This is a genomic window from Sphingopyxis panaciterrulae (genome assembly GCF_014199295.1).
Classification (GTDB): Bacteria; Pseudomonadota; Alphaproteobacteria; order Sphingomonadales; family Sphingomonadaceae; genus Sphingopyxis; species Sphingopyxis panaciterrulae.
The window spans coordinates 1-55601 of the sequence record NZ_JACIJH010000019.1 but is presented as its reverse complement, the minus strand read 5'-3'; the positions used below and the strand labels follow the sequence as shown (position 1 = coordinate 55601).

Sequence of the window (55601 nt, the reverse complement as noted above, 5' to 3'; positions counted from 1 at the left end):
TCGGGGGTGGTCAGCAAGATGTTGGGCGGCCGGCCGCGCTGCCGCGCCTTCTTGTCCGACGATGTGTCGCCGCTGCGGCTCTCGACGCTGATGCCCAGCCCCATTTCGGCGATCGGGCCGAGGAGATTGCGCTCGACGTCGGCGGCGAGCGCCTTGAGCGGCGAGACATAGAGGGTATGGAGCCGGTCCGAGGGATTCGCAGCGAGATCGACAAGGCTCGGCAGAAAGCCCGCGAGCGTCTTGCCCGCGCCGGTTGCCGCGACGAGCAGCGCATGCTCGCCGCGCTCCGCTACCGCGAGCATCTCGGCCTGATGCCGCCTGACCCGCCAGCCGCGCGTGGCAAACCAGTCGGTGAAAGGGGTGGAGAGCGGCATGGAAAGGATGTGGCGCCGTGCGAGGCGCGGGGCAAGGCCTTCTCCGACCGTCCTGCCCGTCGATTTGCACAGGAGAGGCAGTCGCCACCCCGCGCGCGGTTCCGGGCCGGAATCGATGGGGTGGGCGATGCCCACCCCATGCGCCTTAAATTCCGTCGACCGCCTTGCTGACCAGAATATTCACCGCAACGCGGCGGTTCTGGGCCTTGCCTTCGGAGGTGCTGTTGTCCGCCGCCGGATCGGCCTCTGCCATGCCGGTCGGGGTCAGCATGCGATAGGGTTTCCAGCCGCAGGCCTGCTGAAGATAGTTGACGACGCCGCTGGCGCGCTTTTCGCTCAGGGCCTGGTTCAGTTCCTGGCTTCCTGTGGAATCGGTGTAGCCGACGACGAGCAGCAACGCGTTGTCCGTCGCTTCGGCCTGGCTCGCTGCGGCGCAGAGATCGGCTTTCGCCTGCTCGGAGAGCACCGCCTTGCCGGTGTCGAAATTCACGTTCGTCGTGCTTTTGACATTATACTGGTCGATATCGCCCACGCGGCCGCGCAGCGCCTCGGTTGCCGCGGTCTGTTCGGCAAAGCGCTGGTCGGTGCCGGTATGGATCATCGACGCGGTCCTGAGGTCCTTGCTCTTGAGATCGACCTCGCTCGCCACCAGACCGCCATCCCACTGCAAGGTCTCGACCGAGACCGGCAGGCCGTTGAGCAGCGAATCCGCGGCAAGCTTGTTGCGGCTGAGGCCCAGGAATCCGCCGCTGGACTTGATCCGAGTGTTTTCGGTGATGGCGATCATGGTGTTGTTGCCATCGGCGGTCCGGACCTGCATCCGACCGTCGCCGCGCGCGGAGATGATGCCTTCGATCTCGGGGCCCTTTGTCATCTCTTCCGGTGAGGGCAGCGTGCCATAGACGGTCGTCATGACATTGCCTTCCGGCGCTTCCTGCTGCTGGTCCTGCGACGGATCCTCCTGCTGCGCAGCAAGGCTTGCCGTCGCTGACCCGGCAGCCATGGCCAGCAGCAGCAAGATTCTTGGACTTTTGCGAACGACACTCATCACCCTATTCCCTTCGATTGTATCAGCGCCCCCGCATGCTCGCCTCGTCTTCAGTCAAACCTTTCTGGCAGATGAACAGACTCGGCAAGATGGCGGCTGCGCGGGCCATTCGAGCGCATTGTGCGGCGAGTCGATGAAGACGTCGTCGTGCCGGCCTGACCGGGGCGTGCGGCGATTCACGGCGACAGGACCCAAGAGGGAAGGCTGCGACCGCCGGAGCTACCGGAAAAGCGCGGGGCCGAGGTCGTGGGCGACGGCGAAACTCGTTCGCTGGCCCGCGCCTCAGTCGATGTTCGCGGAAATCGCGCCCATACGCGTCAACAGTTGACGCCAATGCTCGCCCAGCCGCTGCTGGAACAGCATCAGCTCGAAGCCGTGCCGTGCGGCATGGCGCTGCGGGATCGCATCCCAGCCGCGATGCTCGACGGTCACGCGGGTTTCGTCGCCCACCGCTTCGAAGCGTATCTCGACCTCGGTCGCCTGATCGGCCGCGAAGCTCGGCAGACGCCAGCGGAAGGCGAGGCATTCGCCGGGCGACCAGCGCCGCACCGCGCCGATCTCCCATTCCTCGCCGTCGGCGAAGCGGGTGACGAGGCGGCCGCCGGGTCCCTCGGGGTCGAAACGGAGCGTGCCGTCGCCCTTCGGCGAGAGCGGAAAGAGCGGGTGGCTCGTCCACCAGCGGCCGATGTCGCGGGTAAAGACGGTGAAGGCCGCCAGCGGCGTCGCGGCGACGCGCAGCGCGACGATGACCGCCGCGCCGCTCAAGCGCCGTCCTCGACGCCGCCTTCGATATGGCGCTTGAAGCTCGCGAGCTGGTGCGCCCAGCGCGCCTCGGTCTCGGCGAGCCAGGTCTTGAGCTCGTCGGTCGCGCCGTCCTTCAGGCGATAGATGCGCACCCGCGCGTCGAAATCGGGGTGCGCGTCCTCGACCAGCCCGCCGGCCTTGAGCGCGCGCAGATGACGGCTCATCGCCGGCGGCGCGAGGCCGAGCGCACCCGCGAGCTCGCCGGCGCTGCGCGGCCGTTCGCGCAGCAGCTCGACCGCGCGGCGGCGCTGGGGGTCGGCGAGCGCGGCGAGGGTGCGGTCGAGCGCGGCGCTCAATCGTCGAGCCGCGTCTTGGTGGTAAAGCCGCCCTCGGCGTCCCATTCCTCCGCGGTCTTGGCTTCGACGGTGACGCCGAAGGTCCAGATATGTCCCTCGGGGTCCCTGGCGCGATAGGTGCGGTCGCCGTAGAATTGGGTTTCCGGCGCGGCGATGATGGCGGCTCCCGCGCTGCGCGCGCGGTCGCAATGCGCGTCGATATCCTCGCCGACGCCGAGCTGGACGTGGACGCTTTGCGTATTCCTGCCGCCCAGCGATTTCGGGCTGCGGTGATCGTCCGACCATTCGTTGCCGACCATGACCACCGATGTGCCATAGCCCATCTCGCTGTGCGCGAGATGGCCGTCGGCATCGAGCAGCACGAACAGCGGCTCGAATCCGAACGCCTCCTCGAGCCAGCGGAAGGCGGCCTTGCTGTCCTGATAGCTGATCGCGCTCGAAAGCCCCTTGGGGCGATGCTGCTCGGTCATCCCGTCTCTCCTGCGAATCATATGATTTCGCATTCATAGAATATTTTTTTTAAAATGAAAATATATGGCCGGAAAGAACCGATTCCTTTTCGCGGAAGCGGGCGTAATTGTCTCAGTCGGCGGCGCCGATGGCGCCCTCGGTCTTGTCCGCCGCGGCGAGTTCGCTCTCGCCGTCGAGCAGCGTCATGCTGACCCGGGCGACACCGCTGCGCCGCATGTCGATCTCGCGTGCCGCGGCGTCGCTGACGTCGATCACGCGGCCGCGGCTGAACGGGCCGCGGTCGTTGATGCGGACGATTACGCTCTTGCCGTTAGCGAGGTTGGTGACGCGCACCCGGCTGCCGAAGGCGAGGGTTCGGTGCGCGGCGGTCAGTTCGTCGGGGTCGAAACGTTCGCCGCTCGCGGTGCGGTTGCCGGCGAGTTCGTCGCCGTAATAGCTCGCCATCCCGCTGCCGATTTCGGCGCTGTCGTCGGCATCCTGCTCCTGCGCGGCGACCGGAATCGCGAGCAGCAGCGGCAGGATCATGACCATCAAGCGGCGCATATCGGCCTCCCCCTTATTCAGGTGGGCGGCATCAAGCAGCGCGGGCGCCGGGCCGCAAGCCGTCAGCGCCGCGCTGGTCGGAAACTGCGCCTAGCCGTTTCGGCGATCAGACGTCGAGATTGGCGACCGACAGCGCATTGGTCTGGATGAAATCGCGCCGCGGCTCGACCTCGTCGCCCATCAGCCGCTCGAAGATTTCGTGCGCGACGTCGGCCTGTTCGGCCTCGACGCGCAGCAGCGAGCGGTTGGCGGGGTCGAGCGTGGTTTCCCACAATTGCTCGGCGTTCATCTCACCCAGCCCCTTGTAGCGGCTGATGCTGAGCCCCTTGCGGCTGTGCGCGAAGATCGCGTCGAGCAGTTCGGACGGGCGCGTCACCGGGTTGGCCTTGGCGCTGCTCGCCGCGGGCGCTTCGCCTTCGGCGTCCTCCTCGGCGGCTTCGACCTCGACCGCCGCCGCGCCGGTCGCCTTCACCAGCCGCGCCGGGCTGGCATAGGTTTCGGCCTGCTCGGCGGCGAGCTTGTGGAGGCGGCGCGCTTCCTGGCTCGCGAGGAAGGCGGCGTCGATCGCGTGATGGTCGCTGACCCCGCGCCAGCGGCGTTCGAGCGTATAGCCGCCGCCCTCGACGGCCGAGACGGTCCATTGCGCCTCGCTGCCGCCGGTCAGCGCGCGCTCGGCGGCGCCCAGCCACCGGGCCGCGGTCTCGGCGGCGCTGTGGCGGCCTCCGGCGTCGAGATCGGGGTCGAGCGCGCCGGTCAGGGCCAGCGCCTCGATCAGCGCATGATCGAGGGTGCGCGGCACATAACGCATCAGCGCGCGCAGGCGCCGGGCGTGGTCGATCAGGTCGCGCAGATCGTTGCCCGACCGCGCGCCGCCCGCGCTTTCGAGCAGCAGCGCGTCGATGCCCGCATCGACCAGATAGTTTTCGAGCGCGGTGTCGTCCTTCAGATAGACCTCGCTGCGCCCCTTCGCGACCTTGTAGAGCGGCGGCTGGGCGATGTAGAGATGGCCGTTCTCGATAATCTCCGGCATCTGGCGATAGAAGAAGGTCAGCAGCAGCGTGCGGATATGCGCGCCGTCGACATCGGCGTCGGTCATGATGACGATCTTGTGATATCTGAGCTTGTCGATCGTGAACTCGTCGCGGATGCCGGTGCCGAGCGCCTGGATCAGCGTTCCCACCTCCTTCGACGAGATGATGCGGTCGAAGCGCGCGCGCTCGACGTTCAATATCTTGCCCTTCAGCGGCAGGATCGCCTGGACGTGGCGGTCGCGGCCCTGCTTGGCGCTGCCGCCTGCGGAATCGCCCTCGACCAGGAACAGCTCGCATTTCGCCGGATCGCGTTCCTGACAGTCGGCGAGCTTGCCGGGCAGGCTCGCAATATCCATTACGCCCTTGCGGCGGGTCAGTTCGCGTGCCTTTTTCGCGGCTTCGCGTGCCGCGGCGGCGTCGACGACCTTCTGGATCACGGTCTTGGCGTGCGCGGGATTTTCCTCGAGCCATTCGGTCATCCGGTCGGCCATCAGGCTTTCGAGCGGCTGGCGAACTTCGCTGCTGACCAGCTTGTCCTTGGTCTGCGAGCTGAATTTGGGGTCGGGCAGCTTGACCGAGACGATCGCGGTCAGGCCTTCGCGCATATCCTCGCCGGTCAGGCTGACCTTCTCCTTCTTGAGCAGCCCCGACTTCTCGCCATAGCCGTTGAGCGTGCGGGTCAGCGCGGCGCGGAAGGCGGCGAGGTGGGTGCCGCCGTCGCGCTGCGGGATGTTGTTCGTGAAGCAGAGGACATTTTCATAATAGCTGTCGTTCCACTCGAGCGCGACCTCGATGCCGATGCCGTCGCGTTCGCTGCTGATCGCGATCGGATCGGGCAGCAGCGGTGTCTTGTTGCGGTCGAGCCATTTGACGAAGGCCGCGATGCCGCCTTCATAGAACAGGTCATGCACGACATGCTCGGTGCTGCGCGCGTCGACCAGCTTGATGCGGACGCCCGAATTCAGGAAGGCGAGCTCGCGATAGCGGTGCTCGAGCTTCTCGAAATCGAACTCGATGACGTTCTTGAACGTCTCGGTCGAGGCCTGAAAGGTGACGCGCGTGCCCTTCTTGCCCGCGGGCGCGGGGCCGCGGACGATGAGCGGGGCGACCGAATCGCCATGTTCGAAGCGCATCCAATGCTCTTCGCCGTCGCGCCAGATCGTCAGTTCCAGCCATTCCGACAGCGCGTTGACCACCGAAACGCCGACGCCGTGCAGGCCGCCCGACACCTTGTAGGCATTGTCGTCGCTGCTATTCTCGAACTTCCCGCCGGCGTGGAGCTGGGTCATAATGACCTCGGCCGCCGAAATGCCCTCCTCGGCATGGATGCCGGTCGGGATGCCGCGGCCATTGTCCTCGACGCTGACCGATCCGTCGCTGTTCAATGTGATGAGCACGAGGTCGCAATGCCCGGCCAGCGCCTCGTCGATCGCATTGTCGCTGACTTCGAACACCATGTGATGCAGGCCCGACCCGTCGTCGGTGTCGCCGATATACATGCCCGGCCGCTTGCGCACCGCGTCCAGGCCCTTGAGGACCTTGATCGAATCGGCGCCATAGGCGCTCTTGTTGGGCTGCTTGGCGCCGCCTTCGGGCGTCTGGTTTTCAGGGGTGTCCGTCATGCCCATCATATAGGGTCCGGGGCGGCAAAACCCAAGCGAAAATGCGCTTCCCGGCCTCTCCGCGCAGGGCGTTGCGCGCGGCCGCCGCGGCGGCTAGTTTCGGCGCCATGACACGCCTTCCCCTGCATCGCCCCGCCCTCCTCGTCCCGACGCTTGCGGCGCTAGCGCTCGCCGGCTGCTCGCAGCCCGCGCCACCCGCCGACAATGCCAAGCTCGCGAGCGGCGAGCCGCTTGCGACGCGCGCGGTGATGATCGGCACCGAAGGCCCCAGCCTGCCCGCCTGTTCGAGCATCAGCCGGGTCGAGGACGGCGGCACCGACGTCTATTGGGCGCCGGGCGAAACGCGCGCGGTGAAGGCGCGGCTCGCGGGCGGCACGCCGGTGTCGCTGTGCGAGGCGGCGGACAACGACGCCTGGTTCGGCATCGTCTTCGCGGCGCCCGGGACCGACAAGGACATGTGCGGCGTCGGCCGCTCGGTCGCCAATGCGCGCGAATATCAGGGCCCGTGCCGCTGGGGCTGGATTCGCGGCGGAACGGTGCGGCTGGGCGCTTGACAGCGCGCTCAGCGGCAATCCTCGATCACGCGTCCGATTTCCGACTGTACGGGCAACGTCAGCGCGCTGCCGTTGCTTGCTTCGAGCGCGAAGCGGCCGCGGCTGAAGGCGATGCGGTCGAGTCGCGGATCGCGCGCGGGCAGCGTGGCCCCGCCGCCGTCGAAGCGCAGCCGGTCGCTGCCCGCCGTGGTTCTGAGGGTCACGTCGAGCGGCTGTCCCGCCGACCCGAGGCCGGCGGAGAGGCGTAGGCCGCTGCCGCTGCACGCCAGGGTGACGAGCGGGCTCGCGCTGCCGGTCTGGACGAAGCGTGCGGTGCGGCTGCCCGCGTCGTAGCGCCAGGCGCCCGCGTCGAGCGCGCGTTCGTCCCACGCCCTGGCGGGTGGGGTCGGCGCGGGTGGCGGCGGGGCCGCGATCGGCGCGGGGGCGGGGGGCGGCGCCTCGGGCGTCGGGATCGCGGTGCAGCCCGCGATGGCCAGCGTCAGCACCGCGGCGGTGCAGCAAAAAACCTGTTTCCGGTTCACTCAGGCAAATCCCCGCCAGTCGATTGCTTCTTCGATGTCGGCGCGCGGCACCGGCCACTGGTTCACCGCCGCCGCCTCGTCGGCATAGCCGATCGCGAGGCCGCTGAAGAGGATTTGATCGTCGCCCAGCCCGAGCGTCGCACGGACCGTCGCACCGTACATCGCCCAGCATTCCTGCGGGCAGCTCGCGAGTCCCTGTTCGACGAGCAGCAGCATCACCGATTGCAGCCACATTCCCATGTCGGCCCATTGCGGCGGCCCCATGATCCGCGAGCAATGGAGAAAGAGCATCACCGGCGCCCCGAAGCCGGTGTAATTATGCATGAATTGCGCGAGCCGACCCCGCTTGTCTTCGCGCGGGATGCCGAGCGAGGCATAGAGCGCCTCGCCGACGCCGAACCGGCGCGCGTCCCACGGCTCGGTCAGCCCGCGGGGGTAGATGTCATATTCTGCCTGCTGCCCCTCGCGCCCCATCGCGATGCGCGCCGCGACGGCGTCCTTCATCGCCTGCCATGGCTCGCCGGTCAGCACGGTCGCCTGCCACGGCTGGAGGTTGCCGCCCGAGGGCGCGCGCTGCGCCGTCGCGAACACGTCGGCGAGCAGCGCGGGGTCGACCGGCCGGTCGGTGAAGGCCCGCACCGAACGACGCCGGTGCAGCGCATCGGCAAGGGAGGAGAGGGGAAGCGTGTCAGTCACTGGCATATTTGTCCTCGCGGCGTTTTCCGAACAGCAGACCGCGTTCGAGCCGGGCCTTGAGCTGGCGATAATAGGATATAAGGAAGACGTCATCCTCTTCGGCGACCGGGCGGCCGATCTTCGCGCGGATCGTGTCGGCGACCTCGCGCATCGTCCGGGCGTCGCTGGTGCGCAGCACGCGCTCCAGCTCCTGCAGTTCGTAGATGCCATAGACCGCAAGCTCGGCATCGTCGAACAGGATCGCCTGCGCCGCCTCGCCCGCCGCGATGTCGCGGTCGAGCCGCGCGCGCGTCGCCATGACCACCCACGTCCCCGCGATCAGGTCGCCCATCCGCATCCGGTCGCGGTTGAAGAAGAGAAAGAGGCTGAGCGTCAGCGCCCAGGCAAGGCCGAACAGCGCGGTCCAGGCGCCGACCATATCCTCGGCCGCGCCGACCGAGATCATGGTCAGCGGCAAGAAGAGTTCGAGCTCGCGGATCAGGTTGCGCGCGACCACGGCGTCGGCGGTCAGCCGCCCGCCGTCGCGCGCGACGACGCGGATGCCCATCAGCCGCTTGCCCGGCGTCGCGGCGCGCTGCCCGAGCTCGAAGCCGATGAACCAGAAGTTGCGGAGCAGGAAGCCGCCGAGCATCCAGATGCTGACCATGATGTCCGATCGCGACGCGATGCCGAGCCATATCACCAGCAACGTGAAGACGATCAGCGCCCCCACGATCAGCATCATGTCGACGATCAGCGCGCCGAGCCGCAGGCCCGAACTGGCGATCTTCAGCTCTAGGTCGACCCCCTCGGGGGTCACGAACTGGCGGACCTTCTTCGCCTGCGCGCGGCGCTGCCGGACGAGCGTCTCGGCGGGCGTCATGCCGCCGCCGCCTTGCGCGGAAGATAATAATAGCCGAGCCAGAAGAGCAGCATCAGCGTGCCGATGCCATAGCGGACGAGCGTATCGGTGATGAGCTGGCGCCCGAAGCCTTCGAGCAGGCCGGCGGCGAGCAGCATCACGATCACCCCGACCATCACCTTCCCCGCGGTGCGTCCCGCCGCCGCCGCGGCTTCGAGCCGGCCCATCGCGCCGGGAAAGACGACCGCGGTGCCGATGCGCAGCCCCGCCGCCCCGGCGAGTACCGCGGCGAACAGCTCGGTGGTCCCGTGGATGAACAGCCAGCCGCCGAAATCGACGCCGAGCCCCTTGCTGGTGAAGAGCGCGAGCATCGCGCCCAGCGACAGCCCCTGATAATATTCGAGGATCAGCGTCGGCACCCCGAAGGCGAAGCCGAGCGCGAAGGCCATGATCGAAACGCGGCTGTTGTGGGTGAAGAGATAGGTGGCAAAGACGTGCAGCGCGCCCTCCTCCTCGCCCGCCGGCGCCTTGCCGTGACCGAGGGTGCTCTGCAGATATTCGACGCTGGCGCGCGGGTCGCGCCCACCGGATATGCCCTCGGGAATGAAATGGAAATACCAGTCGGGCTGGCTCGCGACGAGCGCCCAGCTCGTCAGCACGCCGAGCAGCAGCACCGCCGCGACGACCAGCGTTTCCTTCCACAGCGCGCGCACCGCGGCGGGCCAGTCGTGGAGAAGGAAGCGGCCAAGCCGGCCGAGGCGCGACTGGCGCACGCCATAGATGAGGAAATAGCCGCGCATCGACAGCGCCTCGAGATGGTCGAGCAGCGCCTTGTCGAGGCTGGTCGCGCGCGCGATCGACAGCGAAGAGAGCGTCGCGCGATAGAGCGAGGGAAGCTGCAGCAGCTCGTCGCTCGACAGCCCGCGGGCGCCCTTCTTCTCGAGCCGGGTGAGCAGCGCGTCGAAGGCGATCCAGTCGGCCTCGCGCTCGGCGCGGAAGCGTTCGGTCGAAAAGGCCGGCGTCGCGGCGCTGGTGCGGCCGGCGGCGGAGGTATCGGGCGGCGTCACAGGCTGCCCTGCCGCTTGATGCCCAGATAGGCATCGACGACTCGCGCGCCCATCGCGTCCGCGGGAACCTCGATCACATCGACGCCCATCCGCTGGAGCCGCGCGATGACGAGCTGGCGGCCGGCCAGCATCGCCGCGGCGACATTGGCGCGGGTGACATCGGTCGCGCTCCCGGGCCGCCGGCGCTCCTCGCTCTCCAGCTCCTCGTCCTTGATGACGACGAACAGCAGCCGATGCTTCTGCGCCAGCCGCCCGGCGGCACGGATCATCAGGTCGGCGCTCGTCGCGTCGGTGAATTCGGTGAACAGGACGATCAGCGCGCGCCGTTCGAGCCGGGCACCGAGCGCGGCGAGCGCGAGGGTGAAATTGCTTTCGACATGGGCATAGTCGATGCCGCTCGCGGCGCGCTGCAACGCCGGGAAATCCTGGATGTGCATATAGGCGGGGGTCAGCGCCTGCGGCTTGGCCGCGAAGGAAAAAAGGCTGATCCGGTCGCCGAACTTGAGCCCCGCATAGGCCAGGAGCAGTGCTGCCGACACCGCGCGGTCGACGCGTGGCAGGCCGTCCACCGGCTCGGCCATCGTCCGCCCGCCATCGATGGCGAGGACGACGCGATTGTCGCGCTCGACGCGATATTCCTTGGCGAACAGTTTCAGATGGCGCGCCGAGGCGGTCCAGTCGATCGCGCGCCGGTCCATCCCGGCCCGATATTCGGTCAGCGCCTCATATTCGCTGCCTTCGCCGCGCAGCCGCTGTTGCCTGAGGCCGAACCAGCTATTGCGCTGGAACAGGCGCTTGCCCTCCTCGCTCGCGGCGCGCAGGCTGGGCACGACGGCGATCCGCCCCTCGACCGCGAAGCGCCGCTGCTTCCAGACGAGGCCGAGCGGCCCGCGCCAGCGCATCCACAGCGCCTCGATCCGCGCTTCGCCGCGCCGCGCCGCGACCAACGGCAGCGTCGCGACCAGCGCCTGCGGTTCGTCGGCGCGGCGCAGGCGGCCGGCGATGCGCCCGCCTGCGGCCAGCCGCTCGTCGACCGCGAGCGCCAGCTCGGCGTCGGCCGGCAATATGCGCCGGCTGCGCGCCACGATTCGCAGGTCGAAGGGATCGCCGACCCCGACCTGATGCGGAAAGCGCGCGTCGAGCGACAGCGCGCGCGGATGGGCGCCCGCCAGCAGGTCGAGGATCAGGCAGGCGAGGATGACGCCGATCCAGCCGGGCGCGACCAGCCACAGCTCGGGCCGCATCAGGCCAAGCAGCAGCGCCACCGGGGCGCCCGCAAGCAGCAGCAGGATCGCGCGGCGGGTCGGATAGGTCGCGTTTCGGTTCAACGGGGAACTTCCTCGCGCTCGAGCAGCGCCGCGACGACCTCTTCGACGCTGCGGCCTTCGATCTCCGCGGCGGCCGACAGGATGACGCGGTGGCGCAGCACCCCGGCGGCGAGGCGCTGGACGTCGTCGGGGATCGCATAGTCGCGTCCGTCGAGCGCCGCGGCGGCGCAGGCGGCGCGCGCGAGCAGCGTCGCGGCGCGGGGGCTGGCGCCGCATTCCAGGTCGGCGCTCTCGCGCGTCGCGCGGACGATGCGGACGATATAGTCGACGATCTCGTCGGCGAGCCGGACGCCCGCGATCGTGTCGATCGCGGCGGCGATGGCCTGCGCGTCGGCGATGCGCTCGACGCCGAAGTCGGCGACTGCGGGGCTTTTGAACCTTCCGCCATGATCGGCGACGATCCGCCGTTCCGCCTCGACGTCGGGATAGTCGACGACCAGCTTGAACAGAAAACGGTCGAGCTGCGCCTCGGGCAGCGGATAGACGCCCTGCTGTTCGATCGGGTTCTGGGTCGCGAGCACGGTGAAGCGCGGGCTCATCGCGTGCGGCTCGCCGCCCAGCGTCACGCGCCGTTCCTGCATCGCCTCCAGCAGCGCCGCCTGCGTCTTGGGCGGGGTGCGGTTGATCTCGTCGGCGAGCAGCAGTTCGGTGAAGATCGGTCCCTTGGTCAGGGTAAAGCTCGACGTCTGGAAGTTGAACAGGTTCGACCCCAATATGTCGCCCGGCATCAGATCGGGGGTGAACTGGATGCGCCCATAGTCGAGCCCGACGGCGCGGGCGAAGGCCTGCGCCAGCAGGGTCTTGGCGGTGCCCGGCGGACCTTCGAGCAGGATGTGTCCGCCCGCGAGCAGCGCGATCGTGACCATGCGGGTCAGCTCGGTCTGACCGAACACGGCTTTCGCGACCTCGCCTTCGATCGCCGCGCCGAGCGCCTGGACGCCTTCGATATCCTTAGCCGTCACGCAGAAGATCCTTTCTGATGTCGTGGAGCGCCTGCGCGTCCGCGAGGAATTCGTGGGAGGAGCGCGCGAGCGGCAGGCGCCGCGCGATGGCCGAGAAACTGTCGCGCCCGGCGGACAGGTGCCGGTCGATCCAGCTATCGGTTTCGCGCTCGTCGAGACCCGACGGGGCGTGGAGGCGGCGCGCGATGGCGCGGCGCTGGCCCTGGACATAGGCGCCGGCGCCTTCGAGTTCGCGGCCCGCCCGCGCGATCAGTTCGGCGCTGTTCGCGATCAGCGCCGCCTTCGATACCGGAATCGCGCGGCTCGGCCGCAGCGCCGGGCCGAAGCGCACCCAGACCTGCCACAGCGCGAGCAAGGCCGCGGCGAGCAGGCAGAGGGTGATGCCGATGAAGGGGGGCACGAAGGCGAAGCGGAGCAGCGATTTCTGCCCGCCGAAGCCGGCAAGCGTCAGGTCGAAGACAAGGGCGCCGGCGTTCGCGTCCTCGGCGATCGCATCGAGCAGCAGCGCGGCGCCGCGCGCTCCGTCGCGTGAGGCGAAAGCGAGATTGTCGATCAGGTCGGGGTCGGCGAGAATATAGAGGTCGGCGTCGCGCGCCCGCGCGAGCACTGCGCCGCCGCCCGGTGCCGCGACCAATGTCTCGAGGTCGTCGCCGGTCACGGTCTGGACGCCGGCGGGAAGCGTCAGATCGATCGGCCGCCCGGCGATATCGGCGCGGACGCGCGTTGCCGCGCCGCTGCTCGTGCCGGTCTCGACCGTGCCGAAACGCGCTTCGGGCAGCAGCCGGCCCGGGGGCGGAACCGGAAAGGCGGGACCGGACCAGCCGGGCTTGGGCGCTTCGCCGAGCATCGGCATGGTGCGCCATTTGGGCAGGACGACCAGCACCGGCGCCTCGCCCTGCGCGTCGATCAGCCCGGCGACCTCGCCGGGCAAGGCCTCGTGGGTCGGTGTCAGGATCAGCAACGGCTGCCATTCGCCGCCGCGCCAGCGTTCGATGCGGCGGCGCAGCTCGACGTCGGCGCCCGCGCGCTCGGCGAGGTCGACGATGGCGGCGAAGCCGGGCGCGCCGCGCGACAGCGCATGCCCCTTCCCGTCGTTGCCGCTCTTGAGCTGGGGGCCTAGCGCGATCAGCGCCCACAGCGCGACGAAGGCGATCAGCCCGATCGCGATCACGCCGCCGATCAGCCGCGGGTCGAACGCCTTCTCGCTCGCGCCCGCGCCGCTCACGTCCGCGCCCAATTCTTCGGCACCGTCAGTTCGGCATAGGCGGAACGGCAGCTTTCCCAGGTGTCGCCGCCGATCGCGCGGCCGCCGAACAGGCTGATCTCGACCGCGCGCGCGATGCGGCTGAAGGCGGTGCGCGCAACGGTCGGCAGGTCGTGCGCCGCGGCCAGTTCGCGCGAGGTCATCGCCGGCCGTACCAGCCCCGGTCGCCGCCCTTCGATATCCTCGACGCTGCGATAGAGCAGCAGGTGGATCGCCTCGGCGAAGCGGCCCGCGGCGGCGAGCGCGTCGGCTTCGGCGAGCAGCGCGCGCGCCGCGCCGGCCTCGGCGACCCCCTCGACGTCATCCTCGCCCCCCTCCTTGCGGGCGCGGAAGAAGGGCAGGCTATCGACCCAACGCGCAAAGGCCGGAACGAAATGATAGAGCAGCAGCAGCGCCAGCGCGATGGCGGCGATCCACAGCAGCGGCTTGACGGCGGGCTGGCTCCATTCGAAGAAATCGCGCAGCGCCGCGAACAGCGATTTCAGCCAGTCGGGGGTTTCGGGCGGGTCGGGCATCGCGGGCAGGCTGGTCTGGATGCCGCCGCCGGCCATCGTCTGGCGATAGCCCCGGTCGACGAGTTCGGGGTCGATCAGCCAGCCGTCGTCCGACGCGGCGGCAACGGCTGCCTGGGCGAGGCCGGCCGGCATCATGGTGAAACTCTGGCCCCGCCTGTTTCGATCATCGCCGACAGCGGTAGCGCGAGCGGCGGCGCCAAGGCAAGAGAGGCTTGCACCCCGTCGGGCGCCGTTCTAGCCCACGGCAGATGGTTACGGGTGTAACCGGCGGCAAGGGAGACCGGCGTGGACGCGGCGCAGGCGGTGCATGAAAAATTCCTCGCGGCGCTGGCGGAGGGACAGCTCGCGCGCGGCGGCGACGCGCCCGACCCCGGCGCGGCGGGCCTGTCGCGCGCCGCGGCGACCGACATCTTCCTCTCGCAACTGACCAGCCGCCAGATGGACCGGCTGTCGCGCGCGCTTCAGGCGCGCGGCGAGGGCTTCTATACGATCGGATCGTCGGGGCACGAGGGCAATGCCGCGGTCGCGGCGGCGCTGCGCGTCACCGACATGGCCTTTCTCCATTACCGTTCCAACGCCTTCCAGCTCCAGCGCGCGCGACAGATGCCGGGGTTGACGCCGAACTGGGACATGCTGCTCAGCTTCGCGGCGTCGAGCGAGGACCCGATCTCGGGCGGGCGGCACAAGGTCATCGGGTCGAGGCCGCTCGCCATTCCGCCGCAGACCTCGACCATCGCCTCGCACCTGCCCAAGGCGGTCGGCGCCGCCTTTTCGATCGGCATCGCGCGGCGGCTCGGGCGGACCGGCCTGCCGCTCCCCGACGATGCGGTCGTGCTCGCGAGCTTCGGCGACGCCTCGGCGAATCACTCGACCGCGCAGGGGGCGTTCAACACCGCGGGCTGGGCGGCGTATCAGGGTTCGCCCATGCCGCTGATCTTCCTTTGCGAGGATAATGGCATCGGCATTTCGACGCGCACGCCGACCGGCTGGATCGCGGCGCAGTTCCGCCATCGCGCCGGGCTGCACTATATTTCGTGCGACGGCAGCGACCTCGTCTCGGCCTATGTTGGTGCGAAAGAGGCGGCGGACTTCGCGCGGCGGACCCGCAAGCCCGTATTCCTCCACATGGGCACGGTGCGCCTCTATGGCCATGCCGGCTCGGACGTGCAGGGCGCCTATCTGCCGAAAGCGCTGATCGAGTCCGACGAGGCGCGCGACCCGTTGCTCGCCGGCGCCGCGCTGATGGCCGAGCAGGGCTGGATGACCCCGGCCGAGATCGCCGACGCCTATGACGAGATCGGCGCCACGCTCGCACGGCAGGCCGAGGCGGCGATCCGGCGGCCGAAGATCACGACGACCGCGGGGGTGATGGCCAGCCTGATCCCGCCGAAGCGCGACGTCGTGCGCGCGAACACCCCCTCGGCCGAGGATCGCGCCGCGCTGTTCGGCGGCGACGCCGCGCAGATGGACAAGCCGCAGCATATGGCGCGGCTGCTGTCATGGGCGCTTGCCGACCTGATGCTCGCGCACCCGGAGATCGTCATCGCGGGCGAGGATGTCGGGCCGAAGGGCGGCGTCTACAACGTTACCGCCAAGCTCCACCAGCGCTTCGGCCCGGCACGCGTCGTCAACACCCTGCTGGACGAACAGGCCATATTGGGCCTCGCCATCGGCATGGCGCACAACGGTTTCCTGCCGATGCCGGAGATCCAGTTCCTCGCCTATGTCCACAATGCCGAGGACCAGATCCGCGGCGAGGCGGCGACGCTCAGCTTCTTCTCGAACGGGCAATATACCAACCCGATGGTCATCCGCATCGCGGGGCTCGGTTACCAGAAGGGCTTCGGCGGCCATTTCCACAACGACAACAGTCTCGCGGTGTTCCGCGACATTCCGGGCGTCATCCTCGCGGTGCCGTCGAACGGGCACGACGCGGTGGCAATGCTGCGCGAATGCGTGCGGCTGGCGCGCGAGGAGCAGCGGGTGGTCGTCTTCGTCGAACCGATCGCGCTCTACATGACCCGCGACCTCCACGCGGAAGGCGACGGGCTGTGGACCAGCGTCTACGAAGCGCCGGGCGACGGCGCGCCGATCCGGCTCGGTGACGCCGGCGTCCATGGCAACGGCACCGACCTCGCGATCGTCACCTATGGCAACGGCTATTATCTTTCGCGCCAGGCCGAAAAGCGCCTCGCCGCCGACGGGGTCAAGATGCGGGTGATAGATCTGCGCTGGCTCGGTCCGGTCGATGAAGAGAAGCTCGTCGAAGCGGTGGGCGATGCGAAACGCATCTTGATCGTCGACGAATGCCGCATCACCGGCTCGCAGAGCGAGGCGCTGATGGCGCTGTTCGCCGAACGCACGCCCGAAAAGAAGCTCGCGCGCCTCGCCGCCGACGACAGCTTCATTCCGCTGGGCAAGGCGGCGACGCTGACGCTGCCGAGCCGCGACACTATCGTGGCGGCCGCCCGTGAGCTTTTAACCAGAGGCTGATTCTCAAATCCGTTCGCCCTGAGCTTGTCGAAGGGCTGTCCTTGTTTTGAACCGAAGAGAGAAGGAAGAGAAGAACGGTGCTTCGACAAGCTCAGCACGAACGGAAGGCAGGATGACCGCGAATAAGAAAACCGCCCTCGTCGTCGCCCCCGGACGCGGCACCTATGGCAAGGGCGAGCTCGGTAGCATTGCGCGGCTGCATGGGCTCCGCTTTGCCGATCTGATCGCCGATTTCGACGCGCAGCGCCGCGATCGCGGGCAGCCGACCGTGACCGAGCTCGACGGTGCCGAACGCTTCAGCGTCGCGACGCACATGCGCGGCGACGTGGCGGCGCCGCTGATCTACACGGCGACCACGCTCGACTGGCTCAGCATCGACCGCGAGGCATTCGACGTGGTCGCGGTCGCGGGCAATTCGATGGGCTGGTACAGCGCGCTCGCGCTGGGCGGCGCGGTGTCGGTCGCCGACGGGTTTCGCATCGCCAATGCGATGGGGCTCAACAGCCAGACGCACGGGCCGGGCGGGCAGATCCTGCTTCAGATCGTCGATGCGGACTGGCGGCCGGTGCCGGGGCTGCGCGACGCGCTGCTCACGCTCGTCGCCGATATCGGCGCGCGGCCGGGCCATGCGCTCGCGCTGTCGATCGACCTCGCCGGGATGCTCGTGCTCGCGGGCAATGAGGAAGGCCTCGCCGCGCTGCTGGCAGAGGCGCCGCCGACGCCGGATCGCGAGCCGCTGCGGCTCGCCGGCCACGGCCCCTTCCACACGCCGCTGATGACCGGCAGCTCGGACAGGGCAAGGGCCGAGCTGCCGCCGTCGCTGTTTGGTCGGCCCGCGATCCCGCTGGTCGACGGACGCGGCCATATCTGGCGCCGCTTCGCGAGCGATCCGGCCGAGGTTTGGGATTATACCTTTGGCCACCAGATTCTCGCGCCCTATGATTTCGCGCTGTCGGTGCAGGTCGCGGTCAAGGAATATGCGCCCGACGTCGTCATCCTCCCCGGCCCCGGCGATACTCTGGGCGGCGCGATCGCGCAGGCGCTGATCGGCATCGGCTGGCAAGGGCTGGACGACAAGGGCGATTTCGTCGCGCGGCAGCAGGCCGACCCGGTCCTGCTTGCGATGGGCCGTCCCGACCAGCGCGCGCGGGTGACGGCGCGCGAATAGGGCCGGCCGGATTCGCCTCCGGCCGGCCCTGTGGGCGGCGCGGCCAGGTGGGAAAGGCCGCGCTGGTGAACGGTTGCGCCCATGGGGACCAACACAGGGGCTCTGCACCGTTCGAAATGCTTATAGGCGCCGCCGCGGCCATACGGTCGCGGCCGGCCGCCGTCATGCTCCATATCGGATCGAATCGCCCGCCGTGCCGCGTGCCTGCTCGGCGATGAAAGCGAGCCGCAGCAGTTCGGCGACATTGGCGGCGCCGGCGCGGCGCATGATGTTGGCGCGGTGGACCTCGACCGTGCGTGGGCTGAGGTCGAGCCGCCGCGCGATTGCCTTGTTGCCCAGCCCGGCGGCGATCGAGGCGAGGATGTCGCGCTCGCGCGGGGTCAGCGCGGCGAGCCGGGTCTCTGCATCGCGGTGCGCGGCAAGCGCGCGCCGCCGGTCCTGCCAGTCGCCGAGCGCGCGGTCGATCGTCCGCCGCACCAGCCGTGGATCGAGCGGCGCGGGGAGCAGGTCGTGCGCGCCGCTGCGCAGCACCGCACGCGATTCGGCGATACTCAGCCGCTCGGCGGCGACGAAGACGACCGCGCCGGGCTGCGCCGCGAGATGGTCGAGCAGCGCCGCGCCGCTCGTCGCTCCGGGCTGGTGCCAGCGCAGCAGCAGGATCGCCTCGCCCGCCTCGACCTGGGCGTCGAGCCAGGCGTCGGCGCTGGCGAAGGCGCGAACGACGCGCGTTCCCCCGGCGGCGAGCGCGCGGAAACAGGCGGCGCGCTCAGCCGCGTCGGGCAGGATCAGGTGGATATGGTCGCCGTTCTCGGTCACGTCGCGATGCTGCCGAAAGCGCGGCGGCGAACCTAGCCTCGATCCGCTCCCCTTCGGTGCCGAAATGAAGCGGACCGCCGCGTGGCGCCGCCGGTCGGCTTCATTGCAGGGGGGTCTTCGGGCAGACAGGTCGCATCATGCGCCATGGTGACCCCTACGGGACTCGAACCCGTGTTTTCGCCGTGAGAGGGCGACGTCCTGGACCGCTAGACGAAGGGGCCGCGCAGCCGATCGACGATGGTGACCCCTACGGGACTCGAACCCGTGTTTCAGCCGTGAAAGGGCCGCGTCCTAGACCGCTAGACGAAGGGGCCGTCGATCGGTGAAGCGGCGCCTTAGACGCGCGTGCGCGCGGGGTCAAGCGCGTGGGACGGCGGCGCGGGCAAAAATAACGCGGCGTGGCTTTCAATCGGCCCAGGCCGCATCCTCGAGGTGCAGTTCGGCGGCGGGGCGGCTGCCCCAGTCGTCGCGCCTGGCGCGCCCCGCGAGCCAGAGCCTGCGGCCGCCGCGCGCGTGGAGCAGCGCTTGGCCGAGCTCGGTCTCGGCGCTGCGGAAGGCGATGGCCTTGAAGCGCGCGCCGTCGTCGCCCGACACGATCAGCCGCACATGGTCGGTGCCGACCACCCCCGATTCGACGATCCGTACCGGCCCCGTCGCGACGCGCGGCGCGGGCCAGCCGGCGCCATAGGGGCCCGCGCTCTCGATCGCCTCGCACCACAGGGGATTGATCCCCTTGGGCGCGAGCACCGCATCGATCAGCAGCGACTTCGCGCCGCTCGCGCGTTCGACGTCGGCGGCGAGCCGGTCGTTGAGGAAGGCGCCGAGCGCATCGACCTTGTCGGCGGCGACGGTCAGCCCCGCCGCCATCGCATGGCCGCCGCCTGCGACGAGCAGCCCCGTCTCCTTCGCGGCGAGGATCGCGGCGCCGAGGTCGACCCCCGAGATCGAGCGGCCCGAGCCCTTGCCCACGCCTTCCTCATCGAGCGCGATGACGATCGCGGGGCGGTGGAGTTTCTCCTTCAGCCGCCCGGCGACGATGCCGATCACGCCGGGGTGCCAGCCCGCGCCCGCGACGATCGCGACGGGGGCGTTGGCGCAGGCGGCGCTCGCCGCGATCGCTTCGTCGAGCACCGCGGCCTCGATCGCGCGGCGCTCCTCGTTCAGGCGATTCAGCTCCTGCGCAATGTCGGCCGCCTCCTGCGGGTCCGCCGTGGTCAGCAGCCGCACGCCGAGGTCGGATTTGCCGACCCGCCCGCCGGCGTTGATGCGCGGGCCGAGCGCGAAGCCCATGTCGCTCGCGCCCGGCGGCCGGGTCAGCCGCGCCGCGTCCATCAGCGCCGCAAGGCCGATATTGCCGCGCCGCGCCATGACCTTCAGCCCCTGCGTGACCAGCGCGCGGTTGAAACCGGTCAGCCGCGCGACGTCGGCGACGGTGCCCAGCGCGACGAGGTCGAGCAGTTCGATCAGCGCCGGTTCGGCCCGCGCCGCGAAGAAACCGCGCGCGCGCAGGTCACGGAGCAGCGCCGCGCCGAGCAGGAAGGCCACCCCGACCGCGGCGAGATTGCCGTGGATCGCGGCGTCGGCGTCCTCGTCGAGCCGGTTCGGGTTCACCACCGCAAAGGCTTGCGGAAGGGTGGTCGCGCATTGGTGGTGGTCGACGATGATGACCTCGACCCCCGCCGCCTTCGCCTCGGCGATGGCGTCGAACGCCTGCGCGCCGCAATCGACGGTGACGATCAGCCGCGACCCGGCCTCGCCGATCCGGACCAGCGCCGCGCCCGAGGGGCCATAGCCTTCCATCAGCCGGTCGGGGATATAGGCGCCGACCGGCACGTCGAGCGCGCGGAGCAGCCGCACGAGCAGCGCCGCGGAGGTCGCGCCGTCGACGTCGTAATCGCCGAAGATCGTCACCGCCTCGCGGGCCTCGACCGCATCGGCGAGCCGCGCGGCGGCGGCGTCCATGTCGCGAAAGATCGACGGGTCGGGCATGAAGCCGCGCAGCGTCGGCGCGCGCTGGCGCTCGATATCGTCGCGCGCCACCCCGCGTGCGAGCAGCAACTGGGTGACAAGATCGTCCGGCGCCAGCCCCTCGCCCGCCATGTCGGCGCTGGCGCGGCGCCACTGCCACGGCTGGCCGAGGATCGACCGGTCGATGCCGAGCGCGGCGCCGCTCATGGCCGGGTCCGCGCGGCGAGGATGCGGGTTCGCAGCGCCTCCGCCACGTCGCGCGGGATCGCGGGAATCTCGTGGCTGCCGAGCGAGCTGCCGCCCGGCACGCCGAAGACCAGCGTCGCCAGCCCGAAGCGGCGGAGGATGAAGTCGATGCTGAGGTCGGCGCTCTGCACCGAGGCGAAGGGAAGCAGCGTCGTCTTGGGCTTGAGCCAGCCGCTGCGGATCGCGACCATCTCGCCGATCTCGGTCCAGCCATGGAAATGGGCGCTGATCCACGCGCCGGCGGCGATCGGCAGCGCGGCGGCGAGTGCGATCCAGCCGAGCGGCTGGCCGAAGGCGATCGTGCCCGCCCCCCCCAGCGCCGCGATGCCGGCGCCGACGAAGCCGCCGAGCGCGACGATGCGGTGGCTATGCTGCCAGGGCTGCTCCGCGGGCGGCCGCGCCATGCCGATTTCGGCCAGAACCGGGTCGATCTCCGCCAGCCGGCCGAAGGGAACGACCTGATGGTCCTTCTCCTTCTCGCCGTCGCTCGCCAGGCCTTGCAGGCGCAGCTCGTGCCAGCCGAAGCGCTGGCGCAGCCATCCGGTGACGAGGATCGCCGCCTGCACCCGCCGCACCGGCAGCGCGACGTCGGTGCGCGTCGTCAGCCCGCGGGTGCGGCGCAGCGCGCGCGGCTCGCGGGTCAGGCGGAATCCCCAGTTGGCGAGCATCATCATCAGCACCCCGCTGGCGAAACCGATGAAGAGCAGCGAGACCAGCGCGCCGACCCCGGCGACCCAGCGATGCGCGACGACCCATTGCTCGAGGCCATAGCGCTCGGCAAGGTCGAACCAGTCGACCGGATTGAAGATGTTGAAATCGAAGGGCAGCAGATTGTCGAAAAGCTGCATCGCGGCGCCGACCACCGCGAGCGCGGCCAGCGAGAAGTTGAAAAGGCCGGCGACGAACAGCCGCTGCGGCGTCATCGCGAACAGCAGCCGATCCTCGCCCACGGGTTCGGCGGCGTCGGTCGCTCCGCCCTCTGCCGGCGCGATAGCCGCGGGCGCCGCGCCGCCGCGATGCGCGCGGATCGTCTGCCGCAGGGCCTGGGCGGCGTAGAGCCCGATCGAATCGAGCCGCGCCTCGTCCTTCGTGTCGCCGCCGGCACCGGTCTCGAACCCGACCTTGGCGATGCCGAGCGCGCGCGCGATCAGCCCCTGCTCGATGCTGACGTCTTGGATGCGGTCGAAGGGGATGGTGCGGTGCTGGCGCGCGAAGATACCGCTTTCGATCGCGATCTGGTCGGCGCCGACGTGGAAGCGAAAGCGAAGCCAGCCAAACCAGGCGGCGGCGAGCGAGAGCAGCAGGAAGACGCCGAGTGCCGGCAGCACATAGATCCATTTGCCCGCGATGCCGATCGCCGCGAGCGCGGGTAGGAAATTGACCGTGCGCGGCCCCAGCCTGACGATCGAAAGCGCCAGCGTCGCTGGGTGCAGCCGCTGCCAATCGGCATCGGTACCGACATCGACGGATGCAGCGTCGGAGGAAAGGGCAGCGCTGCCGTCGCTCATGCAAAGTCGGTCTGGATATGACGCCGGATCGTCTCGCGCATCGCGGCGGCCAGATCCGACCGCAGCCCCGGCAGCATCACCGTGCTGTTGTGGGTGCCCGAGGTGTGGACGATCAGGTGCGACAGGCCGAACCAGCGCTCGACCGGTCCCTGGCCGACGTCGATATGCTGGACGCGCACGAAGGGGACGATGGTGTCGGTGCGGAATAGCCAGCCGCGCGCGACGCGAAGCTGTCCCTCGCCGATCTTGAAACCCCAGCGCTGGGCGCGGCGCGCCGGAAAGGTCACGACCGCGATCGCGCCGAGCAGCCAGGAAAGCCCGGTCAGCAGGCCATAGGGACCGCCGATCTCGCGCACCACCATCAGGTCGAGCATGGTCGCCGCGATCGCGATCGGCAGCGCGTTGAACAGCGTCTTGATGCGCAGCACATGGCCATAGGCCGGATCGACCGGATCGAGCCCCTCGACGGCGTTGAGCGCCTGGGCGGCGAAGGGATCGACGGGGTGCGCGGCGGCGGTCTCGGTCATCCCCCCTCGATAGTCCGCCTTCCCCTCGGGTCCAAGGGGCTTTCAGACGGCAGCCGAAAATGGACGCGGCGGCGATGGACGGATCAGCGGTGCCGTTCCACGAATCCCGCAGGCCCTATGGCACAACGATATTGAAGCGCGGGTCGGCGCGCGGGTGGAGCGCGAACCACGACAGGAAGGCCGCACGGTCGCCGTCGATACGGATCGCGCCCGACTGCATCAGCGCGGAGAATTGCGCCTGACCCAGCATCACATCGTCCAGAGTCTTGCGGTCGACGGTGATGGTTGCGGTCGGCGCCGCGTCGGTGACGCCGTAGCGCGGGAATTCGACCCCGCCCTCGACGACCACCGCGACCGCCTCGTCGCTGTCGGGCAGCACGAACTGGAAGACGCCGTTCAGCGCCGATCCCCTGGCGGCGTCGAAGCGCGTCGCGAGCGCATCGAAAAAGACCGATGTGGGAATCGCGCTGATGAAGCTGCGGCTCTGCCCGTTGCTCGTCGCCGCGGCGACCTCGGTGCCGCGCAGGCTGGCGGCGGCGGCGAGATAATAGTTGCGCCACGCCCCCGACTCCGCCTGATAGCCGAGCTGGTCGTAGGCCGAGGCGAGCGCCGCGCGCGCATCCTCGTCATCCGGCTCGGCAAAGACCAGCTTGTTCAAAAGCTCGGCCGCCCAGCGATACTCCCCGGCTGCAATCGCCGCCTTGCCCGCCGCGCGCAGCTTGTCGGCGCCCCCCGCCAGCGCGACATATCTGGGCGCCGACTGCTCGGGCGGCAGCGGGTTGAAATTGGCCGGATTGCCGTCCCACCAGCCGAAATAGCGCTGATAGGTCGCCTTCATGTCGTGGTTGAGCGTGCCGTAATAATCGCGGGTCGAAAAATCGCGCGCCTGCACCGGCGCCTCCGCCGTCTGGTCGGCCAGTTCGTGCAGGGTCGCGCCGCGATTGGCGAGGAACAGGGTACGATCGTGGACATAGCGATAGGCGTCGCGCTGGTGCGTCAGCAGCGTCTTCACCTCGCCCGCGCCCCAGGTCGGCCAATGGTGCGATCCCATCGCGACCTCGGCCTGGCCGCCCCATTTCAGCAGCATCGCGTCGATCACCTTCGACCAGCGCAGGGCGTCGCGCACCTGCGCTCCGCGCAGCGTCAATATATTGTGCAGATTGTGGGTGACGACCTCGGTCGTGTGCAGCGCCTTGTAGGCGGGGATGTAAAAGACCATTTCCGCCGGCGCCTCGGTGCCGCCCGCGTCCATGAAGTCCATCGTCAGCCCGTCGACGGTCAGCGTCGCGCCCTTGGCGGGCACCGTCTCGGTCGGCTCCATATAGCCGATCGTCCCCGACGACAGCTTGGGCCCCAGCCCGGTGTCGACCTGCCCCGTCGGCCCCGGCGCCAGGATCGCCCCGAACATATAGAGCGCGCGCCGCCCCATCGCGCCGCCGGCGAGGACATTCTCCGCCGTGGCTTCCTCCGAGAATCCGTGCGGGGCGATGATGCGGATATGCTCCTTCGCCACCTGTTCCGGCGTGACGATACCGCCGACGCCGCCGAAATGGTCGCTGTGGCTGTGCGAAAAGATCACCGCCCTGATCGGCCGCTCGCCCGATTTCGCCTCGACGCTATCGGCGAACAATTTCCATCCCGCCGCCGCCGATTCTTCGGACAATAGGGGATCGACGACGATCCAGCCGGTGTCGCCGCGGATGATCGTCATGACCGAAATATCATAGCCGCGGACCTGCCAGATCTTGTCGGGCACCACCTCGAACAGGCCGTGGATCGCGTTGAGCCGCGCCTGCCGCCACAGCGAGGGATTGACCGTATCGGGCGCCTTGTCCGCGTTCAGGAAAGCATAGGCGCGGCGGTCCCAGACGATGTGGCCGTCCTTGCCGGTAATCAGCCCGTCGGTAATCTCGGCGATCTTGCCGCGCGAGGCATTCTCGAAATCCTTGGGGTCATCGAGCGGCAGCCGCTTCGCCAGCTCGGCCTGCGCCGCGCGCGTCGCTTCGCTCGCCGCATCTTGCGCCGCGACGCCCGGCGCCAGCAGCAACATCGGAAGCGCCATCGCCATCCACGCCTGTTTCATCGCATTCCTCCCTGTTTCGACCTTGCTTGCGCCGCGCCTGTTGGCTTGGCAAGCGAAGGCTCGCCGCCGGCACGCCGGCGGGATAAGGGATAAAGGGATGGCAGACTGCAAACTTCTTATCATTTGGCACAGCCGTACCGGCGGCAGCGCGGCGCTCGCGCGGGCAGCGGCGGACGGGGCGGGGGAGGCGGCGGTGCTGATGGCGGCGGACGATGCGGCACCGGCCGATCTTCTGGCCGCCGCCGGCTATCTGTTCGTCGGCCCGGAAAATCTCGCCGCGCTGTCGGGCGCGATGAAGGAGATGTTCGACCGCTGCTATTATCCCTGCCTCGGCCGGATCGAGGGGCGCGCCTATGCGACGATCATCTGCGCCGGCTCGGACGGCGAGAACGCCCAGCGCCAGCTCGACCGCATCGCCACCGGCTGGCGGCTGCGGCGCGTCGCCGACCCGATGATCGTGAACACCGCCGCGCAGACCCCCGAGGCGATCCTGGCCCCCAAGACGATTCCCGCCGACCGCCTCGCCGAAGCGCGCGACCTGGGCGCGGCGCTGGCGGAGGGGCTGGCGGCGGGGGTTTTCTGAAGCCGGCGGTTATGGGGTGGGACGCCGCCATACCCCGGCTTTTGTCATTCCCGCGAAAGCGGGAATCCAGTGTGAGGTCAGCTTACGCACGCTCTGGATTCCCGCTTTCGCGGGAATGACAAGGTTATGAAATGCCGATCGTCGCCTTCGGTCGATTCCCGCCGTTTCGCCCTCCCGGCGACCCTCACCCGATCCGGTGTTCGCCCTTGACCCAGCGCACCGTGCCCGACGAGGCGCGCATCACGACGCTTTCGGTGGTGAGGATACCGCCGCGGCGGTGCTTGACGCCGCGCAGCAGCGATCCGTCGGTGACGCCGGTCGCGGCGAAGATGACGTCGCCCTTCGCCAGATCGCCCAGATCATAGATGCGGTCGAGGTCCTCGATTCCCCATTTGCGTGCGCGCGCGCGCTCGGCGTCGTTGCGGAAAATAAGGCGGCCCTTGAACTGGCCGCCGACGCAGCGCAGCGCCGCGGCGGCGAGCACGCCCTCCGGCGCGCCGCCCGATCCCATATAGATGTCGATATTGGTTTCGGGGTTGGTCGTCGCGATCACCCCCGCGACGTCGCCGTCGGGGATCAGCGCGACGCCGCAGCCGATGGCGCGCAGCTCGGCGATCAGCGCCTCGTGGCGCGGGCGGTCGAGGACGCAGACGATGATGTCGCTCGCCGCGCAGCCCTTCTCGCGCGCGACCGCCTCGACATTCTCGCGCACGCTCTTGTCGAAATTGACGATGTCGGGCGAATAGCCGGGGCCGACCGCCAGCTTGTCCATATAGACGTCGGGGGCGTTGAGCAGGCATCCCTCCTCGGCGATCGCGAGCACCGCGAGCGCGTTGGGGCCGGCCTTGGCGGTGATCGTCGTGCCCTCGAGCGGGTCGAGCGCGATGTCGATCTTCGGGCCCTTACCGGGGGCGCCGCCGACCTTCTCGCCGATATAGAGCATCGGTGCCTCGTCGCGCTCGCCCTCGCCGATCACGACCGTGCCGTCCATATAGAGGTCGTTGAACGCGGCGCGCATCGCTTCGACCGCGGCCGCGTCGGCGGCCTTTTCATCGCCCCGGCCGATCAGCTTCGCGGCGGCGACCGCCGCGGCTTCGGTGACGCGCACCATTTCGAGCACGAGCACCCGGTCGAGGTTGTTGCCGGTCGTCGTCATCCGATACCCTCCGTCTTTGACTTGTCCGCCCGCTGGGGCATGGTGCGCGCCATATGGCCGCGCGCTTCGCTTGTCGAGAATGCTTCGCCCGATTCATCGGGCCGCTGGCCGTGCCGGCGATTCTGCTTGCGACCATGAGCGCCGCGGCGGCGCAGACTGCCGACACGCCGGTTGCCGACGCGGACGAGGCGATCGCCCGTTCGCACGCTCTCACCGACCCGATCAGGCGCTGCAAGCCTGCCGCCGATGGATCGATCGTCGTCTGCGGCAGCGACACCGAACGCTATCGCCTGACCCCCGAGCAGCGCGCCATTGCGGGGGTGGGCAAGGAGGCGCCGCCGAAGCTGCCGCGCGCCGAGGCGAAGGCGATGAGCCTCGACCGGCTGCCCTATAACTGGATTTCGATCGGCGGCCGCTATCCGCCCGGCCCCGAATATAATGCGCTCTTCGAAATGGTGAAGGAACGCACCGACCCCGAAACAGGCGAGCCTGCGGTGGCCGAAGAGGCGGAGGCGGCGGCGCCCTAAAGCGCGAGGATCGGCATGTGCATCGGCGCGCCGACGACATGGTCGGACGCAGCGAGCGTATCGAGCGCGGCGTCGATCGCGCGCGCCGGGCCTTCGTGGGTGACGAGCGCGATGACCACGCCGCCGCCTTCCTCGTCGCCGCGCTGGATGAAGCTTTCGATCGACACGCCGGCGTCGCGCATCGCCGTGGCGATCTCGGCGAGAACGCCGATGCGGTCCTCGACGACCAGCCGCACATAATGTTTGCCGACGCGCGCGCCGGCGTCGGCGGCGGGCGCCTGGTCGAGCGCCTCGACCGGCATGGCGAAGGCGGGGCCATATTCGTCGCGCGCGATGTCGATGATGTCGGCGACGATCGCCGACGCCGTCGGCCCCGCGCCCGCGCCCGCGCCCTCGAAGAAGAGGCGGCCGACGAAATTGCCCTCGGCGACGACGGCGTTGAGCGCGCCGGGGACATAGGCGAGCGGATGGTCGGCCGGCACGAGGCAGGGCTGAACCTTCTGATAGAGGCCGCTCGCATCGCGCTCGGCCATGCCGATCAGGCGGACGCGGTGGCCGAGCGCCTCGGCTTCGCGGATATCAGCGGCGATCAGGTTCCGGATTCCCGTCGTCGCGACCGTATCGATGTCGAGCTTCGTCCCAAAGCAGAGCGCGGCGAGGATCGACAGTTTGTGCGCCGCGTCGATGCCGTCGACGTCGAAGCTCGGGTCGGCCTCGGCATAACCCTCGGCCTGCGCGGCGGTCAGTGCATCGGCGAAGCTCGCGCCCTCGCGCTCCATCAGCGTCAGGATATAATTGCAGGTGCCGTTCAATATGCCATAGACGCGCGCGATCGCGTTCGCCGAGGCGCCTTCGCGGATCGCCTTGATGACGGGGATGCCGCCTGCGACCGCGGCTTCATATTTGAGCGGCGTGTCCTTTTCCTCGGCGAGCTGGGCGAGGCTCAGCCCGTGATGCGCGAGCATCGCCTTGTTCGCGGTGACCAGCGCCTTGCCCGCCGCGAGCGTCTGGCGCGCGAGGGTCAGCGCCGGGCCGTCGGCGCCGCCGACCATCTCGACGACGACATCGACATCGTCCGCCGCGACGAGTGCGCCCATGTCGTCCTCCCAGCGATAGGGGGAAAGGTCGATACCGCGATCCTTGTGCCGGTCGCGCGCCGAGACCGCGACGATCTCGATCGGCCGCCCGGCGCGTCGCGCGATCAGATCGCGGTTCGTCTCGAGCAGGCGGACGACGCCGCCGCCGACGACGCCGATCCCGGCCAGCGCGACGCGCAGCGGCGGGCGGGGGGCGGTGGGGGCGGGCGATGGCGACATGCGGACACTCCGTTCGGCGATGCGGGCGCGCCCGCGGATGCGAGCGCCCCTATCGGCTTTTCGCGGGGAAACAAGTGTGGATGGGATGGCGGTGCGTGTCGCGGGCGCGCGAATCAGACGCCCGGCGGCGGGGTGCGGGTGCGCGGGCAGTCGCCGAGCGCGCCGAGGACCACGGCATAATCGGATGCCGCCTTGCGCCGATCCTCGGCCGGCGTGCCGGCGAGCTTGGTCAGCGGCAGCGTCTCGGGCAGGCCGCAGGCGAGCCGGTACCAGGCGAGCGTGTTGCGTTTGGGCACGCCCGCGCCGTCGACGATCTCGCCGAACGCCGCCGACCAGCGGCGCGAGCCGTCGGCGCTGGTCGTGATGGTCAGCGACACCGGGTCTCCGGTTGCCGTGTCGAGGAACAATTGCGTCTCGCCCTCGCCGGGCAGCGTACCGGGAACGTGGAAGCCATTGGCGATTCCGGTGATCCTCGGCGGCGCGCCGGGCTTGACCAGTTCGGTCAGGATCGCGCGAAGCTGCGCTTCGGTCGCCGGGTCCCAATCGAGCTGCGCATCGGGAGCGACGAGCTGGATGCTGCTCGTGCTCGTCGATCCGGCGGCGCCGGCTGCGACAGGCCGGGCGAAGAGCAGGACGGGCCGTTTCTTCTTCAGCTTCACCGCCTTGCCCTTCGCGTCGTGCGGCAGATCGACGAGATAGGACACGCGCTTGGCGAGCGGGCCGGAGCCGCGAATCAGGCTGACAATATCGGCCTCGACATAAGTGCGGCTGTGACCCGCCGCGAGGCCGGGCGAGCGCTCGGGTTCGACCATCGCGCTGTCGGCGATCCGGGCGTGCAGCACCACCGGCGCCGTCGTCGCAAGGTCTGCGATATCGGCATAGCTATAAGGACTCGTCGCCGCAGCCTCCGCCTGCCGTGCGTCGCTCTGCATCGCCGAAACGCCCGGAATCCAGATGGTTAGGATACTCAGGGTCAGGAGGGCGGCGGGGGGAAGCACTCGCATGTCATGGTCACTTTCTGTCGCTGATCGTCGTCGGTTCGGCGTCGAAGCCCCATGTTGGGGCACCGCACATTAACCGCTGATAAAGGGTTTGCGAACTTGCCGCCACCGCGATAGGAGGTGCGGCGAAGCGCCCGGAATAATATAATAGCCGGAAGCGAACCGCCGGGTCTTGACGAACGCGACGCATCGGAAATCATCCGGGCACGTTTGGCAACCGAACCGGTTGGTGTGGATTGGTGTCAGGATGATCTAGCAAGGAGCGTCGTCCCTGAATGGCTTATGGTGATAATGTCGACCCTAAAAACAGGGTAGTGGCGATTGTCTTGGTCGGTCTGTTCACCGCTGTGCTGGGCTATGGCCTGGTCAACGGTTTGAATATCAGTATCGTCAAGAAAATCGCCGAGAAACTGGACGTCGTCGACGTCGAAGAGCCGCCGCCGCCGGAGGAGCCCCCGCCGCCGCCGCCGCCGGACAACAAGCTGCCGCCGCCGCCGCCGGTCGTGACGCCCCCGTCGCCGATTCCGCCGCCGGTGACGACGAACGTCATCCAGTCGGTGCCGAAGGCGCCGCCGGCCCCGCCGCCGCCGATCTATGTGCCGCCCGCGCCGCCGGCGCCGCCGGTTCGCGATCTCAGCGCCCCGGCCTCGCCGAGGGGCAATCCCGGCCGCTGGGCAGGCACGGACGACTATCCGGCCCGCGCGATGCGCGAAGGACGCGAAGGCACGACCGGGTTCCGGGTTACCGTCAACGCCGAAGGCCGGGTGGCGAGCTGCGACATTACCTCGTCGAGCGGACATCCGGACCTCGATGCGGAAACCTGCAAGCTCATCACGCGTCGCGGCCGCTTCACGCCGAGCAAGGACCGTGAAGGCAATCCGACGACCGGAAGCTACAGCAACCGTATCCGCTGGCAGATTCCAGAGTGATTTCACGCGGCCTCGGCGCCGCCGGACTTTATAGACCTTACGACTATTTGAGAGGGAATAACCACCATGTTTAATCTGATCGCAAATGCCGCTGCGGCGGCGGGTAGCCACGACGTCGGGCTGACGCTTATGCCCGCGTCGATGTGCACCGTCGGCGAAGGCGAAAGCCCCTACGGCCTCATCCCCGCGCTGTGCGAAGGCGGCATTGTGTCGCAGCTCACCTTCCTGGTGCTGCTCATCATGTTCGTCGGTTCGCTCTACATCCTGTTCACCAAGCTGTTCGAACAGAACAAGGTCATGCGTCAGGGCAGGACGGTCGAAGCCAATTTCTGGCGTTCGGCCACCCTCGCCGACGGTGCGGCCAAGCTGGAAAAGAACAGCGCCTATCGCCAGGTGGTCGAGGACGGCCTGCGCGCGAGCGAACAGCATAGCAAGCTGACCGATCCCGTCGAGGCGCACGACTGGATGCACGGCACCCTCGAGCGTTCGCAGGGCCACATCAATTCGAAGCTCAACGGCGGTCTCGCCTTCCTCGCGACCGTGGGTTCGACCGCGCCGTTCGTCGGCCTGTTCGGCACGGTTATCGGTATTCTCCGCGCGCTGGTGAAGATCGGTGCGTCGGGCCAGGCTTCGATCGACACCGTCGCGGGTCCGGTCGGTGAAGCGCTCATCATGACCGCCATCGGTCTGATCGTGGCGGTTCCCGCGGTGCTCGCCTTCAACTGGCTCCAGAGCCGTAACAAGGCGATCTCGCGCAGCCTGTCGACCTTCTCGAACGACGTTCTCGGCTCGATCATGTCGAACGGCCAGGTGAAGCCGGCCGCTGCGGCTGCTCCCGCCAAGCCCGCCGCTCCGGCCGCGGCGCCGAAGAAGGCCTGATTTTCCCGGGTCCCTCCCTGTGCCGCCTGCGGCCGGGGCGGGACCTGCGGACGGCGGTGCCGCCACGACGCGGCGCGCGCTGGGCCATGACAGTAATTTTGTGACAGGATGCTAATCCTATGGCGATGAGTGTAGGTGAACTTAGCGACGATGCCCCGATGTCGGAAATCAACGTGATTCCGCTCGTGGACATCATGCTGGTGTTGCTCATCATCTTCCTCATCACGGTTCCCGTGGTGCTGGAGACGGTGAACCTCAAGCTGCCCGACGTGGCGTTCGAACCGACGACCACGAAGCCGGAAAATGTTCTGCTGTCGGTGCGGTCGCCCGATACCGACGGCGACGGTCAGCCCAATCCCGAAAGCACCGCTTGCGAGGTCTATTGGGGCCAGACCCCGGTCGATTCGCGCCAGTTGCTCGAACGCGGCCAGGCAAAGCTCGAAAAGCTGCTCAAGGATATCGGTGGACCGCAGAACATCACCGAAGACAATTTCCCCGAAGTGCATATCCGCGGCGACATCAACACGCCGTATCAGTGCATCGGCGGGGTGATCTACACGATGCAATATGCCGGCTTCCAGAAGATCGGGTTCATTTCGGAACCGGCGCCTGGATCGGCCACGCTGGGCCGCCTGTAAAAGGCGCGGGTCCACTAGGAATGAAGGAATAATGCCATGTCCACGGCTGTGAGTGAGCGGGACAGTGACGAACCGATGATGGAAGTGAACATGACGCCGTTGATCGACGTCATGCTCGTGCTCCTCATCATGTTCATCATCACCATCCCGGTCCAGACCCACGCGGTGAAGATCGACCTGCCGGTTCCGAACCCGAACCAGAACAATGTCGACCCCGAAAAGAACAAGGTGATGATCAACGCCGCCGGCGTCATCACCTGGAACGGGACGCCGGTCGACCTCGCGCAGCTCGCGGTCTATCTTGAACAGACCAAGGCGCTGCCGGTCGAGCCCGAACTGCAGGTTCAGCCCGACCCCTATGCGCGCTATTTCATCGTCGACAATGTCATGGCGGTGATCAAGCGCAGCGGCGTCGGCAAGCTGGGCTTCGTCGGCAACGAACAATATGCGCGCGTCTTCTGATCGCTGATCGGACGCGCTACGAAGGGGCCGCGAAGCGATTCGCGGCCCTTTTACTTTGTGGCCGGCGGTTCGGCTTGGAAGCCGGGACGAATCGGGGCATGATCGCGGTCGAGGATCGCAGGTGTCCGACGGGCACCGCAGTTCGGCAGCAACAGGGAGTATCGGCATGACGGTCGCAACACATCATCAGACGCGGGTTTTCACGGCGGCGACGCTGCTCGGCGCACTGGCGCTGGCGGGCTGCGCCAGCATGGGCGGCGATTCGGCGAGCACGCTGCCGGCGCCCGACGCGACGGCCCAGCTTCGCGATGCCCAGGGCGCCGACCGCGGTCGCGTCGACATCTTCAAGGATGGCTCCGGGCTCAAGATAGAGGTCGTGGCGCGCGGCTTCGCTCCGGGCACCTATGGCATGCACATCCACACCGTCGGGCAGTGCACCCCGCCCGATTTCGCGAGCGCCGGGGCGCATTGGAACCCGACCCACGCGCAGCACGGGCGCGACAATCCGATGGGCGCGCACCACGGCGACCTGCCCAATCTGGTCGTCGAGGCCGGCGAGATCGGCCGCGCCTCGATCCAGCTCGTCGGAACGCCGCTCGCCGGCGATCATGGCGTGCTCGACGCCGATGGCGCCGCCTTCGTCATCCACGCGGGCCCCGACGACATGAAGACCGATCCCAGCGGCAACAGCGGCGGGCGCGTCGCTTGCGGCGTGATCGGCGTGCCCGCGGCGGGGTAGCCTTCAGACAGCTTCCCCGGCGACGCGGGCGCGCTCGATGGTGCTGGCCGCCGCGGCGGGGACGCTGCGATAGGCGATGATCAGCGCGATCAGGCCGAAAGGCACGATCGCCAGTGTGGACAGCACGCCGGTCGACAGGCTGTGCGTCATCGCCGACACCTGGCCCGCCATATAGGGTCCGAGCGCGAGGCCGACGAGCGTCGTCGACAGGAAGAAGGTCGCGGTCGCGGTGCCGCGCATCCGCGGCAGCACCAGATCCTGCGTCGTCGCCGCCGCGGCGCCGAGCGCGCTCGACGCGAGCAGACCGGCGAGCGAGGCGAAGGCGGTGAAGCGGATGAAGTCGGCGCTGCCGGGCTCGGACCTGGTCGTGAAGGCGACGACGATCGGCGCGATCGGCGCGAGCAGGCCGAAGATCACGACCAGGATGCGCCCCGCCTCGTTGCGCTGGCGCAGCCAGTCGGACATCCGTCCCCCGAGGATCACGCCCAGGAATCCTGCCAGCGCGCCGAGGCCGCCGACCCAGAAGCCGACCGTTCCTGCATCCTCGCCGAGCACTTCGAGCGCATAGACCGGCGCGAAGGCGCTCGACGCATAGGACATGAAGGCGACCGTGCCATAGCCGAGGATCGTCGCGAGAAAGGCCTTCGACCCCCAGATCAGGCGAAAGGTCGGTGCGTCGCGGCGCTTCAGCGAACCGGCCCAGGAAAAGACCGCATAATAGCCGAAGGCGATGCACCACCATTGCAGCGCCGCGCCGGTCAGCCGGATCATCGCCAACGCGCCGAGCGTCAGCAGGACAGCCGCGCCGATATTGATCGCGAGCGCGCGGCCGCCGCGCGACAGGGCCGAAAGCAGGGTGAAGGGCGGGATGATCGCGTACAGTTCTTCGAAAAAGCCCTTGAACGGAGTCGGCGACGGTGCGGTCGGCACGCCATCGACCAGTCCGCGCACCGGCTCCTTCAGCGTCGCGACCCATGCCGCGAGCAGCAGGCCCGGAACGCCGACCGCCATGAACGCCGCCTGCCAGCCGACGAGGCCGAAGGGGCCGCCGCCCGGCCATGCCTCGTTCCAGCCTTCGACGATGAAGCCGCCGATCATCAGCGAGATGCCGCCGCCGAAATAGAGGCCCGCCGAATAGATGGCGAGCGCGGTGCCGCGCATATTCTTGGGAAACAGGTCCGAAATCAGCGAATAGGCGGCCGGCCCCGCGGTCGCCTCGCCGACGCCGACGCCCATGCGCGCCGCCGACAGTTGCAGCTTTCCGGTCGCGAGCCCCGACAGCGCGGTCATCGCCGACCACACCGACAGGCCGACGGTGAGCAGGCGGACGCGATGCCACGCATCGGCGAGCCGGCCGAGCGGCACCCCGAACAGGGCATAGAAGACCGCGAAGGCGGTGCCATAGAGAAAGCCGATATCGGCGTCGTTCAGGCCCAGGTCGCGCTTCAGGTCGGGCGCGAGGATGGTGATGATCTGCCGGTCGATGAAATTGAGGACATAGACGAGGAACAATATGCCGAGCGCATACCACGCATAGGGCGACGCCTTGATCGCGGGACCGGGCCTCCCGTCCGTCCCGGTCGCGACCCGGCTTGTTTCGGCGCCCGCTCCTGCCATTGGCAACCCTCTCCCTCGACGATTATCGCTTCTCCCGCCATGGCTAGCAGAGCGCGGCGCACGCGCAAGTTGAAAGTCGGTTCAACTTCGTGCAGGACATGGGCGATATGCGTAAAGATCGAACAAATCCCCCCGCGGTCCTCTTCCTCTGTCTCGGCAATATCTGCCGCTCGCCGCTGGCGGAGGGCGCGGCGCGCGCGGCCTTCGCGGCGGCGGGAATCGACGCGACGCTCGATTCGGCCGGCACCGGCGACTGGCATGTCGGCCGCCCGCCCGATGCCCGTGCGCAGGCCGAGGCGCGGCGGCGCGGGGTCGATATCGGCACGCTCTGCGCGCGCCAGTTGACGCCTGGGGATTTCCGTCGCTTCGACCTGATCCTGGCCGCTGACGAGACGAACCTGCGCGACGCGCGCGCTCTCGCGCCGGACGACGCGCGGGCGGAACTGATGCTGATGCTCGATCTGGTGCCGGCTCGCGCGGGTGAAAGCGTCGCCGATCCCTATTATGGCGACGCGGACGGCTTTGCGGCGACGTGGGACGATGTCGATGCGGTCGCGTCGGCGCTGGTCGCACGCTTCGGATCGAGCGGATAGCGCGCGACCGGATGATAGCGCGAGCCGCCGTGCGCCAGCTCGCTTTCATAGAGGATGACGTGATCGAAGACGAAGGGCGCGCTCGCCAGATCGCCGTGGAGCGCGAGGAAGGGCGCGACCGGTCCGGCGGCGCGGTTCAGCCGCGCGAGTGTGATGTGCGGCAGGAAGGCGCGTGTTTCGGGCGCGACGCCGACGCGGGCGAGGCACTGGTCGACCTTGCGGTGAAGCGCGGCGAGCGGCGCGAGCGGTTCGACCCCCGCCCACACCATATGCGGCCGCCCCTGCCGTTCGAAGACGCTGACTCCCGCGATGCGCGCTTCGATCGCCGGGGCATGAAGCGCGCCGAGCGCGGCGGCGACATCCTCGGCGCGGTGGCGGTCGACCTCGCCGATGAAGCGCAGCGTCAGGTGAAGCTGCTCGTCGCTTTGCCAGCGCGCCGCGGCGAGCCCGTGCATCGCCGCGGTCAGCGCGGCGCGCGCTGGGCGCGGCGGGCGCAGGGCGACGAACAGGCGGTGGCTGGGCATGGCGCGGACAGCATAGTCCTTTGCCGCCGCAAGGCTACCGTGCGCGGCCGGCCGGCGTTTCAGATCCGGTTTCGCTTGAAAGCGCGGCGCAAAACACCGATATTGGCCGTACGGCCGGTATGCTCTGGTCAGTGATGGAGATTTGAAATGGCGAATTGGAACGACCCCAATATGGCGGCGTCCGGTTTTGGCACCGTCGGCAGGACGGACGCAGCCGTCGATGCCGGCCTGCGGTCGTACATGCTGTCGGTCTATAATTACATGGGTTCGGGCGTACTGCTGACCGGCATCGTCGCGATGCTCGCCTATAATTCGGGCTTCACCGCCTCGATGATTGGCAGCCCGCTGATGTGGGTGGCGATGCTGGCGCCGCTGGCCTTCGTGATGGTGCTGAGCTTTGGCATCAACAAGCTGTCGACGACGGCGGCGCAGGCAATCTTCTGGGCCTATGCCGCGGTCATGGGCCTGTCGATGTCGACGATCTTCCTCGCCTTCACGGCGACCTCGATCGCGCAGACCTTCTTCGCCACCGCGGCTGCCTTCCTCGGCCTCAGCCTCTACGGCTATACGACCAAGAAGGACCTGTCGGGCTTCGGCACCTTCCTGATCATGGGCGTCGTCGGCATCCTCGTCGCGATGGTCATCAACATGTTCGTGCAGTCGAGCGCGCTCGGCCTGGCGATCAGCATCATCGGCGTACTGCTGTTCGCCGGCCTGACCGCCTATGATACGCAGAAGATCAAGAGCATTTATTTCGTGGTCCGCGGCACCGACTTCATGGGCAAGGCGGTGGTGATGGGGGCGCTGAACCTCTATCTCGACTTCGTCAACATGTTCACCTTCCTGCTCAACCTGCTCGGCAGCCGCGAATAAGCGCGCGGCCAGACCGGCAAGACAAAAGAGCCCGACGGAGCGATCCGCCGGGCTCTTTCTTTGCGCGATGATCGCTCCTACGCCGGATTCGCCGCCTGCATCTCGGCGATCAGGTCGTTGTCGATCGCCTTCGCCCGCTTGTAGGCCGCGCGCTCGCGGAGCGGTACGACATAAGCCTCGAAAGCGGCGCGCGCGGGGATGGTGCCGAACTGCAACCCCCAGTCGATCTGGCTGCCGACATAGACGTCGGCGGCGGTGAAGCGGTCGCCCGCGACGAAGCTCCTGTCCCGAATCGCGCCTTCCAGCGTGTCGAGCGCCGCCGCCAGCGAGCCGAAGCCCGCCATGCGCTGCTGGTCGGCGTCGGGTTCGACCCCGAAATGCTTGGCGGTGATTGCCTGCTCGACCGGGCCGGCGGTGAAGAAGAGCCAGCGGTAATAATCGGCGCGATCCGCTGGCGCGGGGGCAAGGCCAGCGCCCGGAAAGGCGTCGGCGAGATAGGCGCAGATCGCCGCGCATTCGGTCACCGCGCGCCCGCCGTGGACGATCGCCGGCACTTTGCCCATCGGGTTGATCACCAGATAGTCAGCCGCCTTCATCGTCGTGCCATAGTCGAGCAGGCGCGTTTCATAGGGCGCGCCCACCTCCTCGAGCATCCAGCGCGCGATCTGCCCGCGCGACATGGGGTTGGTATAAAAAATCAGCTCTTCGGCCATCGGTGTCTCCCTTCGAGTCGGAAGGAACATATCAGGAACAATATCATCGTTCCAGCGGGCTTGTTTTGTCATGCCATCGGGGTAAGGCAAAGGGATGAGCGACGAACGCATCTGGACTGCCGCCGTGCTGGTGATCGGCGACGAGATTCTCTCCGGCCGCACCCAGGACAGGAATGTCGCGCAGATCGCGACCTGGCTCGACGTGCAGGGTATTCGCCTGCGCGAAGTGCGCATCGTTCCCGACGTCGAGGACGAGATCGTCGACGCGCTGAACGCGCTGCGGGCGCGCTACGATTATGTCTTCACCACCGGCGGCATCGGCCCGACCCACGACGACATCACCGTCGACGCGGTGGCGAGGGCGTTGGAGGTCGGGGTGGTCATCCATCCGCAGGCGCGCGCGATCCTCGAACGCTATTATGCGTCGCGCGGCGGCGAGCTGACCGAGGCGCGGCTGCGCATGGCGCGCGTTCCCGCCGGCGCCGACCTGATCCCGAACCGCATGTCGGGGGCGCCGGGCATCCGCCTCGGCAATCTGTTCGTGATGGCCGGCGTGCCGCACATCACCGCCGGAATGCTCGACGCGCTGACCGGCGAGCTCGAGGGCGGGGCGCCGCTCACCGCGCACACGATCGGCGCCTGGGCGCCCGAAAGCGAGGTTGCCGATATCTTGCGCGCGGCCGAGATCGCCCATGCCGGGGTCGCGATCGGCAGCTATCCCTTCTTCCGCGACGGTCGCACCGGCGCCAATTTCGTGATCCGCTCGACCGACCCCGCCGCGGTCGCCGCCTGCGTCGCGGCGGTGACGGCGGGGGTCGAATCGGCGGGCTATGCCGTGACCGACGGAGGCATCTGAGGCGTTTCGTCGTCCGCGCCGTGCGTCGCGCGCGGCAGCGTCCGCAGCATCGCGGCCGCCATCAGCCCGAACAGCGCCGCGACCAGAAAGGCGGCGCCGGGGAAATGCACCGGCGCGCTATCGCTGGTGAACCACGCCATGGTTCCGGTGAGCAGCAGCGGCGCGACGAGCTGGCCCAGACCCATCACCATCGCCGAAATCCCCTGCACCTCGCCCTGTGTGTCGGCGGTGGCGCGGCGCGACATCATCGCCATCAGCGCGGGCTGCACCGGCGATTGCAGCGCGACGGGCATCAGCAGCAGAAAGGCGCCCCAGGTCGTGCGCACGAAGGCGAAGCCGACGAAGATCGCGACCGCGACCAGCAGGCCCAGCGTCGCCGCGTCGCGCTCGCCGAAACGCGCGACCGCCGGACCGACGACGACGGTCTGGCCCAGCGCGATCATCACCCCGACCGCGGCCAGGCTGGCGCCGATCATCCCCGGCGTCCAGCCGAGCTGCGCGATGCAATAAAAGCTCCACGTCATCGGATAGACGAGGCTGGCGACCTGCCACAGCAGCAGCACCAGCGCGACCCCGCCCATACCGGGTAGCGCGCGCATCGCCTGCCACGCGCCGAGCGGGTTGGCGCGCCGCCAGTCGAAGGCGCGGCGGCGTTCGGGCGGCAGCGTCTCGGGAAAGATCAGCGCGCCATAGATCATGTTCGCCGCGGCGAGCAGCGCCGCCGCCACGAAGGGCGCGCGCGGCCCGATCTCGCCCAGAAAGCCGCCGATCGCCGGGCCGACGACGAAGCCGACGCCGAAGGCGGCGCCGACGAAGCCGAAGTTGCGTGCACGCTCCTGCGGCCGGGTGACGTCGGCGATCGCCGCCTGCGCCGCCGCATAGCTGCCCCCGAACAGGCCCGACAGCGCTCGCGCGACGAACAGCCACGGCAGCGTGTCGACGACCACCAGCAGCGCATAGTCGGTCGCGAGACCCGCGAGCGCGAGCAGCAGCACTCGCCGCCGCCCGAACCGGTCGGACAGATTGCCGAGCAGCGGCGAGGCGAGGAAGGTCGCGACCGCCATTACCAGCCCGATCCACGCGCCGACCTCGATCGCGTGCGGCAGATCGAGCCGCCCGACCTCCATCACCAGTTGCGGGAGCACCGGCATGATGATGCCGAACCCGATCGCGTCGATGAAGATCGTCGCGATGATGAAGCCTATGGTCTTTCCGGACGTCACCGATCCGTCGCTCCTGCCGCGACCGGCACCGCCGATCGCTTCCTCGTCTGTGATAGAATGGAGTACCGCGCCGATCGCCGGGGCACCGCCGATACCAGGCGGTGAAGGGAATCCAAGACGATTGCTAGGCATTGGATTTATTGTAATTTCTTCGACCAGCCGTGCCGCACTGCCCCCAATCTGGCCCCCACCAGTCGCCGTGGGTAGGGTTCGGTTCCCGTAGAGGGAAGGCTGCAAATCGACTTTTGCGCGAGATTCACGCGACGATTCGATGGGCCGCTTTTACCGTTGTGATCGCGACATGACCATGCCCGCGAAGCCTATTCCCGGTCAAAGAGCCGCTTGAGACTGGCGTAACGAATGAAGGTCGATCTGCCGACTTTTACGGTTTCGATTTCGCCGGCTCCCATGAGTTCATAGAGTGTCGATCGACTGATCCCAGTCAGCTTGACCGCTACTGGAATACGAACGCATATCGGCTCGACGGGCAACTCGCCCAAAATTTCTTGAGCCGGGGAGAATGAGTCCTCCCGCTCGCTCTCTGTCGTGTCTCTCGTTCGCGGGGAGAGCTTCCGCGAACGCGCACTACTGCCTCGGTCGCCAAGGCGGCCAAGCTCTGGCCTAAAATCATCTTCGCTGGGCATGATCAACACCTTTGGCAGGAGAGGAAAACCAACCATGCGCTCGACCACAAAACATGAAAATCGGTGCCGCCGAATATGCGAGAAATCCGCCACTTTCCGGCCTGTTGGCACTGTCTCCGGCAAGACGGCACTGTTTCCATTTACGTAAAAAGGATGTGCAGACAATGACTTAGCTCTGTCCGCGCAGGCGGACGGTGCCATAGCTTTATATCTTGCCTTACCGATAGACCCTGGAATCCGCGTCCATTTTGTCAAAAACCTCCCTCGACCGCACGAATCGCTTACACGGACTGCCTGCCGCTATCAGGCAAAATGGCCGGTTGCGAACGGCCTCCGTTCGGGTGCGCATCCAAGATAGCTGGCACTGCGCACGCCTTTGCATTGCGCTCGATTCCATGATCGCGTGCGTCTTCACACACGATTTTTGCAAAGGACACTTGCAATACGCACAGATTCGTGACAACAATCCCTTGTTGCTAACGGGGACACTGCTCCATGGATATTCGCCGTACCATTCTCGACACCGTTCCGAAGGAACTGTGGATCGACCTTGAAGACCGCCACCGCGCCGAGGCTTTCAAGGCGCACGATGTCGTAAAGACGAACATCCCGCTGAATGCCAAGCGCAGCCGCGAGGTCGAAGGTCAGATCCGCTTCCGCCTGCAGGAGCAGGGCTACGAAGAGGTCGTCCAGCTCCATGGCGGTCACCTCGTCGAAGATGGCATCATGCCCGGCACCGACTTACGCGTTTATCAGCCCTTCGCCCGCTTCCAGGGGCCGGCGGTCGGGGTCATCCTCGGTTTCGCGGCGATGCCCGAGCGGCGCAAGATGCCCGCGAAGAATATGTCGCGTGCTGCCGGCGTTTCGTTGAACTGGCCTTTTCAGCCGAGCATGTTCGACGATCCGAAGAGCCTGCGCGCGAACGATATCTTCGTTCTCTTTCTCACCGCTCGCGATCGCAACAAAGCCGGCATGATCGAGGAAATCGCGGTCGGCGTCATCGGCGCCGACTACAAGGACTTCATCTTCTACGAGTCGCTCGAAGACTTCCTGCGCGGCTACGGCGAAGACAGCGACGCTCCGGATGGCCCCGATGGTTCCGACGCCCGCGGTGCCGAGGTCAAACTCCGCAAGACTCGCAAGCTGTTCTTGCTTCCGGAGAATCGTCCGGATAGCGACGCCGGGGACGGCTCGAACGAATAAGTCGGTCGCACCGACAAACGCTGATTTTTCTCCGCTTCGCACCCCTCAAAGGGTGCGAAGCCGCAAGGACTCCGGCCATGAGAATTGGTACTCCAGGGTTCATCCCGGCACGGCTGACCGAGATTCGTCATGCGCGGCGTATCCCGTCTCGCGCTGCGTTGGCACGGCGGCTCAAGTCGAGCGCCAGCACGGTATCGCGATGGGAAGATGAGGATTCAGACCAGACCCCAGACCCGACCGCGCTTCTCCAACTGGCTGGCGAGATGCAGGTCCGTCCGGAATATTTCCTGCGCGAGACTTACGAGAGTGACCGGCCGACTTTCTTGCGTTCGCTGTCGAGCACCCTTGTGCGCGACCTCGCGTATCAGAAGGCCCAGATGCAGTGGCTGCACGAGGCCAGCTATATTATCAGCCACTATGTCGACCTGCCGGAAGTCGACATCCCCGATGTTTTGGCGGGTGCCGACTATACCCAGCTTCGCGACGCTGACATCGAACAGATCGCCCTCGACCTTCGCAAGCACTGGAACCTCGGCGAAGGACCGAGCGGCGATATGGTCACCTTGATGGAGCGCATCGGCATCGTCGTTGCGACGATACCAATGAACACGACCAAGCTTGATGGTCTTTGCAGCTGGTCCCCCATCGATGGCCGGCCGCATGTACTTCTTGCGACCGACAAGATGTCCTTCCCTCGCAGGCAGATGGACGCAGCTCACGAGCTAGCGCATGCCATCCTCCATAGAGCGGTGCCGGAGGAGGAGTTCGAAGCGAATCTTCGCGTAATCGAGCGGCAGGCATTTCGGCTCGGCAGCGCCTTTCTTATGCCTTCGACAAGCTATCCCCATGAGGTCCGGCGCTGCTCGCTTGCTGTATTGGCCAGTCTCAAGGAAAGGTGGCGGGTATCGATCAAGGCGCAGATCAAACGCCTTTCAGATCTCGACATCATGCCCGAAGATTTGTCGCGACAGCTGTACAAACTCTATTCGGCGAAAGGCTGGTCGAAGGGCGAGCCGCTGGATCAGCACTGGCCTGTCCAGCAACCTCGCGCTCTGCGTGACAGCCTTAACCTCATCGTCGATAACGGCGTTCGCAGCAAAGCAGACCTGCTAGCGACCGAGTTCACGATCTCGGCAGCCGATGTTGAGCTGCTTTGCGGCTTGTCGCCGGGATGGTTTGATCGCGATGCGGCGGAGGTCGTAACGCTGAAGGTCGCTTCGCCGGACAGTGAAGTTTCGCCGCGAGGTGAAGGTCAAATTATCGCTTTTCCTAACCGCCATCATCGCTGATGCAGATAAGAAGTGGTCCAACTTTTTCGTCGCTTCGAGGGGCCATTTTTCGGCAACGCGATTTTTTGATTCTTTATGACCAAAAAATTTGCGCCAATTTGAAAAACGGGGACCGTGGCATCAAATCTCGCGCGTACGCGCCCGGAAATGAACTCCACAACGGCAAAAAATTATTTTTGGCGCCAACCTAGCCCGAAAATTTGGCGCTATTTAGCGACGCTCAGAACGTCTTTTTTCGCATATTTCGGAAAAGCTCGCTGAGCGCGCGATTTGACAGACGCGCGTTTTCAGGTGAGTTGTGCCCTTGCGACGGTAAAAATCGACGCGCCTCGCGCCGTCATGCGTTCATTACTTAATGACGAATTTGCGCGAGAGGGGGACCGTAACACGGAGGCTAACCATGGCAGATAAGGATCCGCAAGACACGGAAATCTTGGCCGCGATTGGCGAAAATGGCATTGACCCGCAGCAACTGATCAACACGCTGCTGGGCGCCGAGTACCCGATGAGCGCCATTATCGAGGCTCTTCAGCGCGCTATCGAGCGCGGCAAAATCTCCCTCGCCAGCGATGGCATGGTGGTTGCGGTAAAGCGAGAATTCGCTAACGCAGCCTGACGCGTCCTGGGGGGATTTGAGTGGCGGGTGAAGAAGAGTCGTCGTTAGAGACGGCCCGTAAAAGCCGATGCTATAGCGACGCAACCGCCTCTGGTCTCGACCAGCGGAATGAGTTCGCGCGCGACCGGGATCGGATTCTCTATTGTTCAGCGTTTCATCGTCTCGCGGGAATCACGCAGATCGTGCGCGCCGGCGAACTGGATATCTTCCACACGCGACAACAACACACATATAAAGTGGCGCAGATCGGGCGCCGCTTGGCGGAGCACCGCCTAAGTGAGCAGCCTGAAGCCGCTAAACTGCACGGCCTGCACCCGGAGGTGGTGGAAGCGGCGTGTCTGGCCCATGACCTTGGTCATCCGCCCTTTGGACACGCGGCGGAGACGGAACTCGATCGCCTCGTTTGCGACCCCACAATCGTGGAAGGTAATAAAAAGGACGCGGCGCCAGACGGCTATGAGGGCAACGCGCAAACCTTCCGTATCCTCACGAAGTTGGCGGTACGTTACAGCAAGGACAACCCCGGGCTTGATCTCACGCGCGCGACGCTCGCGGCAACGCTGAAATATCCTTGGCTTCGCGACCAATCCGTCGACAAGAAGCGCTCTAAATGGTCAGCGTACGCCTCGGAGGAGGCTGACTTCAAATGGGCGCGTGAGCATTGTTCGGGAGAGTTCAAAACCGCCGAGGCGGAGCTGATGGATTGGGCGGACGACATCGCCTATTCGGTGCACGACCTGGAAGATTTCCACCGCGTCGGCATCATCCCGTGGAGCGAAATCATTTCCGAGGATTCTCGGGACACGATCATCAACGGCGTCGTCAAATCGTGGAAGAAGGATCCGAGCTACCCCGCGGATGGGCCGCGCCGAATGAAGGCGGCGCTGGAACGCATCATTCGCAAGCTCGTCATGTTTCCGACGGTCACCAAGGAAGTTTACAACGGCGCCCGCGAGCAACGTCGGCAGCTTCGTAACTTCACCTCGCAGCTGATCGGAAACTATGTGCGTGCCGTGTCGCTCGCCGGCGATCTCGGAGCGGCGGCGGTCGTGATCCATGACGACGCGGCCGACGAGGTCCGGCTGCTTAAGTATTTCGCCCGCTATTATGTGATCGGACTGCCCGCGCTGCATGCTCAGCAGTATGGACAAAAGAAAATCGTCCGCGAGCTCTTCAAGATCTTTCTGTCGGAGGGGAAGGCGGGCAACCTCGCCCTGCTCCCCGCGCGGCTGCGGTATATCTGGGAAGATAATAGCGATGAAAAAGGCGCCCGACTGGCAGCTGATTGCGTCGCCTCGCTAACAGAAAATGAAGCCTATCAGCTCCATCATCGACTGATGGGCACGGAGAGCGGCTTGGTACTCGACCCGATCGTGCGCTGACTTAGAGGTCCGGCGCCTCCACGAAATCGAAATCGTCGAAAATTGACATGCCTTGTCCGACGCGGCCCATGTGCCGGGAGGGGGCGATCTGGGGCAAACGATAAGCATTCGCCACTCCATACTCGCTGTGCCTCTGCTGGGAATACCCCCAACATGCACCATCGCGTTCGCGGCCAGCAGCGACAGACCACCTTTGATGCGTTCCCGCCGGATCCCGGTGCCGTCGGTAAATATGGCGTAGGTAACCTTGGCGAGGTGGACGTCGTTATCTCGACGAGCCGCGAAAAAATACCAGCGCTTGACCGCGCCCAGCAAAATGCGGAGCGACGATGTCTGTGAAGGGTGGGAAGATACCGGGAAAACGAACGTCGAAGCCGACGCATCGTGCTGTCTCTAACTAATGACCGCTTTCGGGAAACCAGCGCGTCAGCCTCAATGGCGGCATTCGGGTGCGAACCCGACTTAACCGCCGCGCCTTCCAGTTCAACGCCCGCGCCGTCTCCCGTCGCCCGCGAGGAACAGCGGCAATCCCTCGCCGATGATCCATCGTGCCCGCGCGACGTGGGCGTCCCAGCAGCGGCGGGCGGCGGGTTCGTCCCGATCAGGGTCGCATCCCAGGATGATGATGCTTGCCTCTCGCCAATCGCGGCCGTCGATGATGGCGCGCTCCTCGACGACATCGAGGACACGCGCATAGGTCAGGATGTTGGCTCGATCATAGGGTATGATGGTGTCCAAGAAGTCGAGGTTTTCGGGGCGTGGCGGCGGCGTCACAGTCATATCCATCGCTCCCGGCAATTCCTCAATCCCAATATGGGATAATCCCAAAACCGACGCAAGGAAAAGCCTCCTTTTGTCGGTTTTTTTGCATGGCTCGATCGCTTCGTACTCCCAAACATCGCCAGCTCCAATCCGGCCTTGCCGCTGCGCGCAAGGCGGCGGGACTGACGCAGGCGCAGTTGGCTGAGAAATTGGGTCGTCCGCAATCCTTCGTCGCGAAATATGAGGTCGGCGAGCGGCGCATCGATGTCGTCGAGTTTTGCGAGATTGCCGATGCGCTGAAGCTAGATGCCAGCGCGTTGCTGGCATCCATATTCGCCGACCGATAGCCCCCATTACCAACACCAATTCGGAAGGCCGCCGCCCGCCCCCAAAAGGCAGGGGCGGTGGCAAGCCGGTGCCGGCCGCAGATTCGCGAACGGGCGTTTCACATCGCAGAGGGAATTTCTAGGTCGCCAGGTGGCGATGTTGACGTGTTGCGATTTCGTGGATGCCGATCTCTCCGTCGAGAACGGCGGCTATGACGAGTTGGGTCCGGTTATGGACCTCGTAGCGGGCGCAAGCCGCTTCGATGTAGGTTTTCACCGTCGCTGGACTCAGGTCGAGGATCGTTGCGATGTCTGTGTTGCTCTTGCCTTGTCCTGCGAGGACGATGCAATCGAGCCAGCGCCGCCGTAGCCGGCCCACACGGACCTGGCGCAAACGGCGGCCGCCGACGATGCGGCGGGCTTTCTGGAAAGCGAAGCTGCCGACGATCTGGACGGTGGCAAGGTGGCGCTGCGCGAGGCCAGGCGTGCGCGGCGAACAGAAATTGCAGGAGCCGCTACGCTCACCCAGCACGAAGGCGGGGACCGTGATGCCGTCAGCGACGCCATGCCGTGCGCCGCGTTCGAGGAAACTGTGGTGACGTGGATCGAGGTCGATCAGGTCGGCGATCTCGGACCAGGTGAAACACGCGTTAGCCGCGATGCAGGCGTGAACGACCGGGTCATCGCGGTGATAGAGGCCGCCGAAATATTCCGCAGCATAGTCGGGCGGATAGTTGTTTATGTTGATGAGGCTGGCCGATCCCTTGCGGTGATCGTCGTGATGGATCATCGCATAGTGGTGGAAGCCCAATTCCCGCGCCGCGGCTTCGAGCAGCCGTTCAACGCCGGTGAGGTCGGTCACCTGCTGGATTTCGGCGAGGAACGCCGCGACGAGGCTCAGCGCACGCGCGTCCACACCTTCGTCCGGCAGAATATTGCCGCCTTGCAACCCTTCACCTCCAGCTTTCCATCGGCGCGTAGGGTCAGATAGCCCTTCGCCGCGCCGTCACCCGTCTCCGGGTCATAAACCGGGCCGCCCTTCCACTCGCGCGGACCGCCCTTGAAACCGCGCAGCACGACTAGACCTTTCAGCCGACGGTCGCGCAAAGCCGGGTCCGGGTTCTTCACGTCGCGTTGGTTGGGATTGGCACGCAGGGGAGCGGCGTCGTCCACCTTGCCGCAGATGGCGGTGCCGCAGCGATAAAGCTCGACCCGTCCCCCTTGGCTGCCGGTCGACCACAGACCGGTGATGGCGCCGCCGCTCCCCTGCGATGCGGCAGCCGCTCCCCCTCCAGCGGCCACAATCAATGTCGTTGCGAGCAAAATCTTCTTCATGCGGCCGATCACTTGGGCATCGGCGCGGCGAGCGGCGGCGAGAGGGTTGCGAGGGCGTGGGCCGCGAGAGCGCGGTCGTCATGCTGCCATGGATGGAAGCTCGGGCGGAAGTAAGTGAACGTGTCGCGCAGCAGGAGCCGCATCAGGCCGGGCTTGCCGTATAGATAAGCGAGAAGCCGTCGCCACGCCCGCAGGTCATTCTTTCCATCTTGCCGCAACAGATCGGCGGTGTTGCGAAAGACGACATAGTGGAAGCGCACGCCCGCCGCGAGCATGGTGAAGAACCGCAGTGTCCAGCGCCGGAAGCGGGGCCTGTCCCGCATCGCGAGTAGTAAGGTGTCGAAGGCCACGGCCTTATGCTCGATCTCCTCGATCGCGTGCCAGCGCCACATGCGCTGCGCTTCGGCGTCGGCACCCGCGAGGTGCATGGGGTCCGTGAGGATCGCATTGGCGAGGGTCGCGGTGAAATGCTCAAGAGCGCAGGTTCCCGCGAGTTGCATGATCGGCGGGCGCCGTTTCGCCCATGCGATCGTCCGTGCCGCGCGGTCCTCGGATGACGTGAGGTCATAACCCGCATCGCGCGCCTGCCGATTGAAGAAGACATGCTCGCGCGAGTGGGTCGATTCCTGGAAGATGAAATCGTCGATCTGCTCGCGCAGCGCCTCGGGCGCTTCGTCGCGATAATGGCGCACCGCCGACATGAAGAATTTCTCGCCGACCGGGAAGGTCGAGGACAGCGCGTTATAGAAGGCGGTCCGTCCAGCATCCCCGCCATGCCACCAGCGGCGCGCGGTCGCGCCGCGACCGAATTTCCAATTACGCCTTTCGATAGCCAGGCCTGCCGGATGTTCGGTCTGGAGAGTCATGATTGGCTCCTTTGTTGCCGCGCAAATAGGCCGCCGCACGGTGCCGGGAAGGACCGGACGGCGGCCGAGTTATCCCTCAGGGGAGGGAGCGCGAGAGAACGCACGGTTTCTGGTCTCAAAAAACCGGGCCGATGCTTGCACCCGGGAGCAAGCTTGGCATCGACCCGAGGTTGTTCCCCCAGTGGAGAGAGGACCTAGAATTTCTTCGCGATGCTGAACCCGATGATGCGCGGATCGAGGGTGAAGACGTTGGTCGTCAGGCCCGAGTCATCGCTGTTCAGGAAGGCATCCGTGATCGGGGTCGAGTTGAAGACATTCTTCACATAGGCCTCGATCGACAGGTCATCGGGACCATCGACACGGAGCGAGATGTTGAAGTTGGTCCAGTCGCGCAGGCGGTCGTAGGGGTTGAGGTTGTAAACCCGCGCCCAGCTCTTGCCCTGCCAATAACCGTCGCCGCGGATCGTCGCGCTCCAGTCGGTGCCGAACGGGATCGTATATTCAGCGCCGAGGTTGACGGTCCAATGCGGTGAATTGGGCAACTCCTTGCCGCCAAGCTCGGTGTAGAGACCCGCGCCGCCGTTCAATTCCGGATAGTTGGCGAAGTCGAAAGGTAGGCCGGTCGCCGGGTCCGGTAGCGTCCGTCCTCCCAAGGCAAGGATGCTGCCGTAACCACCGCACATCTTCCAATATTGCTGGACTTCGCTGTTCGTTTGCAGCCAGGATTCTGCGAATTGGGTGGGAACGACACAATTGGACGGCATCTGCACCCACGGTTTGATGACTGTGTAATTGGGATTGCCGAGCGTGCGATTCATCGGGTCGATGGATTGCTCCCCTTTGCCGATGCGCGAGCCTAGCCAGCCGATATTGGCGTTGATGCGCAGACGATCGACTGGTTCGAACTGCGCCGACAGTTCGGCGCCCCAAACCTTGGCGTCGAAATTCTCGTTGATCGCTGTGCGGTCGCGAATCTGCGACACTTGGTAATTTTTATAGTCGTAGAAAAAGGCAGCGGCGTTCAACGTGAGCCGCCCGCCCATCAGCACATTCTTGGTGCCGATCTCGAAAGCATTGACGAATTCCGGTTCGAAGGTTGGGCCGTAATTCACAGCCGTCAGTTCAAGGACCGGAAGCGCCCCCAACTGCTCATATAGATTTGCTATCGCCTCGGGCAAGATGCCGGCGTCGATCCATTGCTGCACCGTGGCGAAGCCGGGGGTCGGCGGGTTCATGCCGCCAGCCTTGTAACCCCGGCTATAGAAGGCATAGACGAGCGTCTGGTCTGTGAAACCGAGATCGGGCTGCCAGTCGATACCGGCGCGGCCGGTGAACTCACCCCAGTTCAATTTGATATCGGGTTCGGCCGGATAACCGCGCCCGACCGTGCCCCCCGCAAACAGGGTCGGTGCCAAAAGGAGCTGACTCGGTACCGGCGTGAAGGTCTTGCGGTCTCGGGTATAGCGTAAGCCCGCCGTCAGCTTCAGGTCGGGATTGATGTTGTAATAGGCCTCGCCGAATGCGGCCCAGCTTTCCAACTTATAAGGATTCGAACTGCGGAAATAATTGTGCCCCTCTCCATCAATGCTTTCGACCGGATTGGGGTCAATATAGGGACAATAATCCAAACCATCGACCGCAACCGCTGGAATGACTCCGCATTCTCCAATGGTCGCGGTGTTATTAAGCGGTGCCATTCGGGCCAACGCGGTCAGAAGATTGCTCATGACATAATAGTCATTCTGCGTGCGGAACTTCGTATAGTTTCCGCCAATGCTGAAATTGAACGGGCCTGAAAAGCTGGATTGCAGCCGGACTTCCTGAGCAAACTGCTTTGAATCGGCCGAGGAAATATCGAAAACGCCAAGAGTGTCGGAGCAACCGATCTGTGGGTCGCAGAAAATCCCGCCGGGCGCGAGACTCCGCATCGGACTCGGGCCGCCGGTCAGCGGATTCTCCAACCAACCCGACGTATCGTTGAAGATCGGTAGCGTGTTGTAGCGGTTATAATCCTGGAAACTGTATACGCCGTCCCAGTTCCAGGCCGTCTGCGACGAAAGAGTAATACCATCAGTCAGGTCGGCGTCCAAATTGAGTTCGAGCAGATCCGATTTCGCCCTATATATAGGGTCCTGGAACGACGCGATTTCCCGCAGATCGCGCGACTGCATCATCCCGCCATAAGGATCCTTCAGATTCAACAGGGTGGCCCCTGTGCGATCGCCCAGATTTTCATAACCTTGGACAAAGATTGAGTTGGCGACGTTCACGCCGCTGACATAGGCAAGCGCCAAGCCATTAGGTGTCCCGAAGGCATTGTCATCATAAAGGCTGCCCGCTTTGCAGCCCGTACTAAACAGTGCCGCGCGAGCGCCGTGCCATCGCTCGACGCCATTGTCCGAACCAATGACCGAAGTCGATCCGATCGTTTCGGGACTATCGTCCCTGTGACAAAGCTGCTTGCCGGTGCGCGAGCGATTGTCGTCCTCGCGAAAGCGCTCCCAGATAAAATTGCCGCGCAGCCAGTCATTCTCAAAGCCGAGCGTTGCGCGCAGCGAATAAAGGTCGCGGCCATTGACGCGGTTCTTGGTGACGGAGTTATAATCATAGCCGTCGCGGTCGGTCATCGACCCGGCGATGCGAAGGCCGAAGGAATCGGGCACGATCGGGATGTTCAGCATCCCGACCATACGGCGGCTGTCGTAATTGCCGACCTCGCCCTTGATGCTGCCCTCGAACTTGTTCAGCTTCGGCTTGGCGGTGATGAGGTTGATGACCCCGCCGGTCGCATTACGTCCGTAGAGGGTGCCCTGCGGCCCGCGCAGCACCTCCAGCCGCTCCATGTCGAAGAACTCCTGCTCGAAGAAGCGGTTGTGAATGATGCCGACATTGTTGAAGCTGACCGCGACACCGGGGTCGCTCGTCGCTGAAATAGCCTTGGTTCCGATGCCGCGAATCGAGATATTGTAGCCGGTGAAGTTCGACTTGCTGAACGTCAGGTTCGGCACCGCGCGCATGATGTCGGCGCCGCTCTCGATCTTCTGCTCTTCCAGATTCTTCTGGGACAGGGCCGTGATCGCGATCGGCACATCCTGAATCGACTCCACCCGCTTCTGTGCGGTGACGACGATTTCGTTGGCGACGTAGTCGCCTTGCTGGGACGCCGCCGATTGGCCCTCCGACGCCGCGACGACGGTTATGACGGCCGAGTTGGCCGGGTCGCCCCGGGCGACGAGGCCGGTTCCGGCCAGAAGCACGCGCAACCCTTCGCTGACGCTCATGCTGCCGCGGACTGCGTTGGTCGTCTTGCCGCGCGTCGTGACGCCGCTGGCGACGATTTGTATGCCGGCCTGCCGGGCGAATTCGGGAATGGCGCGCGCGGCGTCCTGCGCCGGCACGTTGAAATCGCGTTCCTGCGCCATCGCCGGGCTGGCAATCGCCACCGCGACGATCGCAGCCACGCTCGCCCCCGCGTTCGCCATCGTGCGCGCGCCGTTGAACTCGAAAATTCCCCGCATCTTGTCCCTCCCATATAAGAGGCGCGTTGCGCGCCTTCATAAGGTAGGATGCAGCGCCGCCGCGTTTCCGATGCTTGGGCCGAAAAAATCAGGAGCCGATCGCAACGAGGTGCATGTCACCCGACCGCATTTCCACGCGCGCGCCGATCAGAGGCGCGACCGCGCGGGCGAAATCACCGGGTTCGCTGGTGCGGAAATAGCCAACGATCGGCATCCGGGCGAGAACCGGGTCCTCCACCACCAGCTTGCGGTGATTATAGCGATTCAACTCCGCCACGGCATAGGACAGGGGTTCGCCGTTGAGGGCGAGCCCGCCGCCGCGCCAGGCCAGGGCGCGCTCGATCTCGTCTGCGGCCTTCACCGCCACGATGGCCCGCGTGCCCGTCGCGACGAAACTGCGCTCCCCTCGCGCGATGCGGGTGCGGGTCGCTTCGTGGCCCTCTATCCAAGTCTCGATCACGCCTTCGGTCACGAGGACGTCGACGCCTTCGGGATTGCGCCGGACCGAAAAGGCGGTGCCGACGGCGCGGACGCGGACGTTGCCGATATCGACCACGAAGGGGCGGTGCGCGTCGTGTGCGACCTGAAACCAGGCTTCGCCTTCCTCCAGGGTGATATGGCGCCGCTCGGGTTCGAGCGCGACCGCGATGCGGCTGGCGGTGTTGACCGTGGCGATCGAACCGTCGGCCAGTGGCAGCCGCCGCACCTCGCCGATCGTCGTCGAAAATTGCTGGCCCGACGGCATCAACAAAACGCCCGCGATGCCCGCCGCGATCGCCGTGCCAGCGATGGCGCCGCCGGCAAGGAAGCGGCGCCGGGTGGTCCGCGCTGGCGCCGGGGTTTCCTCTTCCGGTGCGGCGGGGATGCTCTCCGCATCGATCAGCGCGGGGCCGCGGTCGATATAGACCAACGCCGCCTCGGCGCGCAGCAGCGAGCCTTCCCGCCGTTCGTCGGCGGCGAGCCAGGTGTCGAACTCCCGCTGTTCGCCGGGGGAGAGCGGGCCTGCATCGCGGCGGATGGCCCAGCGCGCCGCGCCATCGTCATCCATTGCTCGACGTGCCTTTGACCGCCGTGTGGCGCGTTTCCGAAGGGTCGGCGCTTTCGCGATCTTCGTTCGTGATCGCCTTGAGGATGAGCTTGAGGCCGCGAATGGCCTGTTGCTCGATGGTATGTTCGGGCAGGTCGAGCCGTTCGGCGATCTCGCGCTGCGAGACGCCCTCGACGCGGCGCAGCTCGAATATCTCGCGGCAGCGCGGCGGCAAATCCTCGATCATGCGCCGCACGCGCGCCAGCTCGCGCCGCGCGGCGACGTGCCGCTCCGGGCCGGGAGCGTCGTCTTCGAGCGCCAGCGCCTGCGCGTCCGTCAGATGATCGATCCGCACGATCCGATTGCGGCGAATGCGCTGGAGCATCACCATCCGCGCGGCCGTGAACAGATAGCCGCGCCCGTCGCGAATATGCGCGACGCTCTTCAGCCGGGCGATGTTCAAATAGGTTTCCTGCACGATGTCGTCGATTTCCTCACCCGCAACCGCCATGCGCCGCAGACGCGCGCGCAGCGCGGCCTCGTGCGGAATCACGTTGCCGGCCACCCACGCGATAATCTCGGCACGGCTTTGCCCCAAGCCGATACTCCTCCTCTCCCGATTTTCGCCTTGGCTGTCCCGTCTCTTTCTCGCCTCGGCTAATTAGTAGGATGCACCGCGGCGACTTTTCCGATTGCCGGGCGAAAGTTTTTGAAAAATCCCGCTAACGGGGCTTCTTTCCCTGCGCGCGCAGCTCGTCGAGGTGGTCGCTCCACCATTGTGCCATCTTCACGCGCTCCTTCCAATGCGTGCCGCGGTGATAGGCGGCGCGGACCCGGTCGGTGTCGCCGTGCGCCAGCGCGCGTTCGATCGCGTCGGGCGACCATAGCCCGGATTCGTTGAGCAAGGTGCTCGCCATCGCCCGGAAGCCATGCCCCGTCATTTCATCGCTCGCATAGCCGAGCCGGCGCAGCGCGGCGTTGAGCGTATTGTCCGACATCGGGCGCTTGCGGCTGCGGATCGACGGGAAGGCATAGCCGCTATTGCCCGAGAACATTTGCAGCGACCGGAACAACTCGATCACCTGATGCGACAGGGGGACGTGATGGGGTTTCCGCATCTTCGTCTTCTCCGCCGGGATCGTCCATAGTGCAGCTTCGAGGTCGATTTCGCCCCATTCGGCGTGCCGCAGTTCGCCGGGCCGAACGAAAACATGCGGGGCGATCCGCAAGGCGAGCTTGGTTACGACATGTCCCTCATAGTCGTCGATCGCGAGCAGGAGTTCGCCGACCTCCTTGGGATCGATGACCGCGCCATAGTGCGTCACTTTCGGCACGATGAGCGCGCCCCGCAAATCGCGCGTCGGGTCCGAATTCAATCGGACGGTGGCGACTGCGTAGCGGAACACGCCGCTGGCGAGCTGCAGCGTCCGGCGCGCGCTTTCGTAATTGCCCTTGGCCTCGATCTTGCGAATGGCGGCGAGGACATCGGCGGGGCCGATTTCGGTGACGGGGAGGCGGCCGATGGCAATGCTGATTTGCGAAAGCAGATACTCGCTTCGTTTCGCGGTGGCCGGCGCCCAGGCGCGCGCGCCGTCGCGGCGACGCTTGCGGCAATATTCGTCGGCAATGGCGGCGAAGGTGTTCGCTGCCTCCATGAACGCGCGGTGCTTTTCGAGTTGCTTTTCGCGGGCGGGGTCCCGGCCGTGGGCAACCATCTGGCGCGCTTCATCGCGGCGGCGGCGCGCTTCGCTCAAGCTGATGTCGGGATAGGTGCCCAGAGCCAGCTTCTTCTCGCGTCGGAGGACCCGATATTTGAACCGCCAAAGCTTTCCGCCGCTCGGCTGAACCAGCAGGAAGAGGCCGAGCGAGTCGCCCATTTTATAGGATTTTTCTCGGGGCTTGGCGTTGCGGATCGCGACATCTGAAAGCGGCATGGTTCAAGCCTTTCCACCGAGTGGCCCCCATGCTGGGGGCTACTCGAATTGAAGCCCGACGCTAGAATCGGCAAAATGGCCCCCAAACACGCTCGGATGCTGTCGGATCGTGCTGGACATCGTCGGAGAACGAAAGGCAATATACCGCAGTTTTCTGCGGCTTTCAAAGGCAAACTCGGACAATGTCGGATGAGGTCATGGAGCGGGTGAAGGGAATCGAACCCTCGTCGTAAGCTTGGGAAGCTTCTGCTCTGCCATTGAGCTACACCCGCATCCCATTGGAAATCAGTGATTTCTTCTGAATGACGCGAATCGGTTTACACTGAAGTTTACAGACCGCGTCGAATGCGCTCGCCGATTGCCACAATAACCGCGGATTGGTCAACGTAGGTTCGACGTATCCCGGAAACTTGTTCGGGTGACCAAGCCATGATGTCGGCGACTTCGTGGTCTGACAGACCGGCCCTCAAGAGCTTGGTGCAAAATGTGCCGCGCAGGTCGTGAACATGTTTAGCAGTGCGCTGACCGTTGCTGGTATCGATGTGAATGATACCGGCATGATCGCGAACGCGATTGAAACTGGTTCCGAACCCATCGCCTGTCCAAGGAATACCCCGACTGTTGACCAGCACATGCTCTACTCCTGATTACCTATAGCGGTTGCGCAATTCTACTAGCAATTCACCCAGCTCTGGAATTATCGGCATTGTGGCGACGCGCCGCTTTCCCCGGCTGGCTTTTGCCGCTTTCTTTTGAATGGCGTGTTCATGAATCTCGCTCCAAATGAGCGAGACGAGATCGGCCCGGCGTAGCCCCGTGAGCGCGGCAAGTCGAAGACCATCATAGACATGAGGCGTCCGAAGCTCTTCGCTAGCAACACGGAACTTCTCGATATCTTCCTCAAGCCACACGATTTCAGCCCGAGTGCCATTCCTGTATAGCTTGGGTATGTCGGACGCGACGTTGTTAGTTACCAATGCCCGGAGTCGACCAAACTCGAGCAGCGATCGCAACACGGTGACGCCCATATCTGCTGCGCGCGGGGTTTCGGCTCTGGAATCGCGCCAAGCCAGAACCTTTCTAACCATGCGAGGATCAGACCAAATATTTAGCGGCGTTTCGCCCCATCTTTCTTCGATACGATCAAGGGCGGAACCCCATGTCTTCTTTGTCGTATCCGCTAAATTTTGCCACTCGGGGCTATTGGGGCGCCACTTTCGAATAAGGTCATTGAGGATCAGCGTGCAATAGGCACCCCCTTCGTGGGGTGATCGGCGTGCAAAAAGGACCCCTTCATCCCGGGGATTTAGTCGGCCGACTGGTT

General features: G+C 66.3%; 57 protein-coding genes and 3 tRNA genes (1 of these 60 running past the window's edge). 19 read left to right on the top strand and 41 right to left on the bottom strand.

The genetic code is table 11. The features are described 5' to 3' along the window. The 7 genes from FHR21_RS19230 to gyrB form a co-directional block, all read right to left on the bottom strand. A protein-coding gene (locus tag FHR21_RS19230) for a ligase-associated DNA damage response DEXH box helicase (RefSeq protein WP_184101288.1) crosses the window boundary here: on the bottom strand, nucleotides 1-374 show its 5' portion. 2035 nt of this gene lie to the left of the window's left edge; the window shows 374 of its 2409 coding nt (coding positions 1-374); it begins with the start codon at nucleotides 372-374; the stop codon falls past the left edge of the window. 145 nt (nucleotides 375-519) lie between these two features. Beyond that, nucleotides 520-1422 (bottom strand): OmpA family protein, encoded by a 903-nt coding sequence (locus tag FHR21_RS19225; RefSeq protein WP_184101286.1) that lies wholly within the window; start codon nucleotides 1420-1422, stop codon nucleotides 520-522. Nucleotides 1423-1704: 282 nt separating this feature from the next. After that, complete coding sequence (locus tag FHR21_RS19220; protein ID WP_184101284.1) at nucleotides 1705-2187, bottom strand: SRPBCC domain-containing protein; 483 nt, start codon at nucleotides 2185-2187, stop codon at nucleotides 1705-1707. Then, entirely contained in the window at nucleotides 2184-2522 is a 339-nt protein-coding gene (locus tag FHR21_RS19215; protein WP_184101282.1) for an ArsR/SmtB family transcription factor, read from the bottom strand. The genes FHR21_RS19220 and FHR21_RS19215 overlap by 4 nt, the downstream gene beginning before the upstream one ends. Further along, nucleotides 2519-2992, bottom strand: a complete 474-nt coding sequence (locus tag FHR21_RS19210) for a VOC family protein (RefSeq protein WP_184101281.1) — start codon at nucleotides 2990-2992, stop codon at nucleotides 2519-2521. Before FHR21_RS19210 ends, FHR21_RS19215 begins: the two co-directional genes overlap by 4 nt. A 112-nt stretch (nucleotides 2993-3104) precedes the next feature. After that, complete coding sequence (locus FHR21_RS19205) at nucleotides 3105-3536, bottom strand: septal ring lytic transglycosylase RlpA family protein (RefSeq protein WP_184101280.1); 432 nt, start codon at nucleotides 3534-3536, stop codon at nucleotides 3105-3107. Between the two features lie 106 nt (nucleotides 3537-3642). Then, complete coding sequence (gyrB, locus tag FHR21_RS19200) at nucleotides 3643-6189, bottom strand: DNA topoisomerase (ATP-hydrolyzing) subunit B (protein WP_246427343.1); 2547 nt, start codon at nucleotides 6187-6189, stop codon at nucleotides 3643-3645. A gap of 107 nt (nucleotides 6190-6296) precedes the next feature. Here gyrB and FHR21_RS19195 point away from each other — a divergent pair, with 107 nt between their 5' ends. Then, nucleotides 6297-6743 carry a hypothetical protein gene (locus FHR21_RS19195; RefSeq protein WP_184101278.1) on the top strand — a complete coding sequence of 149 codons (447 nt, stop codon included), beginning with the start codon at nucleotides 6297-6299 and terminating at the stop codon, nucleotides 6741-6743. 8 nt (nucleotides 6744-6751) lie between these two features. On the opposite strand, the gene FHR21_RS19190 is transcribed toward FHR21_RS19195, so the two are convergent. From FHR21_RS19190 to FHR21_RS19155, 8 genes are read right to left on the bottom strand one after another with little or no spacing between them, the layout of a single operon-like run. Next, a complete protein-coding gene (locus FHR21_RS19190) occupies nucleotides 6752-7264 on the bottom strand; it encodes a hypothetical protein (protein ID WP_184101277.1) in 513 nt (170 codons plus the stop codon). After that, on the bottom strand, nucleotides 7265-7966 hold the full coding sequence (locus tag FHR21_RS19185) for a nitroreductase (RefSeq protein ID WP_184101276.1): 702 nt from the start codon (nucleotides 7964-7966) through the stop codon (nucleotides 7265-7267). Then, nucleotides 7953-8822: an RDD family protein gene (locus FHR21_RS19180; protein WP_184101274.1), complete on the bottom strand. Its 870-nt coding sequence runs from the start codon at nucleotides 8820-8822 to the stop codon at nucleotides 7953-7955. Before FHR21_RS19180 ends, FHR21_RS19185 begins: the two co-directional genes overlap by 14 nt. Then, complete coding sequence (locus tag FHR21_RS19175) at nucleotides 8819-9868, bottom strand: stage II sporulation protein M (RefSeq protein ID WP_184101273.1); 1050 nt, start codon at nucleotides 9866-9868, stop codon at nucleotides 8819-8821. The genes FHR21_RS19180 and FHR21_RS19175 overlap by 4 nt, the downstream gene beginning before the upstream one ends. After that, nucleotides 9865-11196, bottom strand: a complete 1332-nt coding sequence (locus FHR21_RS19170; RefSeq protein ID WP_246427342.1) for a DUF58 domain-containing protein — start codon at nucleotides 11194-11196, stop codon at nucleotides 9865-9867. Before FHR21_RS19170 ends, FHR21_RS19175 begins: the two co-directional genes overlap by 4 nt. After that, entirely contained in the window at nucleotides 11193-12158 is a 966-nt protein-coding gene (locus FHR21_RS19165) for an AAA family ATPase (RefSeq protein ID WP_184101272.1), read from the bottom strand. The genes FHR21_RS19170 and FHR21_RS19165 overlap by 4 nt, the downstream gene beginning before the upstream one ends. Then, complete coding sequence (locus FHR21_RS19160; protein ID WP_184101271.1) at nucleotides 12148-13383, bottom strand: DUF4350 domain-containing protein; 1236 nt, start codon at nucleotides 13381-13383, stop codon at nucleotides 12148-12150. The genes FHR21_RS19165 and FHR21_RS19160 overlap by 11 nt, the downstream gene beginning before the upstream one ends. Continuing rightward, a complete protein-coding gene (locus FHR21_RS19155) occupies nucleotides 13380-14072 on the bottom strand; it encodes a DUF4129 domain-containing protein (RefSeq protein ID WP_184101270.1) in 693 nt (230 codons plus the stop codon). The genes FHR21_RS19160 and FHR21_RS19155 overlap by 4 nt, the downstream gene beginning before the upstream one ends. Before the next feature lie 150 nt (nucleotides 14073-14222). Between FHR21_RS19155 and FHR21_RS19150 the strand changes: the two genes are divergently transcribed. Together FHR21_RS19150 and FHR21_RS19145 are read left to right on the top strand one after the other, a co-directional pair. Continuing rightward, complete coding sequence (locus FHR21_RS19150) at nucleotides 14223-16430, top strand: thiamine pyrophosphate-dependent enzyme (protein ID WP_184101269.1); 2208 nt, start codon at nucleotides 14223-14225, stop codon at nucleotides 16428-16430. Between the two features lie 112 nt (nucleotides 16431-16542). Further along, nucleotides 16543-17598 carry an ACP S-malonyltransferase gene (locus FHR21_RS19145; RefSeq protein ID WP_184101268.1) on the top strand — a complete coding sequence of 352 codons (1056 nt, stop codon included), beginning with the start codon at nucleotides 16543-16545 and terminating at the stop codon, nucleotides 17596-17598. A gap of 162 nt (nucleotides 17599-17760) precedes the next feature. On the opposite strand, the gene FHR21_RS19140 is transcribed toward FHR21_RS19145, so the two are convergent. The 7 genes from FHR21_RS19140 to FHR21_RS19110 all read right to left on the bottom strand — a co-directional run bounded on the left by FHR21_RS19140 (nucleotide 17761) and on the right by FHR21_RS19110 (nucleotide 24746). Then, nucleotides 17761-18414, bottom strand: a complete 654-nt coding sequence (locus FHR21_RS19140) for a response regulator transcription factor (protein WP_338113228.1) — start codon at nucleotides 18412-18414, stop codon at nucleotides 17761-17763. Nucleotides 18415-18559: 145 nt separating this feature from the next. After that, a tRNA-Glu gene (locus FHR21_RS19135) sits at nucleotides 18560-18635 on the bottom strand. Nucleotides 18636-18652: 17 nt separating this feature from the next. Next, nucleotides 18653-18728: transfer RNA gene (locus FHR21_RS19130), tRNA-Glu, on the bottom strand. Nucleotides 18729-18819: 91 nt separating this feature from the next. Then, nucleotides 18820-20589: a single-stranded-DNA-specific exonuclease RecJ gene (recJ, locus tag FHR21_RS19125; RefSeq protein ID WP_184101267.1), complete on the bottom strand. Its 1770-nt coding sequence runs from the start codon at nucleotides 20587-20589 to the stop codon at nucleotides 18820-18822. Beyond that, complete coding sequence (locus FHR21_RS19120; protein WP_184101265.1) at nucleotides 20586-22136, bottom strand: PH domain-containing protein; 1551 nt, start codon at nucleotides 22134-22136, stop codon at nucleotides 20586-20588. Before FHR21_RS19120 ends, recJ begins: the two co-directional genes overlap by 4 nt. Continuing rightward, nucleotides 22133-22663 carry a PH domain-containing protein gene (locus FHR21_RS19115; protein ID WP_184101263.1) on the bottom strand — a complete coding sequence of 177 codons (531 nt, stop codon included), beginning with the start codon at nucleotides 22661-22663 and terminating at the stop codon, nucleotides 22133-22135. The genes FHR21_RS19120 and FHR21_RS19115 overlap by 4 nt, the downstream gene beginning before the upstream one ends. 115 nt (nucleotides 22664-22778) lie before the next feature. Further along, nucleotides 22779-24746, bottom strand: coding sequence for an alkyl/aryl-sulfatase (locus FHR21_RS19110; RefSeq protein WP_184101261.1), 1968 nt, complete (start codon nucleotides 24744-24746; stop codon nucleotides 22779-22781). 97 nt (nucleotides 24747-24843) lie between these two features. Between FHR21_RS19110 and FHR21_RS19105 the strand changes: the two genes are divergently transcribed. Beyond that, nucleotides 24844-25329 carry a flavodoxin family protein gene (locus FHR21_RS19105; RefSeq protein ID WP_184101259.1) on the top strand — a complete coding sequence of 162 codons (486 nt, stop codon included), beginning with the start codon at nucleotides 24844-24846 and terminating at the stop codon, nucleotides 25327-25329. A gap of 184 nt (nucleotides 25330-25513) precedes the next feature. Here the strand turns inward: FHR21_RS19105 and glpX are convergent, their stop codons facing one another. Beyond that, the gene (gene glpX, locus FHR21_RS19100; protein WP_184101257.1) at nucleotides 25514-26485 is read right to left on the bottom strand and encodes a class II fructose-bisphosphatase; all 972 of its coding nucleotides are present in this window, start codon (nucleotides 26483-26485) and stop codon (nucleotides 25514-25516) included. Nucleotides 26486-26595: 110 nt separating this feature from the next. On the opposite strand from glpX, the gene FHR21_RS19095 reads away from it, so the two are divergent. Next, on the top strand, nucleotides 26596-27012 hold the full coding sequence (locus FHR21_RS19095) for a hypothetical protein (protein WP_338113227.1): 417 nt from the start codon (nucleotides 26596-26598) through the stop codon (nucleotides 27010-27012). On the opposite strand, the gene FHR21_RS19090 is transcribed toward FHR21_RS19095, so the two are convergent. After that, complete coding sequence (locus FHR21_RS19090) at nucleotides 27009-28328, bottom strand: homoserine dehydrogenase (protein ID WP_184101253.1); 1320 nt, start codon at nucleotides 28326-28328, stop codon at nucleotides 27009-27011. The two genes, FHR21_RS19095 and FHR21_RS19090, sit on opposite strands and share 4 nt — an antisense overlap. Nucleotides 28329-28441: 113 nt before the next feature. Beyond that, entirely contained in the window at nucleotides 28442-29332 is an 891-nt protein-coding gene (locus FHR21_RS19085; protein ID WP_184101251.1) for a hypothetical protein, read from the bottom strand. A 272-nt stretch (nucleotides 29333-29604) separates the two neighbouring features. Here FHR21_RS19085 and FHR21_RS19080 point away from each other — a divergent pair, with 272 nt between their 5' ends. The 5 genes from FHR21_RS19080 (at nucleotide 29605) to FHR21_RS19060 (ending at nucleotide 32976) form a co-directional block, all read left to right on the top strand. Continuing rightward, nucleotides 29605-30258 (top strand): energy transducer TonB, encoded by a 654-nt coding sequence (locus FHR21_RS19080; RefSeq protein ID WP_184101249.1) that lies wholly within the window; start codon nucleotides 29605-29607, stop codon nucleotides 30256-30258. A 66-nt stretch (nucleotides 30259-30324) separates the two neighbouring features. After that, nucleotides 30325-31137 carry a MotA/TolQ/ExbB proton channel family protein gene (locus tag FHR21_RS19075; protein WP_184101247.1) on the top strand — a complete coding sequence of 271 codons (813 nt, stop codon included), beginning with the start codon at nucleotides 30325-30327 and terminating at the stop codon, nucleotides 31135-31137. Between the two features lie 119 nt (nucleotides 31138-31256). After that, nucleotides 31257-31775: an ExbD/TolR family protein gene (locus FHR21_RS19070; RefSeq protein ID WP_184101245.1), complete on the top strand. Its 519-nt coding sequence runs from the start codon at nucleotides 31257-31259 to the stop codon at nucleotides 31773-31775. A gap of 36 nt (nucleotides 31776-31811) precedes the next feature. Beyond that, the gene (locus FHR21_RS19065; protein ID WP_184101243.1) at nucleotides 31812-32237 is read left to right on the top strand and encodes an ExbD/TolR family protein; all 426 of its coding nucleotides are present in this window, start codon (nucleotides 31812-31814) and stop codon (nucleotides 32235-32237) included. 166 nt (nucleotides 32238-32403) lie between these two features. Beyond that, nucleotides 32404-32976, top strand: coding sequence for a superoxide dismutase family protein (locus tag FHR21_RS19060; protein WP_184101241.1), 573 nt, complete (start codon nucleotides 32404-32406; stop codon nucleotides 32974-32976). A 3-nt stretch (nucleotides 32977-32979) separates the two neighbouring features. Here the strand turns inward: FHR21_RS19060 and FHR21_RS19055 are convergent, their stop codons facing one another. Next, nucleotides 32980-34593 (bottom strand): spinster family MFS transporter, encoded by a 1614-nt coding sequence (locus FHR21_RS19055; RefSeq protein ID WP_184101239.1) that lies wholly within the window; start codon nucleotides 34591-34593, stop codon nucleotides 32980-32982. A 107-nt stretch (nucleotides 34594-34700) separates the two neighbouring features. Here FHR21_RS19055 and FHR21_RS19050 point away from each other — a divergent pair, with 107 nt between their 5' ends. Next, on the top strand, nucleotides 34701-35186 hold the full coding sequence (locus FHR21_RS19050) for a low molecular weight protein-tyrosine-phosphatase (protein WP_184101237.1): 486 nt from the start codon (nucleotides 34701-34703) through the stop codon (nucleotides 35184-35186). Here the strand turns inward: FHR21_RS19050 and thpR are convergent. Next, nucleotides 35096-35710: an RNA 2',3'-cyclic phosphodiesterase gene (gene thpR, locus FHR21_RS19045; RefSeq protein WP_184101235.1), complete on the bottom strand. Its 615-nt coding sequence runs from the start codon at nucleotides 35708-35710 to the stop codon at nucleotides 35096-35098. The genes FHR21_RS19050 and thpR overlap by 91 nt on opposite strands. A 147-nt stretch (nucleotides 35711-35857) precedes the next feature. On the opposite strand from thpR, the gene FHR21_RS19040 reads away from it, so the two are divergent. After that, complete coding sequence (locus FHR21_RS19040) at nucleotides 35858-36583, top strand: Bax inhibitor-1/YccA family protein (protein WP_184101233.1); 726 nt, start codon at nucleotides 35858-35860, stop codon at nucleotides 36581-36583. A gap of 77 nt (nucleotides 36584-36660) precedes the next feature. Here the strand turns inward: FHR21_RS19040 and FHR21_RS19035 are convergent, their stop codons facing one another. Continuing rightward, nucleotides 36661-37296, bottom strand: coding sequence for a glutathione S-transferase family protein (locus FHR21_RS19035; protein WP_184101231.1), 636 nt, complete (start codon nucleotides 37294-37296; stop codon nucleotides 36661-36663). A 94-nt stretch (nucleotides 37297-37390) separates the two neighbouring features. Between FHR21_RS19035 and FHR21_RS19030 the strand changes: the two genes are divergently transcribed. Continuing rightward, the gene (locus FHR21_RS19030; RefSeq protein ID WP_184101229.1) at nucleotides 37391-38152 is read left to right on the top strand and encodes a competence/damage-inducible protein A; all 762 of its coding nucleotides are present in this window, start codon (nucleotides 37391-37393) and stop codon (nucleotides 38150-38152) included. Here the strand turns inward: FHR21_RS19030 and FHR21_RS19025 are convergent. Together FHR21_RS19025 and FHR21_RS21245 are read right to left on the bottom strand one after the other, a co-directional pair. Then, on the bottom strand, nucleotides 38125-39375 hold the full coding sequence (locus tag FHR21_RS19025; RefSeq protein WP_184101227.1) for an MFS transporter: 1251 nt from the start codon (nucleotides 39373-39375) through the stop codon (nucleotides 38125-38127). The two genes, FHR21_RS19030 and FHR21_RS19025, sit on opposite strands and share 28 nt — an antisense overlap. Before the next feature lie 320 nt (nucleotides 39376-39695). Continuing rightward, nucleotides 39696-40112, bottom strand: a complete 417-nt coding sequence (locus FHR21_RS21245; protein WP_338113225.1) for a helix-turn-helix domain-containing protein — start codon at nucleotides 40110-40112, stop codon at nucleotides 39696-39698. A 402-nt stretch (nucleotides 40113-40514) separates the two neighbouring features. Here FHR21_RS21245 and FHR21_RS19015 point away from each other — a divergent pair, with 402 nt between their 5' ends. The 5 genes from FHR21_RS19015 (at nucleotide 40515) to FHR21_RS18995 (ending at nucleotide 44848) form a co-directional block, all read left to right on the top strand. Beyond that, entirely contained in the window at nucleotides 40515-41222 is a 708-nt protein-coding gene (locus tag FHR21_RS19015; protein ID WP_184101225.1) for a hypothetical protein, read from the top strand. Between the two features lie 77 nt (nucleotides 41223-41299). Beyond that, entirely contained in the window at nucleotides 41300-42511 is a 1212-nt protein-coding gene (locus FHR21_RS19010) for a helix-turn-helix domain-containing protein (protein ID WP_246427341.1), read from the top strand. Between the two features lie 400 nt (nucleotides 42512-42911). Further along, nucleotides 42912-43127 carry a hypothetical protein gene (locus tag FHR21_RS19005; protein WP_184101223.1) on the top strand — a complete coding sequence of 72 codons (216 nt, stop codon included), beginning with the start codon at nucleotides 42912-42914 and terminating at the stop codon, nucleotides 43125-43127. Nucleotides 43128-43147: 20 nt separating this feature from the next. After that, nucleotides 43148-44509 carry a deoxyguanosinetriphosphate triphosphohydrolase family protein gene (locus FHR21_RS19000; protein WP_184101221.1) on the top strand — a complete coding sequence of 454 codons (1362 nt, stop codon included), beginning with the start codon at nucleotides 43148-43150 and terminating at the stop codon, nucleotides 44507-44509. Between the two features lie 153 nt (nucleotides 44510-44662). Next, complete coding sequence (locus FHR21_RS18995) at nucleotides 44663-44848, top strand: hypothetical protein (protein WP_184101219.1); 186 nt, start codon at nucleotides 44663-44665, stop codon at nucleotides 44846-44848. Between the two features lie 144 nt (nucleotides 44849-44992). On the opposite strand, the gene FHR21_RS18990 is transcribed toward FHR21_RS18995, so the two are convergent. Continuing rightward, entirely contained in the window at nucleotides 44993-45289 is a 297-nt protein-coding gene (locus tag FHR21_RS18990) for a DUF2285 domain-containing protein (RefSeq protein ID WP_184101217.1), read from the bottom strand. 89 nt (nucleotides 45290-45378) lie between these two features. Between FHR21_RS18990 and FHR21_RS18985 the strand changes: the two genes are divergently transcribed. Then, nucleotides 45379-45618: a helix-turn-helix domain-containing protein gene (locus FHR21_RS18985; protein WP_184101215.1), complete on the top strand. Its 240-nt coding sequence runs from the start codon at nucleotides 45379-45381 to the stop codon at nucleotides 45616-45618. A gap of 118 nt (nucleotides 45619-45736) precedes the next feature. Here the strand turns inward: FHR21_RS18985 and FHR21_RS18980 are convergent, their stop codons facing one another. From FHR21_RS18980 to FHR21_RS18935, 10 genes are all read right to left on the bottom strand, one after another. Next, entirely contained in the window at nucleotides 45737-46546 is an 810-nt protein-coding gene (locus FHR21_RS18980) for a helix-turn-helix transcriptional regulator (RefSeq protein WP_184101213.1), read from the bottom strand. Further along, nucleotides 46495-46932, bottom strand: a complete 438-nt coding sequence (locus tag FHR21_RS18975; protein WP_184101212.1) for a DUF2147 domain-containing protein — start codon at nucleotides 46930-46932, stop codon at nucleotides 46495-46497. The genes FHR21_RS18980 and FHR21_RS18975 overlap by 52 nt, the downstream gene beginning before the upstream one ends. Nucleotides 46933-46940: 8 nt before the next feature. After that, the gene (locus FHR21_RS18970) at nucleotides 46941-47798 is read right to left on the bottom strand and encodes a metal-dependent hydrolase (protein WP_184101210.1); all 858 of its coding nucleotides are present in this window, start codon (nucleotides 47796-47798) and stop codon (nucleotides 46941-46943) included. A 194-nt stretch (nucleotides 47799-47992) separates the two neighbouring features. Further along, nucleotides 47993-51316, bottom strand: a complete 3324-nt coding sequence (locus FHR21_RS18965; protein ID WP_246427340.1) for a TonB-dependent receptor — start codon at nucleotides 51314-51316, stop codon at nucleotides 47993-47995. Nucleotides 51317-51404: 88 nt separating this feature from the next. Then, nucleotides 51405-52364, bottom strand: a complete 960-nt coding sequence (locus tag FHR21_RS18960) for a FecR family protein (RefSeq protein WP_184101208.1) — start codon at nucleotides 52362-52364, stop codon at nucleotides 51405-51407. Continuing rightward, nucleotides 52357-52941, bottom strand: coding sequence for an RNA polymerase sigma factor (locus FHR21_RS18955; RefSeq protein WP_184101206.1), 585 nt, complete (start codon nucleotides 52939-52941; stop codon nucleotides 52357-52359). Before FHR21_RS18955 ends, FHR21_RS18960 begins: the two co-directional genes overlap by 8 nt. Before the next feature lie 124 nt (nucleotides 52942-53065). Beyond that, nucleotides 53066-54277, bottom strand: a complete 1212-nt coding sequence (locus FHR21_RS18950) for a tyrosine-type recombinase/integrase (protein WP_184101204.1) — start codon at nucleotides 54275-54277, stop codon at nucleotides 53066-53068. A gap of 198 nt (nucleotides 54278-54475) precedes the next feature. After that, nucleotides 54476-54549 (bottom strand) — tRNA-Gly (locus FHR21_RS18945). 57 nt (nucleotides 54550-54606) lie between these two features. After that, nucleotides 54607-54909 (bottom strand): tyrosine-type recombinase/integrase, encoded by a 303-nt coding sequence (locus tag FHR21_RS18940; protein ID WP_338113223.1) that lies wholly within the window; start codon nucleotides 54907-54909, stop codon nucleotides 54607-54609. A gap of 15 nt (nucleotides 54910-54924) precedes the next feature. Beyond that, nucleotides 54925-55601, bottom strand: a 677-nt coding sequence (locus FHR21_RS18935; RefSeq protein WP_221235270.1) for a site-specific integrase, incomplete at its 5' end; no start/stop codon positions are given.

What these genes read in the sequence shown, in the direction of transcription:
- FHR21_RS19120 (WP_184101265.1), bottom strand. Translation starts at nt 22,136, where the DNA reads ATGAGCGACGGCAGCGCTGCCCTTTCCTCCGACGCTGCATCCGTCGAT.
- FHR21_RS19030 (WP_184101229.1), top strand. Translation starts at nt 37,391, where the DNA reads ATGAGCGACGAACGCATCTGGACTGCCGCCGTGCTGGTGATCGGCGAC.
- FHR21_RS19180 (WP_184101274.1), bottom strand. Translation starts at nt 8,822, where the DNA reads ATGACGCCCGCCGAGACGCTCGTCCGGCAGCGCCGCGCGCAGGCGAAG.
- FHR21_RS18995 (WP_184101219.1), top strand. Translation starts at nt 44,663, where the DNA reads ATGCACCATCGCGTTCGCGGCCAGCAGCGACAGACCACCTTTGATGCG.
- FHR21_RS18970 (WP_184101210.1), bottom strand. Translation starts at nt 47,798, where the DNA reads ATGACTCTCCAGACCGAACATCCGGCAGGCCTGGCTATCGAAAGGCGT.
- FHR21_RS19195 (WP_184101278.1), top strand. Translation starts at nt 6,297, where the DNA reads ATGACACGCCTTCCCCTGCATCGCCCCGCCCTCCTCGTCCCGACGCTT.
- thpR (WP_184101235.1), bottom strand. Translation starts at nt 35,710, where the DNA reads ATGCCCAGCCACCGCCTGTTCGTCGCCCTGCGCCCGCCGCGCCCAGCG.
- FHR21_RS19075 (WP_184101247.1), top strand. Translation starts at nt 30,325, where the DNA reads ATGTTTAATCTGATCGCAAATGCCGCTGCGGCGGCGGGTAGCCACGAC.
- FHR21_RS19225 (WP_184101286.1), bottom strand. Translation starts at nt 1,422, where the DNA reads ATGAGTGTCGTTCGCAAAAGTCCAAGAATCTTGCTGCTGCTGGCCATG.
- FHR21_RS19105 (WP_184101259.1), top strand. Translation starts at nt 24,844, where the DNA reads ATGGCAGACTGCAAACTTCTTATCATTTGGCACAGCCGTACCGGCGGC.
- FHR21_RS19010 (WP_246427341.1), top strand. Translation starts at nt 41,300, where the DNA reads ATGAGAATTGGTACTCCAGGGTTCATCCCGGCACGGCTGACCGAGATT.
- FHR21_RS19065 (WP_184101243.1), top strand. Translation starts at nt 31,812, where the DNA reads ATGTCCACGGCTGTGAGTGAGCGGGACAGTGACGAACCGATGATGGAA.
- FHR21_RS19210 (WP_184101281.1), bottom strand. Translation starts at nt 2,992, where the DNA reads ATGACCGAGCAGCATCGCCCCAAGGGGCTTTCGAGCGCGATCAGCTAT.
- FHR21_RS19055 (WP_184101239.1), bottom strand. Translation starts at nt 34,593, where the DNA reads ATGGCAGGAGCGGGCGCCGAAACAAGCCGGGTCGCGACCGGGACGGAC.
- FHR21_RS19040 (WP_184101233.1), top strand. Translation starts at nt 35,858, where the DNA reads ATGGCGAATTGGAACGACCCCAATATGGCGGCGTCCGGTTTTGGCACC.
- FHR21_RS19110 (WP_184101261.1), bottom strand. Translation starts at nt 24,746, where the DNA reads ATGAAACAGGCGTGGATGGCGATGGCGCTTCCGATGTTGCTGCTGGCG.
- FHR21_RS19070 (WP_184101245.1), top strand. Translation starts at nt 31,257, where the DNA reads ATGGCGATGAGTGTAGGTGAACTTAGCGACGATGCCCCGATGTCGGAA.
- FHR21_RS18960 (WP_184101208.1), bottom strand. Translation starts at nt 52,364, where the DNA reads ATGGATGACGATGGCGCGGCGCGCTGGGCCATCCGCCGCGATGCAGGC.
- FHR21_RS19085 (WP_184101251.1), bottom strand. Translation starts at nt 29,332, where the DNA reads ATGCGAGTGCTTCCCCCCGCCGCCCTCCTGACCCTGAGTATCCTAACC.
- FHR21_RS19115 (WP_184101263.1), bottom strand. Translation starts at nt 22,663, where the DNA reads ATGACCGAGACCGCCGCCGCGCACCCCGTCGATCCCTTCGCCGCCCAG.
- FHR21_RS18975 (WP_184101212.1), bottom strand. Translation starts at nt 46,932, where the DNA reads ATGAAGAAGATTTTGCTCGCAACGACATTGATTGTGGCCGCTGGAGGG.
- FHR21_RS19035 (WP_184101231.1), bottom strand. Translation starts at nt 37,296, where the DNA reads ATGGCCGAAGAGCTGATTTTTTATACCAACCCCATGTCGCGCGGGCAG.
- gyrB (WP_246427343.1), bottom strand. Translation starts at nt 6,189, where the DNA reads ATGACGGACACCCCTGAAAACCAGACGCCCGAAGGCGGCGCCAAGCAG.
- FHR21_RS19090 (WP_184101253.1), bottom strand. Translation starts at nt 28,328, where the DNA reads ATGTCGCCATCGCCCGCCCCCACCGCCCCCCGCCCGCCGCTGCGCGTC.
- glpX (WP_184101257.1), bottom strand. Translation starts at nt 26,485, where the DNA reads ATGACGACGACCGGCAACAACCTCGACCGGGTGCTCGTGCTCGAAATG.
- FHR21_RS18950 (WP_184101204.1), bottom strand. Translation starts at nt 54,277, where the DNA reads ATGCCGCTTTCAGATGTCGCGATCCGCAACGCCAAGCCCCGAGAAAAA.
- FHR21_RS18985 (WP_184101215.1), top strand. Translation starts at nt 45,379, where the DNA reads ATGGCTCGATCGCTTCGTACTCCCAAACATCGCCAGCTCCAATCCGGC.
- FHR21_RS19145 (WP_184101268.1), top strand. Translation starts at nt 16,543, where the DNA reads ATGACCGCGAATAAGAAAACCGCCCTCGTCGTCGCCCCCGGACGCGGC.
- FHR21_RS19080 (WP_184101249.1), top strand. Translation starts at nt 29,605, where the DNA reads ATGGCTTATGGTGATAATGTCGACCCTAAAAACAGGGTAGTGGCGATT.
- FHR21_RS19060 (WP_184101241.1), top strand. Translation starts at nt 32,404, where the DNA reads ATGACGGTCGCAACACATCATCAGACGCGGGTTTTCACGGCGGCGACG.
- FHR21_RS19155 (WP_184101270.1), bottom strand. Translation starts at nt 14,072, where the DNA reads ATGATGCCGGCCGGCCTCGCCCAGGCAGCCGTTGCCGCCGCGTCGGAC.
- recJ (WP_184101267.1), bottom strand. Translation starts at nt 20,589, where the DNA reads ATGAGCGGCGCCGCGCTCGGCATCGACCGGTCGATCCTCGGCCAGCCG.
- FHR21_RS19050 (WP_184101237.1), top strand. Translation starts at nt 34,701, where the DNA reads ATGCGTAAAGATCGAACAAATCCCCCCGCGGTCCTCTTCCTCTGTCTC.
- FHR21_RS18990 (WP_184101217.1), bottom strand. Translation starts at nt 45,289, where the DNA reads ATGACTGTGACGCCGCCGCCACGCCCCGAAAACCTCGACTTCTTGGAC.
- FHR21_RS19185 (WP_184101276.1), bottom strand. Translation starts at nt 7,966, where the DNA reads ATGCCAGTGACTGACACGCTTCCCCTCTCCTCCCTTGCCGATGCGCTG.
- FHR21_RS19205 (WP_184101280.1), bottom strand. Translation starts at nt 3,536, where the DNA reads ATGCGCCGCTTGATGGTCATGATCCTGCCGCTGCTGCTCGCGATTCCG.
- FHR21_RS18965 (WP_246427340.1), bottom strand. Translation starts at nt 51,316, where the DNA reads ATGCGGGGAATTTTCGAGTTCAACGGCGCGCGCACGATGGCGAACGCG.
- FHR21_RS19015 (WP_184101225.1), top strand. Translation starts at nt 40,515, where the DNA reads ATGGATATTCGCCGTACCATTCTCGACACCGTTCCGAAGGAACTGTGG.
- FHR21_RS19005 (WP_184101223.1), top strand. Translation starts at nt 42,912, where the DNA reads ATGGCAGATAAGGATCCGCAAGACACGGAAATCTTGGCCGCGATTGGC.